Origin of the sequence: Sphingomonas sp. Leaf30, from assembly GCF_001422525.1 — a bacterium.
GTDB classification, from domain to species: Bacteria; Pseudomonadota; Alphaproteobacteria; order Sphingomonadales; family Sphingomonadaceae; genus Sphingomonas; species Sphingomonas aerolata.
The window spans coordinates 105,844-161,978 of sequence record NZ_LMKZ01000018.1 but is presented as its reverse complement, the minus strand read 5'-3'; the positions used below and the strand labels follow the sequence as shown (position 1 = coordinate 161,978).

The 56,135-nt window shown below is 67.8% G+C and carries 52 protein-coding genes (1 of these 52 running past the window's edge); 12 read left to right on the top strand and 40 right to left on the bottom strand.

The window, feature by feature from the left end; genetic code table 11:
• On the top strand, positions 1–1,983 hold the 3' portion of the coding sequence (locus tag ASE89_RS14485) for a glycoside hydrolase family 3 C-terminal domain-containing protein (protein ID WP_056680662.1). The gene continues 678 nt to the left of window position 1, outside the view; 1,983 of the gene's 2,661 nt are visible here — the last part of the coding sequence; its start codon lies beyond the left edge, outside the window; it ends in the stop codon at positions 1,981–1,983.
• On the top strand, positions 1,980–3,884 hold the full coding sequence (locus tag ASE89_RS14480; RefSeq protein WP_056679106.1) for an NPCBM/NEW2 domain-containing protein: 1,905 nt from the start codon (positions 1,980–1,982) through the stop codon (positions 3,882–3,884). Before ASE89_RS14485 ends, ASE89_RS14480 begins: the two co-directional genes overlap by 4 nt.
• An 18-nt stretch (positions 3,885–3,902) precedes the next feature.
• On the opposite strand, the gene ASE89_RS14475 is transcribed toward ASE89_RS14480, so the two are convergent.
• From ASE89_RS14475 to ASE89_RS14455, 5 genes are all read right to left on the bottom strand, one after another.
• On the bottom strand, positions 3,903–5,468 hold the full coding sequence (locus ASE89_RS14475) for a glycoside hydrolase family 43 protein (RefSeq protein ID WP_056679104.1): 1,566 nt from the start codon (positions 5,466–5,468) through the stop codon (positions 3,903–3,905).
• Positions 5,465–6,532 carry an alpha/beta hydrolase gene (locus ASE89_RS14470; RefSeq protein WP_156363502.1) on the bottom strand — a complete coding sequence of 356 codons (1,068 nt, stop codon included), beginning with the start codon at positions 6,530–6,532 and terminating at the stop codon, positions 5,465–5,467. The genes ASE89_RS14475 and ASE89_RS14470 overlap by 4 nt, the downstream gene beginning before the upstream one ends.
• A gap of 51 nt (positions 6,533–6,583) precedes the next feature.
• Positions 6,584–8,161 (bottom strand): alpha-N-arabinofuranosidase, encoded by a 1,578-nt coding sequence (locus tag ASE89_RS14465; RefSeq protein WP_056679097.1) that lies wholly within the window; start codon positions 8,159–8,161, stop codon positions 6,584–6,586.
• A 158-nt stretch (positions 8,162–8,319) separates the two neighbouring features.
• Entirely contained in the window at positions 8,320–9,759 is a 1,440-nt protein-coding gene (locus ASE89_RS14460) for a family 43 glycosylhydrolase (RefSeq protein WP_056679094.1), read from the bottom strand.
• Between the two features lie 43 nt (positions 9,760–9,802).
• The gene (locus tag ASE89_RS14455) at positions 9,803–10,582 is read right to left on the bottom strand and encodes an acetylxylan esterase (protein WP_236701809.1); all 780 of its coding nucleotides are present in this window, start codon (positions 10,580–10,582) and stop codon (positions 9,803–9,805) included.
• A gap of 226 nt (positions 10,583–10,808) precedes the next feature.
• Between ASE89_RS14455 and ASE89_RS14450 the strand changes: the two genes are divergently transcribed.
• Positions 10,809–13,415 (top strand): glycoside hydrolase family 9 protein, encoded by a 2,607-nt coding sequence (locus ASE89_RS14450; RefSeq protein ID WP_082451564.1) that lies wholly within the window; start codon positions 10,809–10,811, stop codon positions 13,413–13,415.
• A gap of 19 nt (positions 13,416–13,434) precedes the next feature.
• On the opposite strand, the gene ASE89_RS14445 is transcribed toward ASE89_RS14450, so the two are convergent.
• The 5 genes from ASE89_RS14445 to ASE89_RS20550 form a co-directional block, all read right to left on the bottom strand.
• A complete protein-coding gene (locus ASE89_RS14445; protein WP_056679091.1) occupies positions 13,435–14,502 on the bottom strand; it encodes a 5-(carboxyamino)imidazole ribonucleotide synthase in 1,068 nt (355 codons plus the stop codon).
• A gap of 11 nt (positions 14,503–14,513) precedes the next feature.
• On the bottom strand, positions 14,514–14,969 hold the full coding sequence (purE, locus tag ASE89_RS14440; RefSeq protein WP_056679088.1) for a 5-(carboxyamino)imidazole ribonucleotide mutase: 456 nt from the start codon (positions 14,967–14,969) through the stop codon (positions 14,514–14,516).
• Positions 14,970–15,247: 278 nt separating this feature from the next.
• Positions 15,248–15,934, bottom strand: a complete 687-nt coding sequence (gene gpmA, locus ASE89_RS14435; protein WP_056679085.1) for a 2,3-diphosphoglycerate-dependent phosphoglycerate mutase — start codon at positions 15,932–15,934, stop codon at positions 15,248–15,250.
• Between the two features lie 91 nt (positions 15,935–16,025).
• A complete protein-coding gene (locus ASE89_RS14430; protein WP_056679082.1) occupies positions 16,026–17,165 on the bottom strand; it encodes a M14 family metallopeptidase in 1,140 nt (379 codons plus the stop codon).
• Between the two features lie 11 nt (positions 17,166–17,176).
• Positions 17,177–17,791: a hypothetical protein gene (locus ASE89_RS20550; protein ID WP_031395071.1), complete on the bottom strand. Its 615-nt coding sequence runs from the start codon at positions 17,789–17,791 to the stop codon at positions 17,177–17,179.
• 157 nt (positions 17,792–17,948) lie between these two features.
• Between ASE89_RS20550 and ykgO the strand changes: the two genes are divergently transcribed.
• The 3 genes from ykgO to ASE89_RS14410 all read left to right on the top strand — a co-directional run bounded on the left by ykgO (position 17,949) and on the right by ASE89_RS14410 (position 19,697).
• Positions 17,949–18,074, top strand: a complete 126-nt coding sequence (ykgO, locus tag ASE89_RS14420) for a type B 50S ribosomal protein L36 (protein ID WP_003046794.1) — start codon at positions 17,949–17,951, stop codon at positions 18,072–18,074.
• A 4-nt stretch (positions 18,075–18,078) separates the two neighbouring features.
• The gene (locus tag ASE89_RS14415) at positions 18,079–18,714 is read left to right on the top strand and encodes an HAD-IA family hydrolase (protein ID WP_056680655.1); all 636 of its coding nucleotides are present in this window, start codon (positions 18,079–18,081) and stop codon (positions 18,712–18,714) included.
• A 287-nt stretch (positions 18,715–19,001) separates the two neighbouring features.
• Positions 19,002–19,697 carry a murein L,D-transpeptidase catalytic domain family protein gene (locus ASE89_RS14410; RefSeq protein WP_031439528.1) on the top strand — a complete coding sequence of 232 codons (696 nt, stop codon included), beginning with the start codon at positions 19,002–19,004 and terminating at the stop codon, positions 19,695–19,697.
• On the opposite strand, the gene ASE89_RS14405 is transcribed toward ASE89_RS14410, so the two are convergent.
• The 6 genes from ASE89_RS14405 to ASE89_RS14380 form a co-directional block, all read right to left on the bottom strand.
• Positions 19,694–20,776 (bottom strand): glycosyltransferase family 2 protein, encoded by a 1,083-nt coding sequence (locus ASE89_RS14405; RefSeq protein ID WP_056679079.1) that lies wholly within the window; start codon positions 20,774–20,776, stop codon positions 19,694–19,696. The two genes, ASE89_RS14410 and ASE89_RS14405, sit on opposite strands and share 4 nt — an antisense overlap.
• Before the next feature lie 98 nt (positions 20,777–20,874).
• The gene (locus ASE89_RS14400) at positions 20,875–22,695 is read right to left on the bottom strand and encodes a DUF885 domain-containing protein (protein WP_056679076.1); all 1,821 of its coding nucleotides are present in this window, start codon (positions 22,693–22,695) and stop codon (positions 20,875–20,877) included.
• An 80-nt stretch (positions 22,696–22,775) separates the two neighbouring features.
• A complete protein-coding gene (locus ASE89_RS14395) occupies positions 22,776–23,075 on the bottom strand; it encodes a hypothetical protein (RefSeq protein WP_031439525.1) in 300 nt (99 codons plus the stop codon).
• A gap of 17 nt (positions 23,076–23,092) precedes the next feature.
• Positions 23,093–25,942 (bottom strand): M16 family metallopeptidase, encoded by a 2,850-nt coding sequence (locus ASE89_RS14390; protein WP_056679073.1) that lies wholly within the window; start codon positions 25,940–25,942, stop codon positions 23,093–23,095.
• Between the two features lie 158 nt (positions 25,943–26,100).
• A complete protein-coding gene (locus ASE89_RS14385; protein ID WP_056680652.1) occupies positions 26,101–27,216 on the bottom strand; it encodes an extracellular catalytic domain type 1 short-chain-length polyhydroxyalkanoate depolymerase in 1,116 nt (371 codons plus the stop codon).
• A gap of 113 nt (positions 27,217–27,329) precedes the next feature.
• Positions 27,330–28,178 carry a shikimate 5-dehydrogenase gene (locus tag ASE89_RS14380; protein ID WP_082451705.1) on the bottom strand — a complete coding sequence of 283 codons (849 nt, stop codon included), beginning with the start codon at positions 28,176–28,178 and terminating at the stop codon, positions 27,330–27,332.
• Positions 28,179–28,261: 83 nt separating this feature from the next.
• On the opposite strand from ASE89_RS14380, the gene ASE89_RS14375 reads away from it, so the two are divergent.
• Both ASE89_RS14375 and ASE89_RS14370 read left to right on the top strand, forming a co-directional pair.
• Positions 28,262–29,662, top strand: a complete 1,401-nt coding sequence (locus ASE89_RS14375) for a UdgX family uracil-DNA binding protein (RefSeq protein ID WP_056679067.1) — start codon at positions 28,262–28,264, stop codon at positions 29,660–29,662.
• A 53-nt stretch (positions 29,663–29,715) separates the two neighbouring features.
• Entirely contained in the window at positions 29,716–30,348 is a 633-nt protein-coding gene (locus tag ASE89_RS14370; RefSeq protein WP_056679064.1) for a DedA family protein, read from the top strand.
• 64 nt (positions 30,349–30,412) lie between these two features.
• Here ASE89_RS14370 and ASE89_RS14365 read toward each other — a convergent pair whose 3' ends face one another.
• The 9 genes from ASE89_RS14365 to ASE89_RS14325 all read right to left on the bottom strand — a co-directional run bounded on the left by ASE89_RS14365 (position 30,413) and on the right by ASE89_RS14325 (position 37,479).
• On the bottom strand, positions 30,413–30,880 hold the full coding sequence (locus ASE89_RS14365) for a hypothetical protein (RefSeq protein WP_056679061.1): 468 nt from the start codon (positions 30,878–30,880) through the stop codon (positions 30,413–30,415).
• Between the two features lie 113 nt (positions 30,881–30,993).
• Positions 30,994–31,566, bottom strand: coding sequence for a demethoxyubiquinone hydroxylase family protein (locus ASE89_RS14360; protein WP_042466726.1), 573 nt, complete (start codon positions 31,564–31,566; stop codon positions 30,994–30,996).
• A complete protein-coding gene (locus tag ASE89_RS14355) occupies positions 31,563–32,045 on the bottom strand; it encodes a disulfide bond formation protein B (protein WP_031395676.1) in 483 nt (160 codons plus the stop codon). The genes ASE89_RS14360 and ASE89_RS14355 overlap by 4 nt, the downstream gene beginning before the upstream one ends.
• Before the next feature lie 20 nt (positions 32,046–32,065).
• A complete protein-coding gene (locus tag ASE89_RS14350; protein WP_056679059.1) occupies positions 32,066–33,400 on the bottom strand; it encodes a S41 family peptidase in 1,335 nt (444 codons plus the stop codon).
• A 112-nt stretch (positions 33,401–33,512) separates the two neighbouring features.
• Positions 33,513–34,700 carry a murein hydrolase activator EnvC family protein gene (locus ASE89_RS14345; RefSeq protein ID WP_236701808.1) on the bottom strand — a complete coding sequence of 396 codons (1,188 nt, stop codon included), beginning with the start codon at positions 34,698–34,700 and terminating at the stop codon, positions 33,513–33,515.
• A 2-nt stretch (positions 34,701–34,702) separates the two neighbouring features.
• Entirely contained in the window at positions 34,703–35,125 is a 423-nt protein-coding gene (locus tag ASE89_RS14340) for a 23S rRNA (pseudouridine(1915)-N(3))-methyltransferase RlmH (protein ID WP_031395979.1), read from the bottom strand.
• Between the two features lie 16 nt (positions 35,126–35,141).
• On the bottom strand, positions 35,142–35,555 hold the full coding sequence (gene rsfS / locus ASE89_RS14335; protein ID WP_031395980.1) for a ribosome silencing factor: 414 nt from the start codon (positions 35,553–35,555) through the stop codon (positions 35,142–35,144).
• A gap of 13 nt (positions 35,556–35,568) precedes the next feature.
• Positions 35,569–36,171: a nicotinate-nucleotide adenylyltransferase gene (locus tag ASE89_RS14330; protein ID WP_031441652.1), complete on the bottom strand. Its 603-nt coding sequence runs from the start codon at positions 36,169–36,171 to the stop codon at positions 35,569–35,571.
• Positions 36,172–36,204: 33 nt separating this feature from the next.
• Complete coding sequence (locus tag ASE89_RS14325) at positions 36,205–37,479, bottom strand: glutamate-5-semialdehyde dehydrogenase (protein ID WP_056679055.1); 1,275 nt, start codon at positions 37,477–37,479, stop codon at positions 36,205–36,207.
• A 62-nt stretch (positions 37,480–37,541) separates the two neighbouring features.
• Here ASE89_RS14325 and ASE89_RS14320 point away from each other — a divergent pair, with 62 nt between their 5' ends.
• Positions 37,542–38,627, top strand: a complete 1,086-nt coding sequence (locus tag ASE89_RS14320) for a DUF3667 domain-containing protein (protein ID WP_056679052.1) — start codon at positions 37,542–37,544, stop codon at positions 38,625–38,627.
• A gap of 65 nt (positions 38,628–38,692) precedes the next feature.
• Here the strand turns inward: ASE89_RS14320 and ASE89_RS14315 are convergent, their stop codons facing one another.
• The 8 genes from ASE89_RS14315 to ASE89_RS14280 all read right to left on the bottom strand — a co-directional run bounded on the left by ASE89_RS14315 (position 38,693) and on the right by ASE89_RS14280 (position 48,760).
• Complete coding sequence (locus ASE89_RS14315) at positions 38,693–39,070, bottom strand: hypothetical protein (RefSeq protein ID WP_236701807.1); 378 nt, start codon at positions 39,068–39,070, stop codon at positions 38,693–38,695.
• A 64-nt stretch (positions 39,071–39,134) separates the two neighbouring features.
• A complete protein-coding gene (ftsH, locus tag ASE89_RS14310; RefSeq protein ID WP_031440313.1) occupies positions 39,135–41,114 on the bottom strand; it encodes an ATP-dependent zinc metalloprotease FtsH in 1,980 nt (659 codons plus the stop codon).
• Positions 41,115–41,218: 104 nt separating this feature from the next.
• Positions 41,219–42,238, bottom strand: coding sequence for a tRNA lysidine(34) synthetase TilS (gene tilS / locus ASE89_RS14305; protein ID WP_056679049.1), 1,020 nt, complete (start codon positions 42,236–42,238; stop codon positions 41,219–41,221).
• A gap of 31 nt (positions 42,239–42,269) precedes the next feature.
• Complete coding sequence (locus ASE89_RS14300) at positions 42,270–43,187, bottom strand: tetratricopeptide repeat protein (RefSeq protein WP_056679046.1); 918 nt, start codon at positions 43,185–43,187, stop codon at positions 42,270–42,272.
• 68 nt (positions 43,188–43,255) lie between these two features.
• Entirely contained in the window at positions 43,256–44,125 is an 870-nt protein-coding gene (locus ASE89_RS14295; RefSeq protein ID WP_043158400.1) for a helix-turn-helix domain-containing protein, read from the bottom strand.
• 102 nt (positions 44,126–44,227) lie between these two features.
• Positions 44,228–46,501 carry a phosphoenolpyruvate--protein phosphotransferase gene (gene ptsP, locus ASE89_RS14290; RefSeq protein WP_031396191.1) on the bottom strand — a complete coding sequence of 758 codons (2,274 nt, stop codon included), beginning with the start codon at positions 46,499–46,501 and terminating at the stop codon, positions 44,228–44,230.
• Between the two features lie 95 nt (positions 46,502–46,596).
• Positions 46,597–47,622, bottom strand: coding sequence for a Holliday junction branch migration DNA helicase RuvB (gene ruvB / locus ASE89_RS14285; protein ID WP_031440317.1), 1,026 nt, complete (start codon positions 47,620–47,622; stop codon positions 46,597–46,599).
• Between the two features lie 76 nt (positions 47,623–47,698).
• On the bottom strand, positions 47,699–48,760 hold the full coding sequence (locus ASE89_RS14280; RefSeq protein WP_056680646.1) for an SDR family oxidoreductase: 1,062 nt from the start codon (positions 48,758–48,760) through the stop codon (positions 47,699–47,701).
• 117 nt (positions 48,761–48,877) lie between these two features.
• On the opposite strand from ASE89_RS14280, the gene ASE89_RS14275 reads away from it, so the two are divergent.
• Positions 48,878–49,297, top strand: a complete 420-nt coding sequence (locus ASE89_RS14275) for a winged helix-turn-helix transcriptional regulator (protein WP_052149327.1) — start codon at positions 48,878–48,880, stop codon at positions 49,295–49,297.
• A gap of 2 nt (positions 49,298–49,299) precedes the next feature.
• Here ASE89_RS14275 and ruvA read toward each other — a convergent pair whose 3' ends face one another.
• The 4 genes from ruvA to ASE89_RS14250 form a co-directional block, all read right to left on the bottom strand.
• Positions 49,300–49,899, bottom strand: a complete 600-nt coding sequence (gene ruvA / locus ASE89_RS14270; protein ID WP_031440320.1) for a Holliday junction branch migration protein RuvA — start codon at positions 49,897–49,899, stop codon at positions 49,300–49,302.
• Positions 49,896–50,402 (bottom strand): crossover junction endodeoxyribonuclease RuvC, encoded by a 507-nt coding sequence (gene ruvC, locus ASE89_RS14265; RefSeq protein ID WP_031395213.1) that lies wholly within the window; start codon positions 50,400–50,402, stop codon positions 49,896–49,898. The genes ruvA and ruvC overlap by 4 nt, the downstream gene beginning before the upstream one ends.
• Before the next feature lie 206 nt (positions 50,403–50,608).
• Positions 50,609–51,352: a YebC/PmpR family DNA-binding transcriptional regulator gene (locus ASE89_RS14255; protein WP_031395214.1), complete on the bottom strand. Its 744-nt coding sequence runs from the start codon at positions 51,350–51,352 to the stop codon at positions 50,609–50,611.
• A 28-nt stretch (positions 51,353–51,380) separates the two neighbouring features.
• The gene (locus tag ASE89_RS14250; RefSeq protein ID WP_056679038.1) at positions 51,381–51,923 is read right to left on the bottom strand and encodes a DUF1003 domain-containing protein; all 543 of its coding nucleotides are present in this window, start codon (positions 51,921–51,923) and stop codon (positions 51,381–51,383) included.
• A 113-nt stretch (positions 51,924–52,036) separates the two neighbouring features.
• On the opposite strand from ASE89_RS14250, the gene ASE89_RS14245 reads away from it, so the two are divergent.
• A complete protein-coding gene (locus ASE89_RS14245) occupies positions 52,037–53,500 on the top strand; it encodes an ATP-binding protein (protein WP_056679036.1) in 1,464 nt (487 codons plus the stop codon).
• On the opposite strand, the gene ASE89_RS14240 is transcribed toward ASE89_RS14245, so the two are convergent.
• From ASE89_RS14240 to ASE89_RS14230, 3 genes are all read right to left on the bottom strand, one after another.
• A complete protein-coding gene (locus ASE89_RS14240; protein WP_056679033.1) occupies positions 53,501–53,785 on the bottom strand; it encodes a DUF1294 domain-containing protein in 285 nt (94 codons plus the stop codon).
• A gap of 89 nt (positions 53,786–53,874) precedes the next feature.
• A complete protein-coding gene (locus tag ASE89_RS14235) occupies positions 53,875–54,117 on the bottom strand; it encodes a DUF2312 domain-containing protein (RefSeq protein WP_197975315.1) in 243 nt (80 codons plus the stop codon).
• 160 nt (positions 54,118–54,277) lie between these two features.
• Positions 54,278–54,586 carry a DUF1244 domain-containing protein gene (locus ASE89_RS14230; RefSeq protein ID WP_031440324.1) on the bottom strand — a complete coding sequence of 103 codons (309 nt, stop codon included), beginning with the start codon at positions 54,584–54,586 and terminating at the stop codon, positions 54,278–54,280.
• An 81-nt stretch (positions 54,587–54,667) separates the two neighbouring features.
• Here ASE89_RS14230 and pyk point away from each other — a divergent pair, with 81 nt between their 5' ends.
• Complete coding sequence (gene pyk / locus ASE89_RS14225) at positions 54,668–56,131, top strand: pyruvate kinase (protein WP_056408891.1); 1,464 nt, start codon at positions 54,668–54,670, stop codon at positions 56,129–56,131.
• The last annotated feature ends 4 nt before the right edge of the window (positions 56,132–56,135 follow it).

Sequence of the window (56,135 nt, the reverse complement as noted above, 5' to 3'; positions counted from 1 at the left end):
ATCGTCGACGGACAGGCGGGGTCGGTCATGTGCGCGTATAACCGCATCGATGGTCAGCCCGCCTGTGCCAGCGACCCGCTGCTCAAGACGCATCTGCGCGGCGCCTGGGGGTTTTCAGGCTATGTCGTGTCCGATTGCGACGCGGTGAAGGACATTGCCGACAACCACAAATATGCCCCCGATGGCGCCGCCGCGGTCGCCGCGGCACTGCGCGCGGGTGTCGACAATGAATGCAGCGGGGATACGCTGAGCGACACGGCGGGGCTCGACGCCCGCTATCGCACCGCGTTGCAGCGCGACCTCGTTACCCAGGCCGATATCGATCGCAGCCTCGTCCGCCTGTTCGCGGCGCGCTACCGCACCGGCGATCTCCCCGGTCTGGCCGACGCGCCCGCGGCGGTGCCGGTCGACGCGGTCGGTGCCGCCGAGCATCGCCGGCTCGCGCTGACCGCCGCCGAACGGTCGATGGTATTGCTGAAGAATGACGGCGTCCTGCCGCTGCGCGCCGGGACGAGGGTCGCGGTGATCGGGCCCTTGGGCGACGCCACGCGCGTGTTGCGCGGCAATTACGCATCGCCCTTGTCGGGACCGCCGGTCTCGATCGTTGACGGCCTGCGCACGACGCTCGGCACTGACAGAATCACGCTGGTCCCGTTCGGCGAGTCCGTCACCGACGGCGACCGCGTTCCGACCTCCGCGCTGCAGACCCCCGATGGCAAGCCGGGCGTGCTCGCACGCTATTACAACCCGGTCACCCCGCTGCCGACCGCTTTTGCCCCCGGCACGCGCGACGCGATCGTCGCGGCGGTGCGCTACCGGGACACCCCCGTCGTGACCCGGATCGAGCCCGATGTCGGCGACCGTCAGCTCGCGCTCGCCGGGGTCGCGGACGTGCACCGGACGATCCGCACCGGATTTCTCATTCCCCCCGAAACCGGCAGCTATCGCCTCGGCCTGTCGGGGGCGGGCGGCGTGCTGGCGGTCGACGGGGTGGTCGTGTCGGACCGTCGCAAGGCCCGCTGGAACGATTTGCCCGGGATGAAGACGCTCACGCTCACCGCCGGGCGACGCTACCGCATCGAGGTCGACGGCGGCGGTGTCGATCTCGTCTGGAAACGCGTATCGGACGATCCCGGTGCCGCGCTGAAACGCGCCGCCGCGGCGGCCGACATCGTCGTCGCGGTCGTCGGCCTCACCTCCGACCTCGAAGCCGAGGAAACCGGCGTCAGCGTCCCGGGCTTCGCCGGCGGCGACAAGACCACGCTCGACCTTCCCGCCGACCAGATCGCGATGCTCGAACAGGCGCGCGCCGCGGGCAAGCCGATCGTGCTGGTGGCGATGAACGGCAGCCCGATCAACCTTGCCTGGGCCAAGGATCACGCGGCCGCCATCCTCGAGGCCTGGTATCCGGGCGAACAGGGCGGTCTCGCCGCAGCGAATATTCTGACCGGCCGGACCAATCCGTCGGGCCGCCTGCCGCTGACCTTCTACCGCAGCGTCGCGGATCTGCCGCCGTTCGGCGACTATGCGATGGCCGGGCGCACCTATCGCTATTTCACCGGCACGCCCGTCTATCCGTTCGGGGCGGGGCTCAGCTACACGCGCTTCGCCTATGATGCGATCCGGGTCGAACCCGCGCCGGGCGGGGCGGAGACCGGCGTCCGCGTCACCGCGCGGCTCCGCAATATCGGCAAGCGCGCGGGCGCCGAAGTCGCGCAGCTCTACCTCGATTTTCCCGACCGGCCCGGCACGCCGCGGATTGCGCTACGCGGATTTCGCCGCGTCGACCTCAACCCCGGAGAGACCCGCATGCTCAGCTTCGACCTCTCGCCGCGCGACCTGAGTTCGGTCGCGCTCGACGGCACGCGATCAATCGCCGCCGGCACGTACCGCGTGACGCTGGGGTCGGGCCAGCCCGGCACCGGCGTTCCGGGAGCGACGACACGCTTCACCGCGCGCGCTTCCGCGGCACTGCCGCTATGATCGCCCGCTCGGCCCTGCTGCTCGGCACCGCGCTCGCATTCGCCGGTGCCGCCGCCCCGCCCGCCCACGCCGCCCCGCGCGATCCGCTTGCGGCGACCGGCCGGTGGAGCGCGAATGCCGATGGCCACGCCCCCGTCCCGCCGATGGGCTGGAATTCGTGGAACGCGTTCAACAGCGATGTCGACGAGGAGAAGGTGCTCGCCTCCGCGCAGGCGCTGGTCGACACGAAGCTGGCAACGCTCGGCTATCGCTACGTCAATATCGACGACGGCTGGTGGCTGAAGCGCCGCCAGCCCGACGGGCGGATGATCATCCGCACCAGCCATTTCCCGTCTGCGGCGACCGGCCCCGACACCAGCTTCCGCCCGCTCACCGACCGGCTCCATGCGATGGGGCTGAAGGCCGGGATCTATTCGGATATCGGCCGCAACAGTTGCGGCCAGATCTACACCCCCGATTTCAAGAACCAGCCTGAAGGCAGTGTCGCCGAACGCGAAGTCGGGCTCTACGGCCATGTCGATCAGGACATGAAGACCTATTTCCGCGACTGGAATTTCGATTTCATCAAGGTCGATGCCTGCGGTATCCGGGGGCTGCCCGCGGATGCGCCGCGCGTGCGATCGGGCCTGTATCGCGCGCTGCCGCCGCTGGTCGACATGCAGTCGCTCGGCCGGTCCGACGTCGCGGGTATCCGCCGCCTCTATGAAGATGTCGGGGCGGCGATCCGCGCCGAGGCGGCGGGACGTCCCTATGTCTACTCGCTGTGCCTCTGGGGCGCGGGCGATGTGCGCGCCTGGGGCAAGGACGTCGGCAACACCTCGCGCACCAGCGACGACATCCAGCCGCTCTGGCCGCGCATGCTGACCAATATGGACACCGTGACGCACCGTGCGCTCTATGCGCATCCCGGGTCGTGGAACGACGCCGACATGCTGTTCGTCGGGTCGGGGGATTTCGATCGCAGCCATCTCATCGAGGCGCGGGCGCATTTCACGCTTTGGGCGATGCTGAACTCGCCGCTGATCATCGGCTATGACCTACGCAAGCTGACGCCCGATCTGCTCGCGATCTTCGGCAATGCCGACATCGTCGCGCTGAACCAGGATCAGGCCGGCAACCAGGCGGTGCTCGCCTATGACTCGGACGAGGTGCAGATCCTCGTCAAGACGCTGGCCGACGGCAGCAAGGGCGTCGCCGTCGTCAACCGGACCGCGCAGCCCGCCAAGGCGACGCTGACCGCCGAGCATCTCAAGCTGCGCCCCGATACCGATGTCCGCCTGCGCGACCTGTGGAGCAAGGCGGACAGCAGCTTCCGCAAGGACATGGCCCTGTCGCTGGCCCCGCACGAGACGCGCGTGTTCCGCGCCGCGGGCACCCGGCGTCTTGCCGACGGGCTCTATCTTTCCGAACAGACCGGACGCGTCAATCCGGCGGTGGACGGGGTGGCGTCGCCCCAGGCCGATCCGACCATCCACCATTCGATCACCCCCTGGATCGGCACGCACGGCCCGGGCGAGCATCCGCAATATGGCGGCTGGGGCGGGGCCGAGGCGGACCGGGCACCCTATGGCAAGCTGTTGCGGATCGCCGGGACGGACTTCGACACGGGGCTCGGCGTGCTCGGCCAGTCGCGTCTCGAGGTGCGCAATGCCGGGTTCACGCGCTTCGCAACGAAGGTCGGCGTCAACGATTCCGGCACCCCCAAGGCAGGCACGGTCACGTTCGAGGTCTGGGGCGACGGGCGCCTGCTTGCGACCTCCCCGGCGATGGCGTTCGGCATGGCCCCCGCGCCGCTGCGCGCGGAGATCAAGGGGGTGCGGATCGTCGAACTCGTCGCCCGCGGCAGCGCCTCGACCGCGACGCAACCCGTCGCCTGGGCGGAGGCTGCGCTGCTGCGATAGGCGGCGACCCGCCTTCGCCTATCGTGGCGCGCCGCCCGCCGGTGCCAGTCGCGAGAGGCGGAAGCTGTCGATGTCGACCCAGCCCTCGCTGCGGGCGGGCGCGTAGCAGAACAGCGCGAACTGCTCGCCCTGGAACGTGCCGGTCTGCCATGCGAAGGCGAGCGGGAAGTCACCGCCGAGCCCGGTCCAGCGAACACCGTCCGCGCTATAGGCGACCCGGCCCCGGCTCGTCGTGAAGTCCATGTCAGTGCGCAGCCACAGCGTATTACCCTGCGGCAGGTCGGTGGTGGCACGCGTTTCGGTCTGCGCGCCCTCGACCCGGTCGGTCGTCACCTCCATCGCGATCCGGGCCCGGCGGTTCGCATCGCGCGTCACGGTCAGGTTCGCGCTGATCTGTCCCAGCGTGCCAAAGCCACAACGATCGCCGGGCGCCAGACGAGCGATATCGAGCTTCACCTCGCCGCGGCTCGCAGGCCCCTGCCCCTTTTGCGTCAGCGTGTTGCGCGCGGACCAGAACCGCTCCGCCACGGTCGGGCGCAACCGCAGCCAGCCGGGGCGTGCGGCAAGCGACCAGCGTTCCAGTTCGGGATTATGGTTCCACTGCCATTGCAGCCCGAGCCGCCGCCCGCCGAACTCGTCCGACGTCGCGGGCTCGGCAAAACGATGGCCCGCGATCGGCTTGGCCGCCTGACGCGGCACGCGGCCCGGGGCGGCGGGAGTCCCCCAGACCGGCCAGTCGTCGCGCCAGAAGACCGGGCTGATATTGGTCATCCGCCCGATCGCGCCGCTATCCTCCATCACGAACCCGAACCAGCGCCCGTCCGGCAGATCGACCAGCGCGCCCTGGTGCCCACCGGTCGTGTCGTCGATCTGGTCGCGGGTTTCCCACGGCCCGAACAGGCTGCGCGACCGCGATACGGACAGCGCAAGCCGCGGCGGCAGCGCGTTGAACAGATAATAATAGTCGCCACGCCGCAGCAACTTCGACCCTTCGGCCCCCTTGATATAATGGATCTTGCGTGATGCCGTGACGTGCGCGAGCGCACGGTCGAGCGTCAGCAGGGTGATCGTCCCGTCGGCGGTGCTCGCAGTGGCGAGATACGCCCGGCCGTCGGGCTCGATGAACAGGCCGGGATCGAACGCCTGGCGATCGAGCTCGTGGTAGCGCCACGGACCGCGTACGTCCCTGGCATACCAGATCCGCGTATTCTGCCCGACCGGCGTGTTCGCCAGATAATAGGTGCCCGCGTGATAGCGCAGGCTCGAGGCGTAGAGCCCCTTGCGATAGGCGTTGCCGCCGACCAGGTCATATTGCGGCCGACCCTCGAGACGCGCCACCAGATGCGACGTGATCGTCCAGTTCACCAGGTCGCGACTGTGCAGGATCGTGATCCCCGGCGTGTTCGCAAAGGTCGTCGACGCGAAATAATAGTCGCGGCCGACGCGGATGATGTCGGGATCCGGATAGTCCGCATAGAGCACCGGGTTGCGGTAGCTGCCATCACCCTGATCCGATCGCCAGACCTGCGCCGAGGCCGCGGTCGCGAGCAGCAGGCCCGCGGCGATCGCCGATCCCGCCTTCATTTGCCGAACGCCAGCGCACGCGCGAAGAACGGCATCATCTGGTCCTGCACGCGCCCCGCGACGCCACTGGTATGATCGCCCGGATAAATCGCGAAGGCGTTGGCGATACCGTAGCGGTCGAGTGCTTCGTGAAACTTGACCGCGTCGTCCTTCAGGCCGTCGCGGTCGCCCACGTCGATCCCGATTGCGGCATAGCGGCGCAGGTCACCGGCATATTGGTCTAGCATTGCGAGCGGGGCGTTGGCGGCCCAGCGGGCCGTCACTTCGGGCTGGGGCTGGCCGTCCTTGACCGGCAGGTCGAGATAGAGCGGCGGGGCCTTGGGATTGGGCGACCAGGCGGCGGCCGTGGCGAGCTGCGCCCGCACGCCCCAGGGCAGCGTCGCGCCGTCTTTGGGCGATTTCAGCGCCCGGATCGTCGCCTCGACCGCGGCATCGGGGGTGCCCAGCGCGCGTGTCGACAGGCAGCAGGGGCTCATCATGTAGAGCGCGCCGAAAATATCGGCATGCTTCATCCCGATCCGCGCGGTGCCATAGCCGCCCATCGAATGCCCCGCGAGGCCGCGACTGCGACGATCCGCGATCGTCCGATAATGCGTGTCGACATAGCCGACCAAGTCGTGCGCGACGAAGCGCTCGAAATCGCCCACCGTCACCGACCGCGAATAGAAGGATCCGTTGTGCACCGTCTTGCTGTCGGGCAGCACGACGATCATTTCGCGGACGCCCTTGGCGAACGCCCCCTCGATGGTCTGCGGCACATGGATCTCGCCGATCCATTGCTCCACGCCGATCGAATAGCCGTGCAGCGCATAGACCACGGGATAGCGCTTGCCGGGGCTGGTCCGGTAGCCGGGCGGAAGAATGACAATGACCGCGCGGTCGGGACTATTCCCCTCCAGATTGCCGGTGATGGCGGGGGAATAAACGGTGATGCGTTCGGCCGTGACGGCCTTCGCCCCCGGCACGACCGCGGGCGCCGGTGTCTTCACCTGCGCGCCCGCACTCCCGATCGATGCCAGCCCCAGCGCCGCACCCAGCAGCCACGTTCCACCACGACTCCGCATCGCATCCCCCATCCATCATCGCCGCCGAACACGTCATGCCCGGCCGGCCGGTCAGCGCAGATCGAGCACCAGCACCGACTTTGCCGGGACGGTCACGCTCAGCGTCCCACCCGCGATCCGGGCATCGGCAAAGGGCTGCGGGGTCACCGCATCCGGCGAATCGAAGCTGTTATGCGCATCCATCGTCGGACCGGTGACGATCCGGCCGCTCGCCTGGGTCGCCTGCAACCCCGTCAGCGCGACCGAGACCGGCATCGCCCGATTGGGGTCGAGGTTGACCAGCGCGACATGCACCTGCCCCGCCGCGTCGCGCACCGCCGACGCGCTGACCGCGGGCACCGCCACTTCGTCCTTGTGATACCAGGGCGAGGTCAGCGTGATCGGCAACGACGTCGCGCCCTGCCACGGCTTGTACAGGTCGAACACCCAATAGGTCGGCGTCTTCACCATCCGGGCGCCGTCGGTCAGCAGCATCGCCTGCAGCACGTTCACCATCTGTGCGATCGCCGCCATCTTCACCCGGTCGGCATGGCGCGCGAAGATGTTGATGTTAAGCCCCGCGACGACCGCATCGCGCACCGAATTCTGTTGCTCGAGAAAGCCCGGATTGCTGCCCGGCGTCGGGTCATACCATGTCCCCCATTCGTCGACCGCGAGCATCACGCGCTTGGCGGGATCATATTTGTCCATGATCGCCGAATGCTTGGTGATGAACTCCTCCATCTGCAGCGTGTGCGCCATGGTGCTTGCCCATTCGCGCTCGGCAAAGCCCAGCGCTGGCCCCTTGTCGGCCCAGTTCTTGTCGCGCGGACGCGTGTAATAATGCAGCGCGAGCCCGTCGATATTCTTGCCGGCGATGCGCATCATCGCCTCGGTCCATTCATAGTTGGAATCGCTCGGGCCGCTCGCGATCTTGAGCATCGGGCCGTTGGCGGACTTGGCGAACTGGGCATAGCGGTTGGTCAGATCGGCGGCATATTCCGCACGCATGTTGCCGCCGCAGCCCCATAGTTCGTTGCCGATGCCGAGATACTGGATCTTCCACGGCGCGGCGTGACCGTTGCGCTCGCGCTCCTTGGCCAGCACCGTGGTACCCTGCGGCGCGGTCATGTATTCGACCCATTGCGCGGTCTCGGCAGGCGGTGCGCTGCCGACATTGGCCGAGACATAGGTGCTGCCGCCCAGCCGGTCCATCAGCCCGAAATATTCGTGCGTGCCGAAGCTGTTATCCTCGTTGACGCCGCCCCAGTTGGTATTGACCTTGGTCGGCCGCGCCTTGGTGGCGCCGATCCCGTCACGCCAGTGATATTCGTCGGCAAAACAGCCACCGGGCCAGCGCACCATCGGCACGTTGATCGCCTTCATCGCCGCGAGCACGTCGCGCCGATAGCCGCCGTCATTGGGGATCCGCGAATTCTTGCCGACCCAGATGCCGCCATAGATGCCATGACCGAGATGCTCGGCGAACTGCCCGAACACGTCGCGGTGGATCTGCGGGCCGGGCTTGTCAGCCTGCAAGGTCGCACTGGCCGTCTCCGCCGACAGGGTCTGCGCTGCGGCGCCGCCGGACAGCGCCGTGCCCGCGAGGATCAGCGGCGCGAGCAACGACGCTGCGGTCTTGCGTCCCATGCGACGAGGGCGGATGGCGCACGACCGTGCGAGGCGAGGACTGATCCGGTTCATGCTCTCCCTTTCGGCCCCTTGGCGAGGCCCCGTCTTTTGAAGTTAATAGTAGGAGTAGTCGACTCTGCGCATCCGTCAACTCCGCTTGGCGACCGACGGCCGTGTCAGGGTCGTTTGAACGTCCACCGTCCCGCCGGGCTTGCCGGATCGAATGCCGCAAGGGTCGGCGTGCTCGCACCGATCGCGACCAGCGCGAGATCCCGCCCGTCGCCCGGCACGACCTTCGGTTTGATCCGGTAACTGCCGTCGGTGAGCTGATCGATCTGCCATAGGGGCTCGGCGCCTGCGGTGGCGGCGGTGATCGTCTCGACCTCTCCGTTCGGGGTGGCGGCGAGCATGCGCGACGTGCCTGCGATCGCGATCCGGTAATAGGGGGCGCCGAAATAGCCCCCCGCCGCGGGCACCGGCGTGATCGTCCACAACTGATGCGGCCGCACCAGATAGTCCGCCAGATCCACCCGGATCCGCCCGCGTGGCCAGTCGGCAGAATCCTGTGCCAGCGTCTGGTCGGGGATCGGCCCGACCGGATCGGTCGCGGCGGCCATGAAACTGCGGCGGACGTCGAACGGAATGCGGACGATATCGGTCGCCAGACTCAAGGCATAGCCGCTGCGCTCCGAGGCGATTTCATAGGTGTCCGGCGCCACCGTCTCGCCCACGACCGGCCAGCCGTCGGTCCACCGCAGGGGTTCGATAGCAAGAACACTCCGGCCGCTGCGATCCATGTCGGCTTCATAATGCAGCGACAGCTTTTCGACCCCGCCGGCGAGCGCGATCCGTCCGAAATGCCCCGGTCCGATGCGGCGACCGCGCGCGCTGACGACCATCTTGCCGCCGCCCCGCAGCAGCGGGATCCCCATATGGTCGAGATAGGGGCCAAGTGGGCTGCGCGCCCGGCCTGCGCGGATGTGATAGGTCGAATTGGGCCCGTCGCAGCACGTGCCGTGCGTCCCCAGCAGATAATAATAGCCGTCGCGATACAGCATCGCGGTGGCCTCCATGTCGATCGCCACGTCGACGGGCACGTTGCCCACCATGCGCAGTCCCGTCTTCGGGTCGAGTTCGATCATCCGGATCGGGCCGAAATAGGTGCCGTAGGTCAGCCACAACCGGCCCTTGGCGTAGAGAAACGCAGGATCGATCGCATCCGCGGTCTCGACCCCGTCGCTCGACGCGACGACGCCGATGTCGTGGAACTTGAAGCGCGGCGATGCCGGATCGAGCGACAGCGTCCACATCATCTTGACCTGGCTGGCATGGCCGCCCCCCATGCCCCCGCCGCCGACCGCATAGGCAACGTAATAGCGGTCGCCGATCCGAATGACGTCGGGCGCCACGCCGCCACCCGGCCGCTCGGGGCCGCCATGCCAGGTCCAGCCGTCTTCGGACACCAGCCCGCCGCCGCGGGTGCCGAACGTGTAATATTTCCCGTCCGACAGCGTGACGGTCGAGGGATCGTGGATGAAAGGTTCGCCCGCCAGTTGCGCGGCGGCGGGCCCTGCGCCCGCAAACCCCAGGCACACCGCGATCAGTCCACACCGCATCCGGGTCCCTCCCTGTTGCCGATCCGCGGTATCGCGACGGGGGCTATCGATCATGGGTCGTCAGATCGGTGATCGGGCGGCCGGCTTCGTCGACGAAGCGGACGCAGAAGCTGCTCAGCCCGGGGCCGTTGATCACCGCGCCGCGGATGACGTTGCGTCCCTTGCGCAGCGTCAGGCGATCCGACAGCACGTCGTCCATCACCATGCGACGGTCGTTGAACAGCCCGACCGCCTCGGTGCCGTTCAGCCACCAGATCGATGCCGCGTTCGAACCGACCGCCAGGCGGACGTTGCGCTGCTCGCGGGGGCTGTCGACGATCGTCACCGCCCAGAATATCACGCCATAGGTCGGCGCCCCCAGTGCCTTGGCGAAGTCGAACAGCTTGACGTCGAACCCCTTCGAATCAAGTGCATGCCAGCGCAGTGGCGCGGCGGCCTTTTCGACCTGCCCGTCCCTCGGGATTGCGACCGGCGACCCTGGCAGGGATGCGGTCAGGGCCTGCCGGACATAGGTGGGGGTAAAGCCGGTGTTCGTGCGATTGGGTTTGGCGATCGGTTCGAGCAACAACCAGCGGCGCAGAAAGCCGTCGCGATCGGGCGTGGTCGCCGCGTCCGGCACCGCCGTGAAATAGGGCGCCAGCGCGGGTGGTATCGGTCTGGCAGCGGTCTGGGGATCCGCCACGGCGGCGATTGCGTTCGAACCCGGCGTCGCCAAAGGCTCTGCCGCCGTGCCGGGCGACAGGCCCGCCAGCAACAGCACGCATGCCCAGTGCACAGGCGATCCCCGCGGTGCACGACGCCGATCGATGATGAGCCCCGTCATCTCTCTCCCTCCGCCACGGCATCGGGTCGATCCACCGGCGCCTTCGCCCGATGCCTGCCCTGCTCGTAAGGCGCGAACGTAAGTCGATACCGCTATCATGTCCAGCCGCGTATCGGCTGGCATTCCAGGTCCTGATGACATGGTAGCGCCGCCAGAAGTTAGCGCTATAGTCTGAGTAAGAATGACCGGTCAGCGATCGGCGATACTGGGACTTGGGAGAGGGTATATGACGGGAACAGCTTGGTTTTGCCTGCTGGGGACACTGGTTTCGACCGCGATACCCGGCGTCGCGCGCGCGCTGCCGCGCGATGCCGCAGCCCCGCAGGATGCCACCGCACGACCACGGATCGCCCCTGCCCGCACAGGTCGGGCTGCGCGCCCTGACGCGGCCGCACCGACGCTTGGCGATGCGGGCTATTACGAGGCGCCAGCCGTCAACGTGCTGGTCTTCTCGAACTGGTATGACGGGCTGTTCGCCGATTCGAAGATCAGCGGCGTCGAGATCATCCAGCAGGGCGAACGGATCGCGACCAATGGCGATGTGCGCCTGTCCGCCACGCCGGGGCAATGGGATGCGACCGCGCGATTCGTCGACCGGCAGGTCGATCGCGCTGCCGGCACCGTCACCGTCACGCTCGAATATCCCGATTATAACTGGCGATACCGGATCCGCTCCTCGACCAAGGGCGCGGCCGTCGCGCTGGCGGTAATCCTCGACGCGCCGGTCCCCGCGGCGCTCGCGGGCAAGGCGGGATTCAACCTCGAATTCCTCCCCGCCGCCTATTTCCACCACGGCTATCTCGCGGACGATCGCAGCGGCGTCTTCCCGCTGCACCCCGCCGACACGATGACCGCGACGCCACAGCGCAATGCGGCGAGCGGTCGCGCCGAGGGGCCTGGCGCAGAGCCGAACGCCATCGCGCAAGGCACCCGCTTCGTCCTCGCGCCTGAGGATCCCGCCCGCCGCGTGACGATCCGGTCGAGCGCGCCGGTGCAGCTGTTCGACGGTCGTAATCAGGCGCAAAATGGCTGGTTCGTGCTCCGCTCGCTCCTGCCTGCTGGGCGGACCGGGACCGTGCTCGAATGGGAGGTCCAGCCGAACAGCGTGCCGGGCTGGCTGCGCGCGCCCGTGATCGCGCATTCGCAGCTGGGCTACGCCCCCGGTGCGCGCAAGGTCGCGACGATCGAGCTCGATCGCAACGATCGCACGACGGCACCGGCGCGCCTGCTGCGGGTCGGCGCCGATGGCAGCACGACAACGGTCAAGACCGCACCGGCGACCCGCTGGGGCGATTATCTGCGCTACAGCTATCGCCAGCTCGATTTCAGTGACGTCCGCCAGCCCGGCCTCTACATGCTCGAATATGGCGCGACGCGCACCGCGCCGTTCCGCATCGCCGACAACGTCTATGCGGGCGCATGGCATCCGACGCTCGACGTCTACTTCCCCGTCGCGATGGATCACATGTACGTGAACGAGGGCTATCGCGTCTGGCATGGCGACGCGCATCGCGACGATGCGCGCCAGGCGCCGCTGAACCACGAGCATATCGACCTCTATGCGCAGGGGCCGACCACCGACACGACGTACAAGCCGGGGGAGCATATTCCCGGTCTCGCGGTCGGCGGCTGGTTCGACGCGGGCGATTTCGACATCCGTACCCAGTCGCAATATCAGGTCGTCCGGTCGCTGGTCGACACCTGGGAACGGTGGCGCCCGACGCGCGACACGACCGCGGTCGACTGGACCCGTCGCCGGACCGAGATCCACGTCCCCGACGGCACGCCCGATCTGCTCCAGCAGATCCGCCACGGCACGCTCCAGCTCGTTGCCCAGTTCGATGCGGTCGGCCATGCGATCCACGGCATCGTCGAGCCCGACGTCGCGCAATATACGCATCTCGGCGACGCATCGACCAAGACCGACGGGCTGATCCATGATCCAGCGCTGAAGATTGGCGAGGAGCGCGGTGGCCGCAGCGGGACGCCCGACGATCGCTGGGCCTTCACGACCAAGGCGTCGGCGCTCAATTATGGTTCGATCGCCGCGCTTGCCGCCGCATCGCGCTCACTTGGCGAGGCCGATCCGGCATTGGCCAAGACAGCGCTGGGAATTGCGACGCGCATCTGGGCGGAGGAGCAGACGCATGCCCCCGACCTGTACCAGCATGGCAACACCACCGGTGGCCCGCTCGACTCGGAGCGGTTCGCCGCCGCCGTCGAATTGCTGCGCACGACCCGCGACCCGCGCTATGCCACCGCGGTCCAGACGCTATGGCCGGCGATGGAGCGGCGCTTCGCGTTCAACCTGCGCGATGCCGTCGCCGCGATCCCGCTCATGCCGCAAAGCTATCGCGAGGGCATGATCCCCGCGGTCCGCGCTTATGCGGCCGCGACGGTCAAGGCGGCCGCGGCAAACCCGTTCGGCGTGCCGATCACGACGGGCGGCTGGGCCGGAAGCGGCACGGTGATCGCCGGCGCGCTGAACGCCTATGCGCTGCACAAGGCGTTTCCCGACGTCATGCCCGCCGATCCGGTGTTCCGCGGTGCGGAGTTCCTGCTGGGGCATCACCCCGGTTCGGACATCTCGTTCGTGTCGGGCGTCGGGACACGATCCAAGGAGGTCGCTTACGGCAACAACCGCGCCGACTTCTCGTTCATCGCCGGCGGCGTGGTACCGGGCGTCCTGATCGTGAAGCCCGATTTCCCCGAAAATCACGAGGACTGGCCGTTCTTCTGGGGCGAGAATGAATATGTCATCCCCGAGGGCGCGATGTGGATCGAACTCGCGCACGCGGTTCAGGATCTTGCCGGCAAGCCCCCGGCGAAGTGACGCGCAGCGGGTGCCGCGCCTAGCGCCGCACCCGCGTGACGTGACCCATCTTGCGGCCGGGCCGCGCCGTCCCCTTGCCGTAGAGGTGGAGATGCGCGCCCGGTTCGGCGAGCAGATCCCGCCAGCGATCCACGTCACTGCCGATCAGGTTCTCCATCGTCGCCTCGCGCCCGGTCAGCGTCGGCGCGCCGAGCGGCAAACCGCAGATCGCGCGGATATGGTTCTCGAACTGCGAGCATTCGGCGCCCTCGATCGTCCAGTGGCCGGAATTATGCACCCGCGGCGCCATCTCGTTGAACACCGGCCCGTCCGCGCCGACGAAGAATTCGCAGGCCAGCACGCCGACATAGTCGAGCTCGGTCGCGATCCGCTCGGCGAGCGCCGCCGCCTCGTCCGCCTGCGCCAGCACGGCGGCGGGCGCGGGCACCGTGGAGTGCCGCAGGATCGCATCGCGGTGGAGGTTGAGCGGCGGCGCGTAGCGGACGATGCTGCCATCCAGCCCGCGCGCGATCAGGATCGAGAATTCATGCTCGAACGGTACGAACGCCTCGAGCACCGCGGGGCCGCCGATCGCATCCCAGGCGTCCTGTGCACCCTCGGGCGCGTCGATCTTCACCTGCCCCTTACCGTCATAGCCGAACCGCGCGGTCTTGAGCACCGCGGGCGTCCCGACCCGCGCCAGCCCCTCGCGCAGGCTCGCGAGGCTGTCGACCGCCGCCCATTTCGCGGGCCGGCCGCCGACGCTCTCGACGAAGCGCTTCTCGCCGATCCGCTCCTGCGCCACCCGCAAGGCGCGCGGGCTCGGATGCACGGGAACGCGGTCGGCGAGCCATTCGACCGGCTCGACCGCGATATTCTCGAATTCGTAGGTGACCACGTCGCAGGCGTCGGCGAAATCGGCGAGCACGATCCGGTTGTGATAATCGGCGCGCGTCATCGTCGAGGCGGACTGCGCGGCGACGCTCTCCTGGTCGGGAGCGAGCACATGCGTGTGATAGCCGAGCTGCGCCGCGGCGCTGGCAAGCATCCGGCCGAGCTGACCTCCGCCAAGGATACCAATGGTCGATCCGGGGGGAAGCGGCGTCATGTCGGCGTCTTTCAGGCTGGGTTGGTGGCGACGGAATCGGTCTGCGCGGCGCGCCAGGCTTTCAGCCGCTCGGCCAGCGCGTCGTCGGCGGTCGCGAGGATCGCCGCGGCGAGCAGCCCGGCGTTGATCGCGCCGGGCTTGCCGATCGCCAGCGTGCCCACCGGGATGCCGCCCGGCATCTGGACGATCGACAGCAGGCTATCCATGCCCTTCAGCGCCTTGGATTCGACCGGCACGCCGAGCACCGGCAGATGCGTCATCGCGGCCGCCATGCCGGGCAGATGCGCCGCGCCGCCCGCGCCGGCGATCACGACCTTCAGCCCCCGATCGGCGGCGTTCGTCGCATAGTCATAGAGCCGCTGCGGAGTACGATGCGCGGAGACGACCCTGGTCTCGTACGCGACACCGAGCGCATCGAGCGTCTCGGCGGTGTGGCGCATCGTCTCCCAGTCGGAGGTGCTACCCATGATGATGCCGACTAGAGCCAATTTCGCCCCCCGCTTCAGGAAGCGCCGTGCCTAGCGACGCGGGGGGACGAGGGCAACGCTGTTGGTGGCATCGTACGGATCGACCGGCAAACGCGATTGCCGCCATTTCCGACCGCACTCCCCGGCGGAGGCCGGGGTCCAGTTGGGGGATGCCGTCGTCGAAGCACGGCGCCCCGTTACTGCTACCTTTCCAACTGGGCCCCGGCCTTCGCCGGGGTGGCGCATCTCACCGGCGTGGGTAATTCGAGAAGAAAGGCTTACCGCTCGCTCAGATAGTAACGATCGGTCGCATTTAGGTTCGCGTCCAGATCGTACACGATCGGCTGACCCGTCGGGATCTCGAGGCTCGTGATCTCGTCGTCCGGGATGTTGGACAGGTGCTTGACCAGCGCGCGCAGCGAATTGCCGTGTGCCGAGATCAGCACGCGCTGCCCGTCCTTGAGCGCAGGCGCGATCCGCGTGTCCCAATAGGGCAGCACGCGATCGATCGTGTCCTTCAGGCTCTCGGCCTTCGGAATGGTGATACCGTCGTAACGCCGATCCTTCGACAGGTCGAACTCACTGCCATCCTCGAGCGGCGGCGGCGGCACGTCGAAGCTGCGGCGCCAGATATGGACCTGCGCGTCGCCGTGCTTGGCGGCGGTCTCGGCCTTGTCGAGCCCGGTGAGCCCGCCATAATGCCGCTCGTTCAGCCGCCAGTCCTTCTCGACCGGCAGCCAGAGCCGCCCCATCGCCTCGAGCGCGATGTTCAGCGTCTTGATCGCGCGCGTCTGCAGGCTGACAAAGGTCTGGTCGAAATCGAGACCCTTGGCCGCCATCAGCTCGCCTGCCGCCTTGGCCTCGGCCTCGCCCTTGGCGGTCATGTCGACGTCCCACCAGCCGGTGAAACGGTTTTCAAGGTTCCAGCTGGACTGGCCGTGGCGGATCAGGACGAGTTTGGGCATGCGGGCTCCTGCAATGGCGAGGGACGAAATGGAAATGCGGCGATCGCCCCCTAACCGTCATCCTGATGAAAGTCAGGCTGACGGTTAGGGATCAGATTGCGTCGATTACATCCGCGAGCGTCTCGAGCATGGCATGCGCCAGCCGCTTCGACCGTTCCGGCGACCAGCCATATTCGGCATCAGGATTTGCGTCATGATCCTTGAACGGCATCTCGAGCGTCATCGACACCGCGCCGAAGCGCTCGGCAAGCTGGTTGGTCGACATCGACAGGTTGGCGGTGCCGGGTGCGGATTTGGGATAGCCCTTCTCGGTCTGGAAATCGGGCGTGTGCGCCGCGAGACGGCGACCATAATCGTAGAATTTCTCGCCATGCGCATCGGTCCAGGACGGGATGCCCTCATAGCCCGCGATGAAGTTCGCCGGGATCGCCTCGTCGCCATGAATGTCCATCGCGACGTCGACGCCGGTCACGTCCATCGCGTTGCGTACACACAAGACTTCGGGGCTTTTTTCCGCGCTCGGCGTCGCCCATTCGCGGTTTAGGTTCACACCGGCTGCATTGGTGCGCAGATGCCCGCGGTACGTGCCGTCGGGGTTCATGTTCGGTACGACGTGGAACGTCGCCTTTTCCAAAAGCGTCGCGGTAACCGGATCGGCGGAATCGGTCAGCCGCTCCAGCGCCCCTTCCATCCACCATTCGGTCATCGATTCGCCGGGATGCTGGCGACCATAGATCCACACCTGCTTGGGGCCGGTGCCGATCGTGAAGGCATCGATCGCCTGCCCGTCGAGCGACTGGCCAAGCTCGCGGTGCGTGACGCCCGGCAGCAGGGCGGTCCGCGCGACCAGCGCCGCATGCATCTCCATCGTGTACGGCGCGAAATAGGCGAACCAGGCGAGGTCGGTCCCGGCGGTGAAATCGAATTCGAGCACGCCATCGGCGTAGCGCGTCTCGATCATCCGCCACCCCTGACGATCGGTGCTCGCGCGCGCCTTGTAGCCGGGCCAGCCGAACGGATAGGCTGAACGACCGGCATTCAGGATCCGGTAGGTCAGCGTCCGGCCCGCCGCCCCCGCCACGCGGAAGTAGAACCACTGGAAATAGTCGGAGTCGCGGTCCTTGACGATTTCCAGGTCGATCCGGTCGCCATCGACCCGCACGAGACGGATATTACCGCCATCGAAGGCGGCGTTGATGGCGAGAGGGGTGGTGGCGGCGGTGGCGGTCATTGGGCGATCGTTCATTTCACCTGGATAGTGCGACCGGACTCGCCGGGGAACCCCGCGAACAGCGCGCTGGCGAGCTTTTCGGCCTGGATCTGGCTCGTCGCATCGGGCTTCCTCGCGTCGGCGAAGGTCTGCGCGCGCCCCTCCCAGACCGGCGACTGGTCGAGCGACCGCTTGATCGTCACCGCCATTTCGGTGACCAGGATCGCGTCGCGGCCGCCCCCACCAATCGGGAAGCCGACCCCGCCGCCAAGCCCCACACCGCCGCCGCCCCGGCCGCCGCTGAAGCCACCACCGCCGATCCCGACGCTGAACGGCGACCGCTTGGGCGGCCCTGCCTGCGTGGTGCGCGTAAAGGCGACGGTCGCGATCAGCATCGGCTTGGCACCCGGCGCGGGCGGGTTGTACCCGACCTTGATCAGCTGGCCCTGCACGGCGGCGGCATAGCTCTTGAACTCGAGGCTCGCAGGCGCGCCCGCGGTCAACGGCTGGACCGCGATCGTGCCGCGGTCGAGTGGCTCGCCGAGGTGATAGCGCAAGACCTCGGTCGGCGGCAGCGACGGACCGGTCGCGCAGGCTGTGAGGGATGCGCCCGCCAGCGCGAGAACCATGATCGAACGAACCGCCATCGGGACTTCCTTAGAATGTTGCGCTACAGCAACGCTTGGACCAGCCGGGAGGGTTCCCGGCCGGAACGAGTGCGTCTGTTGCTTGACTTGGACACACCCCGCCATTAGGCGATCCCGTCTTTCCGCACACCTAGATTTGAAAAGAAGCGAATCGATCATGAAGATCCGCAATTCCCTGAAGTCGCTCAAGGATCGTCACCGCGATAACCGCGTGATCCGTCGTCGTGGCCGTACCTACGTCATCAACAAGACCAACCGTCGCTTCAAGGCACGCCAGGGCTAAACCCCTGAAGACCAGCGTCATTTTTGACGTCGGTCGTGTCCTGTACGATTGGGATCCCCGGATCCTGTACGAGCGCCTGATCGATGACGATCGGGCGCTCGACGCGTTCCTGCGCGATGTCGTCACGATCGACTGGCATTTCCAGCATGATGCTGGCCGCGACTTCGCCGACACCTCGGCGGAGCTGGCCGCGTTGCATCCGCAGCATGCCGACCTGATCGCCGTCTGGGGCCCGCGCTTCAACGAGAGTATCGGCCCGGCGATTGCGGGGATGCACGAACTCGTCCGCGATCTCGACGCAGCCGACGTACCGCTGTTCGCGATCACGAATTTCAGCCACGAATTCTGGCCGCCGTTTCGCGCGCGCGAATCGGCGATGTTCGACCGCTTCCGCGACATCGTCGTGTCGGGCGACGAGAAGATCGTGAAGCCCGACCCCGCCATCTATCGGCTCGCGCTCGATCGATTCGGTGTGCGTGCGGACGAGACGGTGTTCGTCGACGACAATGCGGCCAATATCGCCGCCGCACGCGCGCTCGGGATCGAATCGGTGCTCTTTACCGATGCCGCCAGCTTCCGCTCGCGACTCGTCGAACTCGGCCTGCCAATTGCCGCTACGGGCGAAACGCCCCCGCGCTGAACCGTGCGCGCACGACGATGCGCGCCCGTACTTCCCATAGAAGCGCCCGAAGACCGCGCATCGGATGTGCCACGTCAGGACCGATCGTGTCGCCTGATATGGCAACCCGCTCCGACGCCGCTGGCCAGCCGGAGAGTCACCTCGCCGCGCACACGCCTACGACGAACCGCCTCCTTCCCGGGGCGGACAGAAGGAACATCACGACAACTGGTGGAAATGGTTGAGGAATGTTCATCATTTCTACGCTATAGAGAGGGTCACGGGATTGGGGTTTTTCGGGAATTTCGATGTACGATGAACAGGGCGCACGGCGAGATCGTCGTGCCATTCTAAAGAACGGTCTTGTATTGGCCGGTGCACTTGCAGTTCCGAGTGCGGTATCTGCAACGCAACGTCTTACGGCACGCGATTTGAAGCCGATGACTCAGCCACCATTGCCGCGTTCGCCGGCGATGCCGATTTCGTCGTCGCGCGTCGTGCGCCCTGAATTGCTGCGCCAGGCGATGGCCGCGCTGGGTCGCAACGGCAGCCGGATCCCGCATCATGACCGGATCGCGATCGCCGACTTCACCGCGTCGTCGTCGCAGCCGCGGTTCCACTTCGTCGACCTCGCCAGCGGCCGCAGCACGTCGCTGCTCGTGTCGCACGGCAGCGGTTCGGACCCGGCGCATACCGGCTATCTCGAGCGTTTCTCGAACGCGTTCGGCTCGAATGCGTCGTCGGAAGGCGCCTTCGTGACCGACGATTATTATGTCGGCAAACATGGTCGGTCGCAGCGGCTGATCGGGCTCGATCGCACCAACAACAACGCACTCGGTCGGGCGATCGTCGTCCATTCGGCGTGGTATGCGAACAAGGACATGATCGCGTCGCACGGCATGCTCGGCCGCAGCCAGGGCTGCTTTGCGGTCGGCGAGAAGGACCTAGACCAGGTGTTTGCACGCTTGGGTCAGGGTCGGATGATCTTCGCCGCCAAGGTCTAAGACGCGCGCGCCGGTTGGTGCATCGCGCGGCGTACGCCGCCGATCGCCCCGGACCATAACAGCGCGGGCAGCCCGGCATAGCCGAGCCCGAGATGCGCCGGCCGTGCGGCAAGCAGGTCGGCGACCCCCAAAGTCCCCGCGCGCAGGCCGGCCCGCCCGACACCGCGCCAGCGCCGCGCGGTTTCCCATCGGATCAGCCGGCGATCCTCCCCCGAACAGTGATGCCGTGCGAGAAACTCGGCCTGGATCGCCCCCAGTGCGCTGCCCAGCGTCGTCAACGCAGCACGATCGCGCACCGCGCGCCGTGCCAGGATGTGCGCCACGATCAGCGCCGCGATCCGGTCCACCTGTTCGCCGAACAGATCCGCATGCCGCTCGGCCAGAATCGCCGCGGCCACGGTTTCCATCCGCTCGGTGAACCGCTTCGACACCCCGCCCGCGTGCACGCGGTACACCATCAGCGGCTCGTCGAGGCGTGCGATCGCACCGAACCGGCGGATCCGCTGATACAGGTCGAAATCCTCCGCATAGAGCCGCTCGGGCCGCATGAACGGATCGAGCCGCCGCGCCGCGTTGCCCCGGATCATGACCGATGACCAGATCAGCGGGTTCTCGATTCCTGTCAGCCAGTCGATGAGCATGGGTGTGGTGATCGCGGCATGCTCGGACGGCCTGATGACGCCGTCGACCAGCAGGTCCGCCGCCGTCCCGAGCAGCACGGTCGCCGGGTTCGCCTCCAAATACGCGACCTGACGGGCGAAGCGGTCGGGGCGACACAGATCATCGGCATCAAGCGCGGCGATATAGCGGCCGCGCGCTGCAGCGACCCCGGCGTTGCGCGCCAGCACGGGGCCGCCATTGACCGGCATAGTCACCAGCCTGACGCGCGGATCGGACCAGCCCGCAACGCAGGCGCGGGTCGCATCGGTCGAGCAGTCGTCGACGACGATCACTTCGAAATCGGTGAAAGACTGCGCGGCGAGGCTATCGAGCGTGGCGGGCAACAAGGCTGCGCCATTATACACCGGCATGACGACGCTGATGACCGGATCGGGCCTTGGGAGGACGGCATGCGTCATCGAGGGGGAGCGCTCGGCATCCCCCTCCCCTTGCACGGGCAGGCTTTAACGGGCGATTACTTAGAGTTACGCGGCCCGCCGCTCAGCGCGCCCCTCGCTCAGCCCTTCGCGATCCAGGCATCGCCGATCTCGCGCAGCATATCGAGCGGCACGCGCCCATAAGCGAGCACCGCCGCATGATAGGCCTTGAGGTCGAACGCCGTGCCCATCTTCGCCTTGGCGCGCTCGCGGATATCGACGAACACCGAATGGCCAAGCTTGTAGCTCGCCGCTTGGCCCGGGTTGACGCAATAGCGCTCGACCTCGCGCGTCGCGAAGCCCTCCGCCTCGCCTTCCGCGTCGATGAAATGGCGGATCGCCTGTTCGCGGGTCCAGCGCAGGTGGTGGATGCCCGTATCAACGACGCAGCGGTTCGCGCGGAACAGCTGGAATTTCAGATAGCCGAGCTGCCCGAGCGGATCGTCGTCATACATACCGATCTCGTCCGCAAGCTGTTCGGCATAGAGCGCCCAGCCCTCGCCATAGCCCGAAAAGCTCGTCATCTTGCGGATCAGCGGCAGCCGCGTGTTCGACAGCGCAAGCCCGCTCTCCATCTGATGCCCCGGCAGACCCTCGTGATAGACCGTCGTCGCGAGGCAGAATTTGGGCCAGTCGGCGCTGTCCTTCAGGTTGAAATAGACCAGTCCCGGCCGCGAGCCGTCGATCGCCGGTGGCTGTGCGAACGCCGCGGCGGCACCGGCTTCGGTCTGCGCAGGCACGCGCCGCACCTCGAACCCGTAAGGCGGCATCCGCTCGAACACGCTGGGCAGCTTCGCGCGGATCGCCGCGAGCCGGTCGTTGCAATAGGCGATCGCCTCGCGCTTGCCCGCATCGGTGTTGGGATAGAGCTGGTCGGGATTCTTGTAGAGCGCCGCCATCCGCGCACCAATGCTCCCCTTGCTGTACCCCTGTTTGCGCAACAGCGTATCGAGTTGCGCCGACAGCATCTTCGCCTGGTCGAGCCCGAACCTGTGCACTTCGTCGGGCGACAGATTGGTCGTCGTCGTTGCGTGCAACGCTGCAGGATAGAAGGCGGCGCCCTCCTTCAGCTTCCACACGCCGGCATCATGCGTGGCCGTCCGGCGGAGGTCGCGCGTCACCGCAATCTGCCGGTCGAGCGCGGGCAGCACCGCCGCGTCATAGATCCGCGCGGCATCGCGGCCATAGCTTTCGCCCAGCCCCTTGGCCGCCGCGCGCCGGACGAGACCCTGCACGACCAGCGCTTCGCTCGCGGGCTGGCGCGTCTTGGTCATCTGGTCGAGCGCGAGGTCGAGGATGAAGTCGGGGGCGACGACGCCGACGCCCGCGTCATGCCGCATGCGCGCGGTGTTCGCGTCAATCTGTCCGGCAAACGCCTGGAGCCGCTGCAGATAGGCGTCGGCATCGCCCTTCGTCTCGATCCGGTGCTTGGTGTCGAGGAAATCGGGCACAGACTGATACGCACCCGACAGCTGCGACACGACATAGGGGCTGGGGCCATAGGACGTGCCGCCGAAATCGAACGCCTGCACCGCCGCCGCCGACCGCCGCGTATAGACCACGCAGTCGAGGTCGATCCGCTCCGCCGGCGACAGCCCGGCGCGGTCGATCGCTGCAAGCTGCGCCAGCTCGGCCCTGGTCTGCACCTTCGCCGCGGCGATTCCTGCCGCCGACTGGTCCGACAGCTTCGCGCGCAGATCGGCGTTGGCGCCGGTATCGAGCCCGAGCGAGGTCGCACTCTCGGGACTGCGCCGCAACTGCGCCTGGACGAGCTGGTCGAACAGCCGCGACAGCGGCGTCGCGGGCGTCTCGGCTGCCTGCGCGAGCGCCGGTACCAGCGACGCCGCGCCGCCCAGCATCGTGCCCGCAAGCACCGCGCGGCGATGGATCTTCAAACTCATCCCACTCTCCGAAATGCAAACGGCCCGCCTTCCACCGGGAAGACGGGCCGTTCTTCGTCACGTCATGATGCCAGAGGCGATCAAGCGGTGCGCGTTCCCGACAGCGGGAAGCTGCCAAATGCGCCCGCACCGACGGTACCGGTCATCGTGTCGCCATCGACGGTCGCCTTGCAGTCGAGCGTCATCGGCATCGGCACGGTCATCGCCTGCTTCCAGCTCAGCGTGTCGCCATCGACCTCGCCGGTCACATCCATGCCGCCCATCGCACCCGACACCGCGCCCGAAAAGCTGGTGTCCGCGCTGTTCACGGTCAGCGTCATCTTTTGATCGCCAAGCGGCGACTTCACGACGCAATCCCAGCTGCCATCGACATTTGCCATGCTATTCTCTCCTTCGATTACTTGGCCTTGGCCGCAAGCGGCGTCACCGGAACCACCGGCAGCCCCGCGACCGAAGCCGCGCTCACGACCTCGACCGGCAACCCCAGGCTGTCAAGCTGCGGCTTGACCGTCTTGGCATCGCCGACGACCACCCAGGTGAATTTCTTCACGTCGATCACCCCCGCGATCGCGGTGTTCAGCTGCGGCAGGGTCAGCGCGCCGTAGCGTCGCGTGATCGTCGCGTAATAATCGTCGGGGCGCTTCAACAAATCATTCTGCTGCATCGCGCCGAGCACCGCGCCCGACGTCTCGAAGCTGCCGGGCAACGCGCGAATCCCGCCGTCGATCGCCAGCCCGAATTCGGTCTGGGTCATCGGCTTGGTCGTCACGAACTGCGTCACGTCCTGTTGCAGCGCGGTGATCGACGGGCCGGTCTTGTCCGCCTGCACCCCGGCCGAAATGCCATAGGGCGCATCGAACGCGGCCGTCTGGAACCGCCCGCCCGCGCCATAGGACCAGTGCTTCTCCTCGCGCAGGTCCATGTTGATCCGGCTGAGGAAGCTGCCGCCCAGCGCATCGTTCGCGGTGTTGAACACCAGCATGTCGTCGCTGCCCTTCAACCCGGTCCGCTGGCCCGCGAGGATCAGCGATTGCGGGCTGTTCGGCCGGTCGACCAGCACGATCTTCGGCGTCAGCGGGGTGCGCGTCGTCGGGAAGCTCTTGACGCCCGCCGGCCCCTGCGCCGTCCAGTCGCCGAACCCGCGGTCGAGCACCGCCCTGACCTCGGCGAGCGGGCGGTCGCTGACGACGAAGATCTTCGCCTTGTCGGGGCGCAGCCACGCCTGCTGGAACGCGACCAGGTCCGCGCGCGTCAGCGCGGCGACCGCCTTCGGATCACCACCGCCCATCGCCTTGCCGTAAGGGGTGTCTCCGTTGATCAGCTTGCCGATCACGCGGTTGCCCAGGCCCTGCGGACTGGTCAGTTCCTGCTGGATGCCGGCCAGCTGCTGGTTGCGGACCCGGCCGACCTCCTCGTCCGCGAAGGCCGGATTGCGCGCGATATCCGCGAACAGCGCGACCGCGGGCGTCAAGTTTGCGCTCGGCACGCTCATCGACAGCGTCGTCCGGTCGAGCGAGGTGCCCGTCCCGATCGACGCGCCCAGCCGCTCGCGCGCCTCGGCCAGCGCGATCCCGTCGAGCGTCCGCGTCCCCTCGTCCATCACGCTCAGCGTCAGCTGCTGCGTGCCGAGCTTGTCCGCGACATCGGCGGCATAGCCCGCGTCGAAGCTCAGTACCGCCTGCGTGATCGGCACCGCATCGCGTCGCGCATAGACAAGCTCGATCCCGTTCGACAGCCGCGCACGCTCTACCGCAGGGAAGGCAAGCCCGGTCAGCGTGCCGACCGCGGGGATACCGCCGGCGCGCGTGCCCTTGACCGGCGTCTCGGCCGCGGGCTTCACCGCGACCGCAGGCGGTACGACCGCCTCCTCATATTTGTCGCGCTCGCCGTCGACCACGGTCAGCGTGTAGGCGGGGCGCGTCAGCCAGCGCGTCGCGGCGGCCTTGACGCTCGCCGGCGTCTGCGCCGCGATCGCCGCCAGCTCTTTCTTGTAGTGGCCCGGGTCGTTCGCATAAAGCGCGCCGCCCGCCAGCGCGACCGCCTTGCCGCCGAACCCGCCGACCGATTCATAGCCGCGGATTCGTCCAGCAACCGCCTGGGTCTGGACGCGCTGGATCTCGTCCGCGGTCGGTCCGGTCTTCAGGAAGTCGGCAAGGATCTCGTCTAGCCGCTTCGACACGACTGCGGGGTCGACGCCCGGCCGCACGATCGCGCGGATCGTGAACATGCCGATCTGCGCCATGTCGCTATAGCCGGCGGACACATTGACCGCGAGTTTCTCCTTGCGGACCAGCGCATTGTCGAGCCGCGACGAGGCGAGCCCGCCCAGCACCGTACCGCCGACGTCGAGCGCCGCGGCATCGGGATCGAGCATCCCCGGCACCGCCCAGTTCTTGGTGATCATCACCGCGGCGACACGGTCCTTCATCACCTCGTTCACCGGCGCGGCGAGCGTCGGCACGGTGACGGTCGGCAGGACCGACTTGGGGCCCGTCTTGATATCGCCGAAATATTTCTCGACCAGCGGCTTTGCGGTCGCCGCATCGACATCGCCCGCGAGCACCAGCACCGCATTGTTGGGGCCGTAATGCGAGCGGAACCAGTCCTTCACATCGGCAAGGCTGGCGCGGTCGAGATCCGCCATCGACCCGATCGGGGTGTGGCCATAGGGCGTGTCCGCGGGGAACAGCCCGCCGAACAGCTTGTACTGGACGAGGCCGTATGGCTGGTTGTCGCCCTGGCGCTTCTCGTTCTGGACGACGCCGCGCTGCTCGTCGAGCACGCCCTGCGTGATCGCGCCGGTCAGATGCCCCATCCGGTCGCTCTCGAGGAACAGCGCGCGCTCGAGCGCAGCGGCGGGGACCGTCTCGAAATAGTTGGTCCGGTCGAACGAGGTCGTGCCGTTAAAGTCGGTCGCCCCGACCTCCTTCAGCGGCGCGAAGAAATCGCCCGGCGCATTCTCGCTGCCGTTGAACATCAGATGCTCGAACAGATGCGCAAAGCCCGTGCGGCCCTGCGGCTCGTGCTTCGACCCGACGTCATACCAGACCGACACCGCGACGACCGGCGCCTTGCGGTCGGTGTGCACGATCACGCGCAACCCGTTCTTCAGCGTGAACTGCTGATAGGGAATATCGACCGAGGTGACGAGCGTGGCGACCGGTGCAGGCTTTGCGACCTGCGCGCCAACCGGCGCGACAAGCGCGGCGGTGGCGACGCCAGCTAGGGCCAAGAGCTTCAACGACATGGATTTTCCCCCGGGATACGACGACTGTTATACCAAGGTATAACAGTGGATTGCCGCCCCGCAAGCTGCCGCCTTCGCGGTTGGCGTGGATCTCGATCGATCCTTGGCGTCACGACCTGCGCCGCCCGCCCGTACCATTGCCGGATCCGCTCCCGTGGCTAGCGCAGCAGCCCCGCAGCGCGGAGCGCACCGTTGATCATGTCGCCGACCTGCGATCGGCCCGGACTGTGGCTCCATGGGTGCGGACGCGGCGATGCGGGCTTCGGCTTCGCGCGGGTCGCCGCCGCGCGCGCCGATGGGCGCTCGATCAGCCCGAAGAACGCGGCGCTGTGCAACGTCGACGAGATCCCCGCCTCCAGCATGTGCGGACCCGGCTGGCCGAGGCCGTCGGCGCCCGTCGTGGCCAGCGGTGTGCCATGGCCCAGCCCGCGGATCCGATACTCCTCGACCGCGGCACGGCCCTGCGCGTCGCGCCAGAGGCGATGGGCATGGCCTTCAACCTGTTCGACCTCGTCGGGTGCGTAGGCGAGCCCGTGCACGCCGCGCCACTGTGCGACGATCGCATCGGCATTGGCGGGCACCACGGTCGCATCGGCATCGCCGTGCCAGACCGAGACGCGCGGCACGCGTCCGCCGGCCGGCGCCGCGCCGTCGACCAGCGCGGCCAGCGCGGGATCGGCGGGCAGGCCCCGCCCGCGCATCCGGTCGAGCGCCTGCGACATCGAGGTCGCGGTGCCATAGGGAAGCCCCGCAATGATTGCCCCGGCAGCGAACAGCTCGGGATAGGTGGCGAGCATTACGCCAGCCATCGCGCCGCCGGCCGACAATCCCGTCACATAGATGCGGTCGGGATCGATCGCGACGTCGCGGACCATCGTCGCGATCATCGACCGGATCGACTGCGCCTCACCGCCACCGCGGCGAATGTCCTCGGCGTCGAACCAGTTGAAGCAGAGATTGCCGTTATTCGCGCGCTGCTGCTCGGGATAGAGCACGGCGAACCCGTGCCGGTCGGCAAGATCGGACCAGCCTGCCCCCCGGTCATACCCCGTGGCGGTCTGCGTGCAGCCATGGAGAACGACGACCAGCGGCATCCGCCGGTCGGACGTCGCCTCGGGCACATAGGTCGACGCACGCAACGCGCCGGGATTCGCGCCGAATGATTCGAGCGGGCGCAGGCGTGAGTCCTCGTTCTCTGGCTGCTCGGCGAAGCGCGCCGCCGCGGCGCGTTGCGCCTGCGCCAGTTGCGCGAGTGTTTCCGAAAGCCTGGCCATCGATCGTCCCGTCATGCGCGCCCGACGCCTTGACGTCCGGCCCCGTGAATGGTGCAGTGCAGCATATCTCGTGCCGCCCCTGCCCGATCACAAGGGTAAATCGCTGCCAGACCTTAGCCGTGCGACCGCGCGAAGGCGGCGGCGTCGGCGACCTGGGCGTCGGTCGGGCGGACGCCGGTGTAGAGCACGAACTGTTCGAGCGCCTGAAGGATCGCGACCTCGGTGCCGGTGATGCAGCGTTTCCCCGCCGCCGCTGCGGCGCGCAGGAACGGCGTTTCCGGGGGATATTGCACGACGTCGAACGCAATGGCGCTCGTCGCGATCATCGCCGGCGGAAAGGCGAGCGCATCCGCATCGGCTCCCGTCATCCCCATCGGCGTGACGTTGATCAGCAGGTCCGCCTGCTCTTCCGTGTGAAGATCCGCGGCCCATGCGAAGCCATAGAGATCGGCGAGCGCACGCCCGGCGGATTCGTTGCGCGCGACGATCACGCCGTTGCGAAACCCCGTGTCGCGCAATGCCGCGGCGACCGCCTTCGCCATCCCGCCCGACCCGCGCAGCACGAACCGCGTTGCCGGGTCGATATCCGCGATCAGCGCCGCGACCGCGGCATAATCCGTGTTGTGCCCGGTCAGCACGCCATCGTCGTTCACGATCGTGTTGACGCTGTCGATCGCCGCAGCCGAGGGCGCGAGTCCATCGAGCAGCGCGATCACCGCCTCCTTGAACGGCATCGAGATCGCGCAGCCGCGGATGTCGAGCGCCCGGATACCGCGCACCGCGCCCTCCAGGTCGCCGGTCGAGAACGCCTTGTAGACATAGTCGAGCCCGGTGAGCACATAGAGCCGGTTATGGAACCGGGTCCCGAAATTGCCCGGCCGCGCCGACAGCGACATGCACAATCGCGTGTCGCGCCCGATCGGCGGACGAGAGGGTTCCGGAATTGAGGTCTGTTGGGTCATCGCCATAAAATAGGACGGCAATCCGCCGGGGTCGAGACGCAAGCGCGGCGGAACAAGCGCCGCTACCCGGCGTAGAACCGGCGATGCGTGTCGTGACCCTTGCCGAACCGGACGATTTCGATGGCTGGCGCGATGCAGCGCGCGGCCTGCTGGCTGATGACGTGCCACCCGACGACGTGGTGTGGCAGGTCGGCAGTGCCCCCGCCGACCTGTTCGGGACGGTGCCATCGGATCCTCCTGCAGCATCCGCCCCGCGGGCTGCCTCCGCGACCGTCTCGGTCCCGCGCGCGTTCCTCGATCTCGCCCGCAGCGTCATTCTCGGCAGCGATCCGGAGCGGTTCGCGTTGCTCTACACGCTGCTCCACCGCCTGCGCCGCGAACCCAAGCTGATCGAGGATCGGGCCGATCCGCTCGTGCGACGGCTTGACCGGATTGCGAAGGATGTCCGCCGCGACATCCACAAGATGCGCGCGTTCCTGCGCTTCCGCGAGATCGAGGAAGAGGGTGAAACCCGGTTCGTCGCCTGGTTCGAACCCGATCACCACATCGTCCGCGCCAACGCCGCCTTCTTCGTCAATCGCTTCGCGAGCATGCGCTGGTCGATCCTGACCCCCGACGTCTCGATCCACTGGGACGGGACGATGCTCAGCGAAGGACCGGGCGCCAAGAAGACCGACGCACCCGAGGGCGATCCGACCGAAGAGGTCTGGAAGACCTATTACGCCAGCACCTTCAACCCCGCGCGCGTCAAGATCGGCGCGATGTTGAAGGAAATGCCCCGCAAATACTGGAAGAACATGCCCGAAACCGATCTCGTCCCCGGCATGATCGCCACCGCACAGGCGCGCGAGAGCGGCATGATCGAGCGCGCCCGCGACGTCGTCGGCGGCAACAGCATGATCGCCTGGGAGGCGCTGCGCGACGAGGCCGCGGGCTGCACCCGCTGCCCGCTTTACAAGCCCGCGACCCAGACCGTGTTCGGCGAGGGACCGATCGACGCGCCGCTGATGTTCGTCGGCGAACAGCCAGGCGACCAGGAGGATCTTGGCGGGCGGCCGTTCGTCGGCCCCGCCGGTCAGATGTTCGATCGCGCGATGGCGGAGGCGGGACTCGACCGCAGCCGCGCCTATGTCACCAACGCGGTCAAGCATTTCAAGTTCGAGCAGCGCGGCAAGCGGCGCATCCACGCCAAGCCCGGCGCCGGCGAGATCGAAGCCTGCCGGTGGTGGATCGAGCAGGAGCAGATGCTCGTCGCGCCCAAGGTGACGGTCGCGCTCGGCGCCACCGCAGCGCGATCACTGTTCGGCAAGGTGATGACGATCGGCAAGGAACGCGGCCGCGCGCTGCAGCTCCCCGGCGGCGGCGAGGCATGGATCACCGTCCATCCCAGTTACCTGCTGCGCCTGCCGGACAAGGTTCAGGCCGACGAGGAATATGCGCGATTCGTCGAGGATCTGCGTATGGCCGGCGCGCGGCTGGTCTAGGCGAACCGATTGGCCCTTCCCTTCGCGCGCCGCATCGCGCAAATCCCCGCGCCATGTTCGAAAAGATTCTGGCCGTGCTGGCCACCTTCACGATCTGGGTGATCTCGTCCGGCGGCTATGTTGGCATCGCGATCCTCATGGCGATCGAAAGCGCGTGTATTCCGCTTCCATCCGAGATCATCATGCCGTTCGCCGGCTATCTGGTGTCGACCGGCCGGTTCGACCTGTATCTCGCCGCCACCGCGGGCGCGATCGGGTGCAATCTCGGCTCGATCGTCGCCTATGAGGTCGGCAAGCGTGGCGGTCGACCAATGGCCGAGCGCTGGGGTCGCTATGTCCTGGTCGGCCCGGGCGAGCTCGATGCAGCAGACCGGTTCTTCGCGCGCTGGGGCAGCATGGCGGTGCTGATCGGGCGTCTGCTCCCCGTCATCCGATCGTTCATCGCCTTTCCGGCGGGTGTCGCGCGGATGAAGCTCGTGCCCTTCCACCTCTATACCTTCATCGGCTCGTGGCCGTGGTGCTTCGGGCTTGCCTGGGTCGGCATGAAGCTCGGCGACAAATGGGACAGCGATCCGCGCGTGAAGGCCGCCTTCCACAGCGCGGACCTGCTGATCGGCATCGTCCTGATCGCACTGGTCGGCTTCTATATCTGGCACCGCGTCCGCGGGCTGAAGCGTCACCCGTAACCACGACGCCGGGCAAGCGCGCAGATCGTCGTCAGCCGTCTGCGCGCAAACCGGTCGCGGCAGCCTAGGGGAGAATGGGCACCTCGGCTGCGCGCTCCTTGTTTTCGCGGCGCGCTTCGCGGACGCGCTGGCCGAAGCATCCGGTTGCGCCGCCAGGGCCGACGGTCGAGCAGCTGCCGATGCTGTTCGCACCAACACCGGTGCCGAGCGTGCCCTGCGCTTTGGCCGCCCAGCTCTCATTTTCGGGCGTCACGGCGAATTCGCGCAATTCCTTGGGGACGCGATATTGCTCCCGCGCGCTGCGACGCACGCAGATGACGATTTCCTCGCCCTGTGCATTGGTCGGGCAGCGCTCGTTGCCGAACAGCGTGAGCACGCCGTTGACCGGCGCGCTGCGCGACACCTCACCCGGCGCGGAGGCGGGCTTGGCTGCGGGGGCACCGGGCTTTGCCGGGATTGCCGCACCCGACGTCACCGTCTGTGCCGCCACTGGGCCGGCGACCAGCAAGGCCGCCGCCATCATCATCCTCATACGCACCACTCCCATAATCCGTATCTGTTGGCCGACAGGATCGGCGATCGTCGCTGGCCCTAGGCTGAACGCCGCAACGCCACGCATTTCAATCTCAACGGCCCGCGCCGCGGTCAGATCCGTTTCGCGGTCGCGATCGCGACCTTGCACCCCAGCCGGATCAGCGCGCTCATCACCGGATAGCCGGGGGTTTCTTCCGCCCCGGCAGCGATCGCGGTCGCCTTGTGCTCCAGCTCCTCGGCCTGGAAATCGAGGATCGCCGCGCTCAGTTCGGGATCGCTGTCGCCCAGCGCGACAAGCTGCTCGGCATAATGCTTGTCGATCTCGGTCTCGACCGCCGCAGTGCAGGCCATCGCGGCACGCGGGCTGATCGCGGCCGTGACCGCGCCGAGCGCGAAGCCCGCGACCTTCCAGATCGGCTGCAGCACGGTCGGCCGCACACGCCGCTCGACGATCATCCGGTCGAAGAACGCGCGGTGACGCTCCTCCTGCTGCGCCATGTGATGGATCAGACGCGACGACGGATGCCGGTCGCCCAGCACCGCCAGCTGCCCCGCATAGATGCGGATCGCGCCATATTCGCCGGCCTGGTCGACGCGGACCATCGCCTCGCTCGGGTGCTTGCGATCGCCCGGCTTCCAGCCGGTGCCGCGCGGGACGGTCGGGATCGGGGTCGCGGTGGTCATCGTGTCTTCCTCATCAGCACGAAGATGGTGATCGCGCCGCCCAGGGAAAAGATCGCGTTGAACCCGGCGAGCGAAATCCCCGCCAGCGACCACTGCGCCGAATCACAGCGCACCATCGGCGCGTTCATGATCGCGGCGAGCCGTTCGGCCGGCGTCGTGCCCGCCATTGACACCGTCGTGGTGCAGGCGGTGATGCCGTTCCACCAGTGATATTCGACCCCGGCATGGAACAGCCCGATCGCGCCGCTGATCCCGATCAGCAACGCCGCGACGAGCACCAGCGAGGCGCGCAGCGAGCGCTGCGGCACCACGAACGTCGCCGCCGCGAGCAACACCGCCGAATAATGCGGCCAGCGCTGCCAGTGGCACATCTCGCACGGATAGAGCCCGCCCAGATATTGCGACCCGAGCGCCCCCAGCAACAGCAGCAGCGGCAGCACGAGCGCGATCGACCGGGCGATCTCCTCGTTCTTCGTCATCCCCAGCCCGCGGCGTACGCTCACTTGACGGGTGCCTTGGTTGCGGCGGCGACCTGTGCGGCGCCGCCTAGCCGGGCGACCGTCTTCAGCGCATAATAAAGCTGGAAGTCCTCGACCCCCTGCTTCTTCAGCGCCTCTGGCGTCGCCAAGAAGCGCGGATCGTCCTTGGTATCTTCCTCGAGCACCGCATTGTCGGCCTTCACCTCGTTGATCAGGTGACGACGCAGGTCGGCCTCACGGAAGACGGGGCGCGCCTTGTGATCGGGGTCGCTGATCTGCGGCACGCGGATATCGGGTTCAATCCCGCCCTCCTGGACCGACCGGCCGGACGGCGTGAAGTAGCGCGCGGTCGTCAGGCGCAGCGCGGTCTCGGGGCCGAGCTGGAGCACGGTCTGGACCGATCCCTTTCCGAAGGTGCGTTCGCCCATGATCAGCGCGCGGTGGTGGTCCTGCAGCGCGCCGGCGACGATCTCGGAGGCCGACGCGGTCCCCGGATCGGTCAGCACGACGACCGGCAGGCCATGCGCGTCGTCGCCGGGCTTGGCGTAGTAGCGCTCGATATCCGTCTTCTCGCGGCCGCGCTGCGACACGATCTCGCCATGATCCAGGAACGCGTCGCTGACCGCGATCGCCTGGGTCAGCAGACCCCCGCCATTCTGCCGCAGATCGACGACATAGCCGAGCGGACGGTGCCCCAGCGACTTGTCGATCGCCATGATCGCCGCGCGCGTGTCAGCGCCGGTATTCTCGCTGAAGGTGTTGATGTTGATATAACCGACATCGCCGCGGACTTCCCATTTCACCGGCTTCTGGACGATGATCTCGCGCAGCATCGACACGTCGAGCGGCTTGTCGCGGCCCGGCCGGACGAGCCCGAGCGTGATCTTGCTGCCGGGCTTGCCGCGCATCTGTGCGACCGCCTCGTCGAGCGAATCGCCGTAGATGAGCTTGCCGTTGATATGCGTGATGTAATCGCCCGACTTGACGCCCGCGCGCGCGGCGGGCGAGTCTTCCTGCGGGGTAACGACCTTGATCGCGCCGTCCTCCATCTGCACCGTCAGGCCGAGGCCGCCATAATTGCCCTCGGTCATGATCCGCAGATTCTCGTAATCCAGCGCATCGACATAGCTCGAATGCGGGTCGAGGCTTGCGAGCATCCCCTGGATCGCGCCCTTGATCAGCGTCTTGTCATCGACCTTGTCGACATATTCCGCCTTCACGCGGTTGAAGACGTCGAGAAACTGGTCGAACTCGCGATACGTGTCGGTATCGACCGCCGCCATCGCCGAGGTGGCCAGCGGCACGAGGGTCAGCGCGCCGAGGATGGCGGTAGCGGTAAGGATCGGACGTGGCATCTAAGGTCCTGAAACCGGGGGAAGGCACAGCGTAGCGGTATAGTGCGCGCGGAGCAAAGCCGCGACGGTCTTCGCAGTCTGGCGAATGGACGCCCGACCGGTTCTTGGTTGATTAGCCGATCAATGCGGCCGCGTCGACGGGTCGCCCGCGCCGCCGAAGCTCGACCGTGATCAGCGGATCCCCGCCCCCCGGCGCGGTGCCGATCCGCGATCCGGCGGCGACGCGGACGCCCGGTTTCACCCCGGTGTCGGCAAGCCCGGTCAACAGCGTCGTCCAGCCATCGCCATGATCGAGGATCACGATCCGGCCATAACCGCGAAACGCCCGGGCGTAACGGACGATGCCCGCCGCCGGCGCGACCACGCGCGTGTCCGGCGCGACTGCGAAGGTCAGGCCGCGCGATCGCACGCCCACATCGGACACCGCGTCGAAGCCGGTGACGAGCCGGCCGCGTACGGGCAGGCGATAGGCACCGCGGACACGGGCTGCGGGGACGCTGCCGGGGGCAAGCGGGCGCGGCACCGGCCCCGCCAGCGCCGCCAGGTCGAGCGCGGTCGCGTCCGCACTGCCCGACTCGGCGAGGCTGTCGACGAGCTCGCGCGCGCGCTCGCCCAGCGCGATCGCGCGATCGGATTCGCCGATCGCGCCGCGCCCCAGTGCCTGGCTGCGACGGCGATGCGTCGCTTCGAGTTTGGCGAGCGCGACGCGTTGCGTCTCGAGACGGATCCGTCCGTCACGCAGCGCGCGCGCCGCCTGCGCTGCGCCCGCCTGCAGGCGCCGGGTCCGCCGGAGCGCGGTGCGCACCGCGTCGGCCCGCAGCCGGACCGCGGGCAGGGCGGTGCCCAGAACCGCGCGGACATGAACCAGATCGTCGACCGATCCGGGCTGCGCGACCGCGACGATCGTCGGCCGCCGCGCGAGCGATTGCAGCGCCGCCAGCAACCGCGCGATCGGTGACTGGACGACGGCCAGGGCCGCGCGCTGTTCGGTGAGCAGCTGTTCGAGGATTGCGAGGCGGATTCGCGCGGCGGCGATATCGGCGCGGGTCGCGTCGATCCTTGCGGCCATCGCGCGCGCCTCGGCCTTGGCGCGCTCGGCCGCATCGCGCTCCTGCGACGCGGCGGCGGCCAGACGCTCGGCGCGTATCGCCGCGATCCGCGCGCCGCGTCTCGCCTCGATCAGTCGCTGCTGCGGTGTCGCCGCCGCACTCGCGCGCGGGGTGGCGGCAAGACCAAGGGCGACTGCCGCGAACAGCAACAGCACCGCCGATGACAGGCGCGATGACGCGGTGATCCGCACGATCAGCCTTCGCGGTGATACGGGTGGTTGGCCAGGATGCTCGTCGCGCGGAAGAGCTGTTCGGCGAGCATCGCCCGCGCAAGCAGATGCGGCCAGGTCGCGCGGCCGAAGGAGACCAGCAGGTCGGCCTCGTCGCGCGCGGCGTCGTCGAAGCCGTCGGCCGCACCGATCATGAACCGGGCCTCGCGCACGCCGTCGTCACGCCACCGCTCGAGCACGCGCGCGAACGCCATCGACGACAGCACGTCGCCCTTTTCATCGAGCAGGATCCGCCGGGTCTGGTCGCCGACCGGGGGAATCCGCCCCCCCGTGTCGGGAAGCTCGGACACCTTGGTCGGCCAGGCGATCCGCTTCAGATAGCGATCGACGAGTTCGGCTTCGGGCGATCGCCCGATCCGGCCACGGGCGACGATATGCAGCAGCATCGCCCGCGCACCCGGGTCAGTCTTGGTCGGACAGGTCGGCGAACGGAGCAGTCGGCGGCGTCGGCGCATCGCCGAACGCCCACATCCGCTCCAGATTGTAGAAGCTGCGGACTTCGGGGCGGAACAGGTGGACGATGATGTCGGTGGCGTCGATCAGGACCCAGTCCGCGGTCGGCAGCCCCTCGATCTTCACCGGACGCTTGAACTCGGCCTTGATACGCTCGGCCAGCTTCTGTGCCATCGAGGCGACCTGGCGGGTCGAACGGCCGCTGGCGATCACCATGTAATCGGCGATGCTCGTCTTGCCCGCGAGCGGGATCGAGATGGTCTCGACCGCCTGGTCGTCGTCGAGCGACGCGAGGATCAGGCGATGCAGCGCCTCAACCTCTTCGGGGTCGGTCGCGCGAGGGGCAGTAGGGGAAGTGGCCAAGTCAGCTCCTGGGTCAGGTTACCGGCCCGGCAACATGCTGGAACCAGTCGGGATTTTCGGCGCGCAGGCCGGTTGCGGAGGTCGGGTCGGGTCGGAAGCGCAACAGCACAAGGGCCGGCAATCTCCACGTCGTCCAGCTCTTCGCATGGTCTGTGCGCCGTTGGAAGCGCCGCAGCCAACCCATCGCGGGGGCCGCGAGGGCGCGCCCGTCATATCCCGGCCGAGCGATTACCGCAATCGGAACCTCGCGGGCGATCGCGCGCCAGTTCTTCCACCGGTGGAAGTCGGCGAGATTGTCCGCACCCATCAGCCAGATGAAGCGGATCTTCGGATGGCGCCGCCTGAGCTTGCGGATCGTGTCGAGCGTGTAGCGGGTGTGGAGCCGGGTCTCGATATCGGTGGCGCGGATCGGCGCGCGCCGCGCCATCCGTCGCGCCGAGGCGAGCCGCGCGGACAGCGGCGCCATGTCGCGCGCCGCCTCTTTCAGCGGATTGCCCGGCGAGACGAGCCACCACGCCTCGTCGAGCGCGAGCGCCTCGATCGCCGACAGCGTGATCGCGCGGTGCCCCCGGTGCGCCGGGTTGAACGATCCGCCGAGAATGCCGACGCGGGTCATGGCGTCACGCGCGACGCCGATCGGCCCGACACCTCACCCGCGCACCTGCCCCGTGCCACGCCCGATCCACTTGTAGGTCGTCAGCCCCTCCAGTGCGACCGGGCCGCGCGCGTGGAGCCGCCCGGTGGCAATGCCGATCTCCGCACCCAGCCCGAATTCGCCGCCATCGGCAAACTGGGTCGAGGCGTTCCACAGCACGATCGCGCTGTCGACCTGCGCGAGAAACCGCTCGGCGACATCCGCATCGGCCGCGACGATCGCATCGGTATGGTGCGACCCGTGCCGCGCGATATGCGCGACCGCACCGTCCAGCCCATCGACCATCGCGACCGAGGCGATCGCGTCGAGATATTCGGTATCCCAGTCCGCCGCGTCCGCCGGCGCGATCCCGGGGACCAGCGCGCACGCGTCCGGATCGCCACGCACGACGCATCCCGTCGCCGCCAGCCGCTCGATCAGCACCGCCGCCCCCGCATAATCGCGGTCGATCAGCAGCGTCTCCATCGCGCCGCAAATGCCGGTCCGGCGCATCTTCGCATCGACCACCACCGCCGCCGCCATCGCGGGATCGGCGGATGCATCGACATAGACATGATTGATCCCGTCGAGATGCGCGAGCACCGGCACGCGCGCCTCGGCCTGGACGCGCGCGACGAGGCTCTTGCCGCCGCGCGGGATGATCAGGTCGATCGCGCCGTCCGCCGTGAGCATCGCCCCCACCGCTGCGCGGTCGGTGGTCGGGACCAGCTGCACCGCGTCCGCAGGGACCCCGCCCGCGGCGAGGCCCTCGATCAACGCGGCGTGGATCGCGCGATTGCTCGCGACGGCTTCCGATCCGCCGCGCAGGATCGCGGCATTGCCTGCCATTACACACAACGCGGCGGCGTCGGCGGTCACGTTCGGCCGGCTTTCATAGATGATCCCGATCACGCCGATCGGTACGCGAACCCGGCTGAGGACGAGGCCATTGGGACGTGCGCGCGAATCCATGATCTGGCCGACCGGATCGGCCAGCGCGGCGACCGCGGCGACGCCGTCCGCCATCGCCGCGATCCGCCCGGGATCGAGCCGCAACCGATCGAGCAGCGCCCCCGACAGCCCCGCGGCGGCCGCGCGCGCCATATCCTCACGGTTCGCCGCCTCGATCGCCGCCGCTGCGTCGCGCAGCGCCGCCGCCGCAGACACCAGCGCCGCGGCCTTGCGCGGAGTCGGCAGCGCCGCGAGCACGCCTGATGCGACGCGCGCGCGCGCGCCCATGTCGGCGATCAGGGTTTCAGAGTGCGTCTCGGCGTCGGGAAGGTCGGTCATGCCATCCGACTATCACGCCAAACCGACTCGCGCCAACGCCCGGGCTGCGTTACGCTTGCGTTATGAACGGGGACATGGGGGCAGCGGCGGACATCGCCACGGGGGCATTGGTCGGACGCGCGTTCGAACCATGTGCGGGCGAATCGACCGCAATCGGCAGGGCGCATGCAACGGGCGCGCTCTGTCTCAATTGCGGCACCGCGCTGATCGGCGCGCACTGCCATGCCTGTGGTCAGGCCGCGCATGTCCACCGGTCGCTCGGCGCGATCGGGCATGAGATTGCGCATGGCGTGTTCCATTTCGAGGGCAAGATCTGGCGCACGCTGCCGCTGCTCATCCTGCATCCCGGCACGCTCACCCGGCGCTACGTCAATGGCGAGCGCGCGCGGTTCGTCTCGCCGCTCGCGCTGTTCCTGTTCACCGTCTTCCTAATGTTCGCGACGATCGGCGTGGTCGGTGGCGAGATAACCGAGCAGATCGCCGCCCCCACGACGCGCGACCGCGCCGAACTCGCGCGCGGTCTGGGCGAGGCCCGTGGCGAGCTTGCCCGCGTCGAACGTGCGCGCGCGGTCGCGGTGCGCGCGGGTCAATCGACCACCGATCTCGATACGCAGGCACTCGTCCTGCGCGGCAGCATCCGCGCGCTGACGAGCGCTAGCGGCACGACGGAACGCGACACGAACGACTTCACCTTCACCGACGTGAAGAAGACTGGCTGGCCACTGCTCGACCAAGGCATCGCCAAGGCGAACGCCAATCCCGGCCTGATGATCTACAAGCTCCAGTCGAGCGCGTATAAATATAGCTGGGGGCTGATCCCGCTCTCGGTGCCGTTCATGGCGCTGCTGTTCCTGTGGCGCCGCAAGCACCATCTATACGACCACGCGATCTTCGTGACCTATTCGCTGGCGTTCATGATGCTGCTGGTGATCGCGCTGATGCTCGGCGGCATGGCGGGGCTGGCGAGCGGGTGGATCGTGATGGCGGCGTTGCTCGTCCCGCCGGTCCACATGTTCGCGCAGCTCCGTGGTGCCTATGCGCTCGGCAAGGTTTCGGCGGGATGGCGCACCGTCGCGCTGCTCACCTTCGCGTTCACCGTGCTGATCGCGTTTGTGGTGCTGATCCTGCTGCACGGCCTGACGGAGTAGACCTAGCCGCCAGCAGTTGCTTCGCTTCGCCTCGACGAGCCCCTCCCCGCGTCCGGCTCACCCGCTCACCGACACGGGTATAAGTTTGCCAGCACGCGCGCATAGCCGTCCTTCAACGGCCGCTTCTGATAACTCGCCGGCAAATCCGACAAGCCGTCGAGCATGTCCATGATCCCCACCGACTCCCCCTCGGGGACGCAGGCGATCGGCGGCTTGCCGGCCGCGGCGCGTGCCGCACGCTCAGCCTTCAACTGCGTCGTCGCGGCCTTCGCCTCGGCCTTCAGCGCGGGAAAATCGGGCGACATAAGCGCCATCGGCCCCTGATCACGCAAAGCATTGGCGCGGGCGAGAAACGTCCCCACGGTCATCGCCGCGGACGCGGGCACCGCCATCCCACCCACGAGTATCGCGGCGATCACGGCCTTGGGAAGCACATACGACATGGGCGGCCTTTCCGAAGAAAAGACCGCCCATGGAGGCATTTAGCTGACTAGCCGCTGAACCGGATCAGGCACCCAGCGGGGTCGGCGTTCCGAACGGCCCATTGGGTCGCCGGGTCTTGGGGATCGACGTCCCCGCCTTTGGTACGAGGCTCGCCTTCGCACCTGGATCCGGCCGGTCGAGATCTTCGCCCGCGATCAGCTGCTTGATCTCGTCACCGGTTAGCGTCTCATATTCGAGCAGCGCGCCCGCAACCGTGTGGAGCTGGTCGACATGATCGCTCAGAACCTGCTTGGCACGATCGAGACCGCCTTCGACGATCCGCTTGATCTCGTCGTCGATCAACTGCGCCGTCTGATTCGACATGCGCGACGGACGGCTCGACGAGTAACCGAGGAACGATTCACCCTCGGGCTCGCCATATTCAAGCGGCCCGACCTTGTCCGACATGCCCCAGCGCGTGACCATGTCGCGTGCCAGACCCGTGGCGTACTGGATGTCGCCGCTCGCGCCCGACGAGACCTTGTCGTAGCCGAAGATCACCTCCTCGGCGACACGACCACCCATCGACACCGCGAGGTTCGCGTACATCTTGTCGCGGTGATAGCTGTAGCTGTCACGCTCGGGCAGACGCATGACCATGCCCAGCGCACGACCGCGCGGGATGATCGTCGCCTTGTGGATCGGATCCGAGGCAGCCTCGTGCATCGCGACGACGGCATGGCCGGCCTCGTGATACGCGGTCATCCGCTTCTCGTCGTCGGTCATGACCATGGAGCGACGCTCGGCGCCCATCATGACCTTGTCCTTGGCCTCTTCGAACTCGGCCATCGCCACCAGACGCTTGCCCTTGCGCGCCGCATGCAGCGCCGCCTCGTTGACGAGGTTGGCGAGATCGGCACCCGAGAAGCCCGGCGTACCGCGTGCAATGACGCGGGCATCGACGTCGGGTGCCAGTGGCACCTTCTTCATGTGCACTTCGAGGATCTTGATCCGGCCCTCGATATCCGGCCGTGGCACGACGACCTGGCGATCGAAGCGGCCCGGACGCAGCAGCGCAGGATCGAGCACGTCGGGACGGTTGGTCGCGGCGATGATGATGATGCCTTCGTTGGCCTCGAAGCCGTCCATCTCGACCAGCAGCTGGTTCAGCGTCTGCTCGCGCTCGTCATTGCCGTTGCCGAGACCGGCGCCACGATGACGACCGACCGCATCGATTTCGTCGATGAAGACGATGCACGGTGCGGACTTCTTGGCCTGCTCGAACATGTCGCGCACGCGGCTCGCGCCGACGCCGACGAACATCTCGACGAAATCGGAACCCGAGATCGTGAAAAACGGCACACCAGCCTCGCCGGCGATCGCGCGGGCGAGCAGCGTCTTGCCGGTACCGGGCGAACCGACCAGCAGCGCGCCCTTGGGGATCTTGCCGCCGAGACGGGCGAACTTGGTCGGGTCCTTCAGGAACTCGACGATTTCTTCCAGCTCCTCACGCGCTTCGTCGATGCCCGCGACGTCGGCAAAGGTGACCTTGCCTTCCTTCTGCGTCAGCATCTTCGCGCGGCTCTTGCCGAAGCCCATCGCGCCCGACCCGGAATTCTTCTGCATCTGCTTCAGGACGAAGAAGGCGATGCCGAGGAACAGCAGGAACGGCAGCGACTGATAGAGCAGCAGCGCCAGCATCGACGGCCCTTCCTCGGGCTTCGCACTGATCGCCACGCCCTTTTCGCGCAGCTTGGGAACCAGCGTCGCGTCCTGGATCGGATAGGCCTTGAACTTCTCGCCGCTCGACAACGTACCCGAGATGATGTCGCGCGAGATGTTCACGTCCTTGACGGTGCCCTCGTCGACCTTGTCGAGGAACGCCGAATAGGCGATCGTGTTGCCGCCCGAGGTCGCGGTGCGGCCGTCGAACATGGTCACGAACAGCGCCAGCGCGACGAGAATGCCGACCCATATGAGCAGGCTCTTCATCCACGGGCTGCCATTTTCGGGGCCCTGTGGCTTGTTGCCGCGGTTGTCCCCTCGATTGTCATTGTCGTTCATGGGTGCCGGATACCTTTCGAACCTACAAGATAAGCGCGCGCAGGTTAATGGCAATGGAACAAGCCGCGACTTGGCAGCAATCAATGTGTCCGCGCGGGACGAATCTACACCGAGCGACGCGGCGGCGCGGGACGGAAGCGCCAGACACCCGCGCGGGGCGATGCGATCACCCCCGCCTGAGTCGCGCGCTTGCCCGCGATCAGCGCATCCAGCAGCCGTTCGATATTGACGGCCGCGCTCCAATCGCCCTCGATCGTGGCGGCCGCGTCCTGCCCGGCACCGTCGCGTGCGGCCTCCGTCACCGCATCACGCACCACGCCGATCGCGCGCCGGACCATCCGGCGCAACAGCTCGCGCGGCACGTCGCCGACGGTCAGCCGGACCTCGCCCGCCGCGACCTTCGCGCAGTCGGCCCAGAGCCATTCGACCGCCGCGCGGACATCGGCATCCGCCTCCGCCAGTGCCGCGGCCGCGCGCGCCAGATTGGGGGTGCCGAGCCATTCGTTCGCGCCGAGCAGCCGACGAAACCGCGTGCGGTCATGGCGATCGTCGTGGTTCGACGGGTCGTCAAAGAACGGCACCTCGGCGCGGCGGACGATCGCGCGAAGCTCCGCCCGACGCCAGTCGAGCAGCGGCCGGATGACGGGGATGCCCGCGACCTCGGTCCGGGCGCGCACGCCCGCCAGCCCCGCCAGCCCCGATCCGCGCGCGGCGCGCATCAGGAACGTCTCGGCCTGGTCGTCGGCGTGGTGCGCGGTCAGCACGCATCCCGCACCGATCGCGCGCGCATGATCGGCGAGCAGCGCATATCGGACGCCGCGCGCCTGCGCCTGGATGCTGGCCCCGGTGATCGGCTCGGTCGGTGCCAGCGTCGCGTGGCGGATGCCGAACGTCGCGCAATGTGCCGCCACCATCGCCGATTCGCCCGCGGCTTCGGGGCGCAGACGATGATCGACGCTGGCCACGGTGAAACCGGTCACGAGCGATTCCTGCGCGAGCGTCAGCATCGCCATGCTGTCGGGTCCGCCCGACACCGCCAGCACGGGCGATGTCAGCCCCGCGCCAAGCCTCGCGACCTCCGCTGCAAAACGCTGGGCCTCCTCGGTGAGGACAGGATCGCTCATCCTGCCGGCCACCACACGCCGCAATCTGCGCTCACTTGCACTTGGCGGTGGCTCGTCCGGCAGCGACCTTGGCGGTCATGTCGCGTGAGAGCTTGGCGCCATAGACATCGTTGAGCTCGTCATACACCTTGCACGCATCGGCGGACTTGTTCAGCTTGGTCAGCGACTGGCCGAGATAATAGAGGCTTTCGGACGCCCGCTCACCATCGGGCATCTTCTTGTAATTGTCGTAGAATGCCATCGACGCGAGGCTCGGCTTGCCCTCGTCGAGATAGGCGCGGCCAAGCAGATTCTGTGCATAGCTCGCGCGCCGGTCCTTCGGATAGGTCGCGACCACCTTCTTCAGCTGCGTCTGCGCCTCAGAATAGTTCTTCGCCGCCCACAGCCGATAGCCGTAGAGATACTCGTCCTCGGCCGGATTGCCCGTCGACGGCTTCTCGACCGCGTTTGCAGGACGCGCGGCGGCGGTAGCCCCCGAGGGCCGCGCGGGAGGCCCGGCGTCCTCGTCCGGACCACCCGTACCCTCGACGGCCGATCCGGCTGCACCGGGCGCGCTGTTCGTCCGGGCGGCCTCGATCAGCTTCATCCGGTCATCGGTCGCGCGCCGATAGGCGTCGAACTGCTCCTGCAACTGGCGGATCTTGTATTCGGTCTGCTCGACCTGCCCGGTCATCGACGCGATCTGCTGTTCGAGCGAGGTCACGCGCTGCGCCAGATCGGCGACCGCGCTGGTGGCGGGCGTGCCGGGACCGGGGCCTGCGGTCGTCTGCGGCCCCGTCACCTCGGGCTGCAACAACTGCCCTGCCCCGCCCGGAAACACCTTGCGCTGGACCGCGCGCATCTCGCTCTCGAGCTTGCCGACACGACCTTCGACGTTCGACTGCGCGGATGCCGCGACGGGCAGCGATGCACCGGCAAGCAGGATGCCGACGATGATGGACTTATGCATGGGCTATACCCCCCGGGGCACTGGATAAGACGAGCGATATAGCTGCAACATCATTCCTGTCGCCAGCCTTAAGGCGTTCCCGATGCATTGCCCGGTGCCCCCTCGGCAGCGGCATCGCCACCGCTCGCGGCAGGCGCGCCGTTGAGCCGTGCGGCGATCGCCGGGGCGCCGACGCGGACGTCCTTGATCGCGCGTTCGCCGGTTCCCAGCGGCGGCACGTTCGAGCCGTTGAGCGTAACCGTCAGCTTGTCCGGGCGACCGACGTTGATCATCGGATCCTTCGCGTCACGCGGCACGTCGAACCGATCGCCGGCCTTCATCGTCCCCAGATACAGCGTCTTGTTGTCGGCATCATAGACGCGCATCCACACTTCGTCGGTCGCGGCCAGCGTGACCTGCCCGGTCTCCAGCGCCGGCGCCGCGGGCGCCGCTGCGGGGGAGGCCGGCGTCGGGCTGGGCACTTCGGCAACCGTCGCCACCGATCCCGCCGCAGACCCGGACGTGGTCGCGCCGCCACGGAACAGGTCGGTGCCGTACCAGATGCCGACCAGGATCAGCACGGCCAGCGCGATGCCGAGCGCGATCACCGCCACGCCGCGCGATGGTACCCGCGACGGATCGGACATTTCATAGGGTTCGTATTCGGGCGTGCGGCGCACGATCTTGCCAAGTTCGGCGCGCACGAGATTGGCCACCCGCACCTCGTCCGCGCCGACTGCGCGGGCATAGGCCTTGGCGAACCCGACCGCATAGGTCGACGACGGCAAAGTCGCGTAATCAGACGCCTCGATCGCCTCGAGATGCCGCAGCGGCACGCGCGTCCGGCCCCCGACATCGGCGATCGTCAGCCCCTGTGCCTCGCGCGTTGCACGCAGGATATCGCCGGCCCGTTCGGGCGAGGCGGGCGGAGGGATCTGCCCGGTTGCGACGTCGTCCATTCTTGTCTCCGATTATGGGCTGTAGCGCGCGCCCATCAAGGCGGGTCATGTTCCAGAGCCAATAACCCATGTCAACGCGAAGGCCCTAGCGAAACCCGCGCGTCAGGCGAGCTCGACACCGTTTTCCGTTGCCCAGTCCGTCAGCACGGCGCGCATGTCGCGCGGTGGATCGGCGAGCAGGGCCGTCATCTTCGCGGTGATCGCCGCCAGATCGAGCGAGCGCGCCATCGCCTTGATCGGCCCGACCGCCGCCGGGGTGATCGACAGCCGGTCGATCCCGATCCCCGCCAGCGCCATCGCCTCGAGCGGCCGCCCGCCCATCTCGCCACATACGCCGAGATCGACACCGGCGGCACGCGCAGGCTCGACGAGCCGGGCGAGGAACCGGAGGATCGACGGGCTCAGCCAGTCATAGCGCTCGGCGAGCTTGGGATTGGCGCGGTCGGCGGCAAACAGGAACTGCGTCAGGTCGTTGGTGCCGACCGAGAGGAACTGGATCTTGGGCAGCAGGATGTCGAGCATCTCGGCAAGTGCTGGCACCTCGAGCATCGCGCCGTAGCGGATCGTCGTCGGCAGCTTGCGCCCGCGTCCCGCGAGCCAGCTCCGCTGCGCCTCGAACAGCGCCTTGGCCTCGTCGAACTCCCAGGGTTCGCTGACCATCGGGAACATCACGTTGAGCGTCCGACCGGCGGCCGCTTCCAGCAGCGCGCGCGCCTGCACCTTCATCAGCCCGTCGCGCTCGAGCCCCAGCCGTAGCGCGCGCCAGCCCATCGCCGGATTTTCCTCATCCGCGGCGGCCTTGTTGAGATAGGGCAGCGCCTTGTCGCCGCCGATATCGACGGTACGGAAGATCACCGGCCGATCGCCCGCCACCTCCAGCACCTCGCGGTACAGCCGCTGCTGGCGCTCGCGCTGCGGCAGCGTCGCGGATACGAGAAACTGGAATTCGGTCCTGAACAGGCCGATGCCGTCCGCACCGGTGATGTCGAGCGCGGCCGCATCGTCGCGCAGCCCGGCATTGACCATCAGCGTCAGCCGGTGGCCATCCTTCGTGATCGGCGGCACGTCGCGCAGCGCCGCAAACGCGGCCCTGCGCTTCTGCCGCAGCGCCAGCCGCGCCTCGAACGCCTCCTCCATCGCCGCGGAGGGCCGCGCGAACACATTGGCGTCGGCACTGTCGAGCAGCAGCAGGTCGCCCTCGGCGATCAACCGCCGGACGTCGCGGACACGGCCGAGCACCGGCACGCCCATTGCCCGCGCGACGATCGTGACATGCGCGGTCAGCGATCCCTCCTCGAGGATCACGCCCTTCAACCGGCGCTTGTCATATTCGAGCAGCTCGGCCGGCCCCAAATTGCGCGCGATCAGGATCGTGTCCTGCCTGAGCCCCATCTGCGCGGCGGTGCCCATCTGGCCCGACACGATCCGCAGCAGGCGGTTCGCCAGATCCTCCAGATCGTGCATCCGGTCGGCGAGCAGCGGATCGTCGATCTGCCGCATCCGCTGGCGGGTGCGCTGCTGGACGCGCTCGATCGCCGCCTCCGCAGTCAGGCCGGAATCGATCGCCTCGTTGATCCGCCGCGCCCAGCCCTCGTCATAGGCGAACATCTTGTAGGTCTCGAGAACCTCCTCATGCTCGCCGCCGACGCCGAACTCGGCCTCGCGCGTCATCCGCTCGATGCCTTCGCGCATCTTGTCGAACGCGGCATAGACGCGGTGCCGCTCGGCATCGGTGTCCTCGGCGACGGTATGCTCGATATGGATGCGCGGCTGGTGGAACACGGCAAAGCCCGCGCCCATCCCGTCGACCAGCTTCTGCCCCGGGATCCGCATCGCCGCGGTCGACTGCGGGCGATCCGACCCGCCGCCCGCGGTGTCGATCAGCCCGGCATTGGCGATCAGCTCGCTCAGCACCATCGCGACGGTCTGCAGCGCCTCGATCTCGACGTCCTGATATTTGCGCGTTTCGGCATGCTGCACTGCAAGAACGCCGACCGCGCGTTCGCGCCGGATGATCGGCACGCCGGCAAAGCTGTGATAGCGCTCCTCGCCGGTCTCGGGCTTGTAGGCGAAATCGGGATGGCTCGCCGCCTCGTCGAGATTGAGCACCTCGACCTGCTGCGCGATCGTGCCGACCAGCCCCTCGCCCAGCGCCAGCTTGGTGACGTGCACCGCCTCCTGCGCAAGGCCGCGCGTCGCGAACAGCTCGAGCACGCCTTCGCGCAGCAGGTAGATCGAACAGACCTCGCTATCGATCGCCGCGGCGATGATGCCGACGACCGAATTGAGCTTGGCTTGCGCGGTCGTGCGCGCGGCCATCACGTCGTGAAGGCTGGTGAGGATCTCGCGGGCGGAGGCGGCGGCCGAAACGGGCATGGGGAGGAGCTACCAGATCAAGCGCTTGGGTGCCACGCAACAAAAGTATTCTTCTGCGCAAGCCCGGTCGATCGTCATTTCCCGCATGCCCCGCTTCAAACGTCGAACAGCCCGTCCTGGCTCCCGACCGGGGGGTTGAGCCCGAGATGCTTCCAGCCGCCCGCGTTCATGCACCGCCCGCGCGCGGTACGCGCGACCAGGCCGAGCTGGATCAGATAGGGCTCGATCACCTCTTCGATGGTGTCGCGCGGTTCGCTGAGGCCCGCGGCCAGCGTCTCGACCCCGACCGGCCCGCCGCGATAGATGTCGGCGATCATCATCAGATAGCGCCGGTCCATCGCGTCGAGCCCCAGCGCATCGACCTCGAGCCGGTTGAGCGCGGCGTCCGCGGTACGCGCATCGACGATCTCGGCGCCCGCGACGTCGGCAAAGTCGCGAACCCGGCGGAGCAGCCGTCCGGCGATGCGCGGCGTGCCGCGTGCGCGCCGCGCCACCTCCATCGCCCCGTCCTTCGAAATGGCGAGACCGAGCAGTCCGGCCGCGCGCGTCACCACCCGCTCGAGCTCGTCGACGGTGTAGAATTGCAGCCGCACCGGGATGCCGAAGCGATCGCGCAGCGGCGTCGTCAGCAGCCCCTGCCGCGTCGTCGCGCCGACCAAAGTAAAGCGCGGCAGGTCGATCCGCACACTGCGTGCCGAGGGCCCCTCGCCGATCATCAGATCGAGCGCGCGGTCCTCCATTGCCGGGTACAGCACCTCCTCGACCGCGGGCTGCAGCCGGTGGATCTCGTCGATGAACAGCACGTCGCCATCCTCGAGATTGGTCAGCAGCGCGGCAAGGTCGCCCGACTTGGCGATCACCGGGCCCGAGGTGGCGCGGAACCCCACCCCCATCTCGCGCGCGACGATCTGCGCAAGCGTGGTCTTGCCGAGCCCCGGCGGCCCGAAGAACAGCACATGGTCGAGCGCATCGCCGCGTGCCTTGGCCGCCTGGATGAAGATCCGCAGATTCTCGCGCGCGGCCTTCTGCCCGACGAATTCGTCGAGATTCTTGGGGCGCAGCGCCGCATCCACGTCCTCGGGGCGGCGGGCTGGCGTGAGCAGGCGTTCGGCATCGGTCATCAAGCCCGTTCCCTACCCGTTCACGCCCGCCCCTGTCACCCCGTAGCGCGCGTCCCGCCCGACCGGCCTACCGAATTCACGGGATCAGCCGGTCCGCGCGGAGCTGCGCGAAGAGGTCGAAGAACGCATCGTCGGTCGGCTGATAGCGCGTAAAGCCCATCCGCCGGCTCTTGCCCATGTCGGTGACGACCTCGATCGGCCGGCCGAGATCGGCGTCGGTGTGCCACGGCGAGGCGAGACGCGTGAGATCGGCCTCGACCAGCCCCTCGCGCTCTGCGATCCGCTGCCACACCACCGCGTCGTCCGCCATCTGCTCTTCGAGCGGCACGACCGTCCCGTCGAACGGCGCCGCCTCGATCCCGAACCAGTCGGCGATCCGCGACCACATCCAGCTCCAGCGGAACACGTCGCCATTGACGATGTTGAAGTCCTGGTTCGCCGCCTCAGGCGTCGTCGTCGCCCAGACGAGCTGCGCCGCGAGCTGACGCGCATCGGTCATGTCGGTCAGCCCGTTCCACTGCGCCGCCGATCCCGGAAAGCGGAACGGCCGCCCGGTCTCGCGGCACAGCGTCGCATAGGCCGCCAGCGTCGTCCCCATGTTCATCGCATTGCCGACCGCCTTGCCGATCACCGTATGCGGACGGTGCACGCTCCAGTTGAAGCCGTCGCGGTCGGCCGCCGCGAACACCTCGTCCTCCTGCGCATAATAGAAATTCTCGACCTCGAGCCGGCCCTGCTCCTCGCGGAACGGCGTCTGCGGCAGCACGCCCTTACCATACGCCTCGAATGGCCCGAGATAATGCTTCAGGCCCGTCACCAGCGCGACATGCCGCACCGACTTTGCAGGACGCAGGCCATCGAGCAGATTGCGGACCATCGCGCCGTTGACTCGGATATTCTCCGCCTCCGTCGCCTGGCGCGACCAGGTCGAGACGAACACCGCGTCGGGCGCCAGATCCTTTAGCGCGGCCGCGGTGCCTGCCGCGTCGGTCAGGTCGGCGGCGACCGGGTGTACGCCGGGCTGGTCGGACGGACGCCGCGCGAGGCCATGGACCGTCCATCCCTGTTCGATCAGCAGCGCCGCCGTCGCGCTGCCGACAATACCGCTCGTCCCAACCACCAATGCCGTCCGGGCCATCGTCATTCTCCGTTTCACTTGAACGCAGTAGCTAGGCATCGCCAGCGACGCGTTCTAGACGGCACCATTCGGGGCCCCGGGCACCTTTCGGGACCCAGCGACGTTCAGGGACCCAACATGACAACGCCCCCCGATCACGATCCCGCCCCCGTGGCCGACGACTGGCGCGAGGATTGCGCACCGCGCCGGGTGCTCGACCTGTTCGCGACCAAATGGACGAGCATGGTGCTCCACACGCTCGACGCGCGGCACGAGGGCGGCGCGCGCACCGGCGTCCTCCACCGCAGCCTGCCCGGCATTTCGAAGAAGATGCTGACGCAGACGCTGCGCGACATGGAGACCAGCGGGCTGATCTTGCGCGACGTACTCGCGACGATGCCCCCCGCGGTCGAATATCGCCTGACGCCGCTCGGCAGGCGGTTCGTCGAGCCGGTCAATCTGCTCTACGACTGGGGCCGCACCAATGCCGATGCGCTCGACGCGTTCGGCCCCGGCCCCGCGCCCCGCCGGTCCGCGAAACGGCCGAAGACCGACTGAGACTAGGGCTTCGACGCCTTGCGCAGCGCCAGCCGGACGAGCGCGTCGAGCGTCGCGCCCGGCCCCAGTTCCTCGTCCGCCGCCGCCACCGCGACGCTCGCCTCGGCAGGCCGGAACCCCAGGTTGAGCATCGCCGACACCGCATCCGCCGACGCCCCTGGCGCCGCATTGACCACCGCGGGCCCGAGCCCGAGCGCGATCCCGCCGACCTTGTCCTTCAATTCCATGACGATGCGCTGGGCGAGCTTCGGCCCGACGCCGTTCGCGCGCGCGACCATCGCCTTGTCGCCGCTGGCGATCGCGCGCGACAGGTCGACGGGTTCGAGCGCGGACAAGATCGCGAGCGCAACCCGCGCGCCGACGCCCTGCACCGCGGTCAGCAACCGGAACCAGTCGCGCTCGTCCGCGCTCGAAAACCCGACGAGCCGCTGGAAATCCTCGCCGACCAGCAATTCGGTGAAGACGGTGCAGGCCTCGCCGATCGGCCCGAGGGCCGACAGCGTACGCGCCGATGCGCCGACCAGATAGCCGACGCCGCCGACATCGATCACCGCATGGTCGATCCCGGTCGAATCGAGCCGGCCCTTCAGATGGACGATCATGCGCCTACTCCCGTGCGTCGCGACAGCGCCGCCGCGCTTGCGACATGATGCGCGTGCGTGATCGCCACCGCCAGCGCGTCGGCGGCATCGGGGCCGGCAAGCTTCGCACCGGGCAGCAAGACCGCCATCATCGCCTGGATCTGTTTCTTGTCCGCGCCGCCGGTGCCGACGACGCCCTTCTTGACGGTCGAGGGGTGATATTCGCCGATATGCAGCCCCGCCCCCGCCGCCGCGAGCAACACCACGCCGCGCGCCTGCCCCAGCTTCAACGTCGACTGCGCATTGGTGTTGCCGAGCACCTCCTCGACCGCGGCGCCATCCGGCCGCTCGGCGCGGATGACGTCGAGGAGTGCAGAGTAGAGCGCCGTCAGCCGCCGCGGCAGCGCCATCGACGGATCGGTCCGGATCTGGCCATTGGCGATATGGCTCAGCCGGTTACCGTCCGCACGGATGACGCCCCAGCCCGTGGTGCCGAGGCCGGGGTCGAGTCCTAAAATAATCATAGGGAATAAGGTGAGTTCACGCGGAGACGCGGAGACGCGGAGGGGGTGCGCATTTTGCGGCCGTCGCGCGTCAGCGCGACCTTCACGCCGTCGGGCCGGCCGATCGGCGATAGGCCGCTGACGCGGAAGACGAACCCGCGCAGGGCAACTCTCCGCGCCTCCGCGTCTCCGCGTGAAAACACCTTCTTCATCTCAGCCCCAACGAATCAACCCAGCGTCTCCATGATCTCATCCGAGATCTCGTAATTGCCCCACACCGTCTGCACGTCGTCGTCATCGTCGAGCGCGTCGATCAGCTTGAACAACGTCGCCGCATCGTCCGCATCGACCGCGACCATGGTCTGCGGCCGCCAGGCGAGCTTCGCGCCCTCGGCCTCGCCGAGCTTCGCCTCGAGCGCCTTGGCGACTTCGTGCAGATCGCCCTGCGCGGTCCAGACCTCGTGCCCGTCCTCGCTCGACGTCACGTCCTCGGCCCCCGCCTCGAGTGCAGCCTCGAACACCGTGTCGGCATCGCCCGCGCTCGCCGGATAGGAAATGAGCCCGACGCGGTCGAACGCATGGCTGACCGACCCGCCGGCACCTAGGTTACCACCATTCTTGCCGACCGCGACGCGCACGTTGGTTGCGGTACGGTTGCGGTTGTCGGTCAGTGCCTCGATGATCAGCGACACGCCGCCCGGCCCGAAGCCCTCATAGCGGATCTCTTCGTAATTTTCGGCATCGCCGCGGCTCGCCTTGTCGATCGAGCGCTGGATGTTCTCCTTGGGCAGCGACGCCGCCTTGGCCGCATTCACCGCCGCGCGCAGGCGCGGGTTCATGTCGACATCGGGCAGGCCCATCTTGGCCGCAACCGTGATTTCCCGGCTGAGCTTGCTGAACGCCGACGAGCGCTTCTTGTCCTGCGCACCCTTGCGATGCATGATGTTCTTATATTTGGAATGGCCTGCCATCTGTGCCTCTATAGCTGATGCGCCGCTCTTAGGCTCCGGCACCCGATTTCGCCAGAGCATCGATTTTCGCCTCAATCGCGTCGAGCCGCGCGAGCACCAGATGGTCGATCTTGTGATGCACGCGCAAAATGTCGAGCTCGGCGCGCAGATTGGTCTCGTAATCGAGGCTCGCGGCGAGCCTGTCCTTCGCCGATTGCCGATTCTGGCTCATCATGATGATCGGCGCCTGGATCGCCGCGACCGTCGACAGCAGCAGGTTGAGGAAGATGTAGGGATAGGGATCGAACGCCGCGTTGAAATGCGTGAGGATGTCCGAATTGAGGATCATCCAGCCGAGCAGCACCGCAGTGAACGCGATGATGAACCCCCACGACCCACCGACCGCCGCAACCCGGTCCGAGAGCCGCTCGCCGAACGTCGCGCGTTCGTCGGCCACGTCGGCGGCGTCGCGACTGACCGTGGTCCCCGCCTCGATCCCCGCGAGCACGCGGCGCTGCTCGTCGTTGAGCTCGCCGGGGGGCTTGCCGAGCAGGCGGTGCGAGAGATCGTCAAGCGGAGAGGATGTAGCCATGGCGAAAGGCGTAACCGCGATTGCGGATTAAGCCAGCGCGCAAAACCGCGCTTGCGACGAGACCCGCGAAAGACTCCTTGCCCCGATGCGCCCGCACCTGCCAAACGCGCGGCATGACGGTTAGCGTGAATATGGGCACCGACGGCAATGGTACGGCCGTCGGCGTCGACCTGGAGGAACTTCTCGCCACGCGCCTGCTGGTGCAGGGCAATTCGGGATCGGGAAAATCGCATCTGCTGCGCCGCCTGCTCGAACGGTCGGCGGGGCATGTCCAGCAGATCGTGATCGATCCCGAGGGCGATTTCGTGACGCTCGCAGGCCCGCATGGCCATGTTGTGATCGAGGCGGGCGATTATAGCGAACGCGAGATTGCGCGCATCGCCACCCGCCTGCGCGAACACCGGACGTCCGCGGTGCTCAGCCTCGAGGGACTCGAGGTCGAAGGGCAGATGCGCTGTGCCGCATCGTTCCTCTCCGCGCTGTTCGATGCGCCGCGCGAGCATTGGTATCCGGTGCTGGTGGTCGTCGACGAGGCGCAGATGTTCGCGCCCGTCACCGGCGGCGAAGTGTCCGAAGAGGTCCGCCGCGCGTCGCTGGCGGCGATGACCAACCTGATGTGCCGTGGCCGCAAGCGTGGTCTCGCCGGCGTGATCGCGACTCAGCGTCTGGCGAAGCTCGCGAAGAACGTCGCGGCGGAAGCGTCGAACTTCCTGATGGGCCGCACCTTCCTCGACATCGACATGGCACGCGCCGCCGATCTGCTCGGCATGGAGCGGCGTCAGGCGGAGGCGATCCGCGACCTCCAGCGCGGCACCTTCATGGCGCTCGGCCCCGCGGTCTCGCGCCGCCCCATCACCGTGAAGATCGGCGACGTCGCGACCTCGGCGCGCAGCGGCAGCCCCAAGCTGACCCCGCTGCCGAGTGCCGCGCCGATGGACCTGCAGGACCTGCTGTCCGAGCCGGTGGTCGACGCGCCCGAACTCGGCCTGCTCTTCGATTCGCGGCCGCGGCGCGTGCCGGCGGACGAACTGCTCGACGGTATCGCCCGCCCGCCCGAGCCGCGCACCGCCGCGCCCCCGCCGCCCGAGAAGACCGATGACGAGGTCGAGGCGGTCTATGCCGACGTGTTCCGCGCGATCGTCGAGGATCCCGAATCGACGCTGCGCCCGCCCTCGGTGCTGTTCCAGGACTTCCAGGTGCGCTGCCGGATGGGCGGCCTTGCCAAGCCCCCGCTAGACCTGCCGGGCTTCGTCCGCCGGCTGAGTTGCGCACGCGCCGGCATCTTCGACATGACCGACGAGGCGTGGACCGCCGCGCTCGATGTCGCGAGCGGGCTGCCGGACGACATGCTCGGCGCGTTCCTGCTGGTCGCGCGCGCCGCGCGTGAGGGCGAACCCTGCCCCTCGGACGCGCGCATCGCCGCGACCTACGGCACCAGCTCGCTCGGCCGCGTGAAACGCCTGATCGGCTATATCGAAAGCCGCAACCTGATCGTTTGCCGCACAGACCTGGCGGGCAAGCGCTCGATCACGATCCCGGGACTCGGCTGGACGACGCTGCCGGCAGAGGCGGCTTAACTAGACTGCGAAAGCGAAGACCAGTCCGGCGACCACGCCGATCTGCACGATCGCGATCATCTGGAGCCGGCCGACGAACGGCTGCTTGCGGGTCTTGTGGCGAAAGCGACGGCGCGCCCAGAAGGCGCCGGGGCTGCCACCGAGCGCTGCGAACCAGAGCAAACGGGATTCGGGGATGCGCCATGCGCCGCCGCGCGATCGGCGCTTGTCCAGCGCGAACGCGGCGACCGTGACCGCGTTGATCACCAGAAACAGAAATGACGCCGCAGCGATCGATACGAGCATGGCTCACCGGTACCGCGTCGACGTTGACGCGGCGTCCACCCCGGCGTCGATGACGCATCGCGAGGGAGACACCGCGCAGAGACCGATCGTCAGATCATCCCCAGAGCCTGGAGGTACACCTCGAGGATCGCCTCCTCCTCCTGATATTCTTCCTTCTTCTTCTTGCGGATCGACAGGATCTTGCGGATCGCCTTGGGGTCGTAGCCACGGCCCTTGGCCTCGGCCATCACGTCCTTGATGTCGTCCGCAATACCCTTCTTCTCTTCTTCGAGACGCTCGGCGCGCTCGATCAGCAGGCGCAGTTCGTCCGCTGCGACCGCGCCGCCGCCCATGCCGTGTTGGCGTTCGTCCGTCATGATACTCGTCCCCATTCGCTCGAAACACAGACCCGCATGCGGCGACCGGGGTCCCGAGGACCACCGATGAATCGCGCCGCTGCAAGTGCGGCGCCGCGTCTAGGCGGTAACCGTTCGCGGCTCAAGCGACCCCGGATCAGACGACCGCATTCTTGGCGACGCTGGCCTTCATCCGCTCGAGCTGCTCGGGCGTGGCGTCGCCCTGATGCTGCGCCTTCCACTGCGAATAGGGCATGCCGTACACCGCCTCGCGTGCCGCGTCCTTGTCGAGACCACCGGCCTCCTCGACCCAGTCGGACAGGCAGTTGCGGCAGAATCCCGCCAGACCCATCAGGTCGATATTTTGCGCATCGTCGCGGTGGCGCAGGTGGCGGATCAGCCGGCGAAAGGCCTGCGCCGCTACGGCATCGTCGAGTGTGTCCAGCGTGTCGCTATCGTGGTTCATTCGTATGCTCCGTAGTTGATCCCACCGAGATAGGGTTTAAGGCCCGTGGCGGCAAAGACCTCCCCCCAGGAAACGCAACGCATGACCATGGCCATCGCACCCCGCTCGCGCAAAGTCCGCATCCTCGCGACGCTAGGCCCTGCCAGCAGCACGCCCGAGATGATCGCGACGCTGTTCCGCACCGGCGCCGACGCGTTCCGCATCAACATGAGCCACGGCGACCAGCAGTCGAAGATCGCGGTGATCCAGGCGATTCGCGCGCTGGAGAAGCAATATCGTCGTCCCTCGACGATCCTCGCCGATCTTCAGGGTCCCAAGCTGCGCGTCGGCAAGTTCGACGGCGGCCGCACGGTGCTCGAAACCGGCTCGACCTTCGTGCTCGACCGCGACACGACGCCGGGCGATGCGACCCGCGTCGAGCTGCCGCATGACGAGATCTTCGCCGCGATCGAGCCGGGCGCGCGCCTGCTGCTCGACGACGGCAAGCTCGTCCTGCGCGTCGTCTCGCACAGCCCGCGCGAGATCACGACCAGGGTCGAGGTCGGCGGTGCGCTGTCGAACAACAAGGGACTGAACGTCCCCGACGTCGTGCTGCCTATGGCTGCGCTGACCGAGAAGGATCGCAGCGATCTCGACTTCGCGGTCGACCAGGGCGTGGACTGGATCGCACTGTCGTTCGTCCAGCGTCCCGAGGATCTGTGGGAGGCGCGCAAGCTGATCGGCGGCAAGGCCGCGCTGCTCGCCAAGATCGAGAAGCCCGCCGCGATCGAGCGGCTCGAAGAGATCGTCGAGGCGTGCGACGGCGTGATGGTCGCGCGCGGCGATCTCGGTGTCGAAATGCCCCCGCAGGCGGTGCCGCCGCTGCAGAAGCGCATCGTCGAGGTGTCGCGCCGCATGGGCCGCCCGGTCGTGGTCGCAACGCAAATGCTCGAATCGATGATCACCTCGCCCTCGCCGACGCGGGCCGAGGTCTCGGACGTCGCGACCGCGGTCTATGACGGTGCCGATGCGATCATGCTCTCGGCGGAAAGCGCAGCGGGCGCATGGCCGGTCGAATCGGTTGCGATGATGGACGCGATCGGCGTGTCGGTCGAGGCCGATCCCGAGCATGGCGACCGCATGCACTTCACCGTGATGAAGCCCGATCCGACGACGGCCGACGCGCTGGCCGAGGCGGCGAAGAACATCGCCGCGACCGTATCCGCGGTCGCGATCATCTGCTTCACCACATCGGGCTCGACCGCGCGGCGGATCGCGCGCGAGCGGCCTTCGGTGCCGCTGCTGGTGCTGACGCCGAGCCAGGACACCGCGCGCCGCCTCGGCCTGTTGTGGGGCACGCATGCGGTCCACACGCGCGACGTCGAATCGTTCGAGGACATGGTCGCCAAGTCGAAGCGCATGGCGCTGCGCCACGGCATGGCGAAGGCGGGCGACCGCGTGATCGTGCTCGCGGGCGTGCCGTTCCGTACGCCGGGCTCGACCAACGTGCTGCATGTCGTCCGGATAGTCGGCGACGAGCTGAAGGGCCACCACTCGCAGGTCTGAGGCG

Bases quoted from the DNA above. Each gene is read 5' to 3' on its own strand.
- ASE89_RS14480 (WP_056679106.1), top strand. From the start codon at position 1,980: ATGATCGCCCGCTCGGCCCTGCTGCTCGGCACCGCGCTCGCATTCGCC.
- ASE89_RS14475 (WP_056679104.1), bottom strand. From the start codon at position 5,468: ATGAAGGCGGGATCGGCGATCGCCGCGGGCCTGCTGCTCGCGACCGCG.
- ASE89_RS14470 (WP_156363502.1), bottom strand. From the start codon at position 6,532: ATGCGGAGTCGTGGTGGAACGTGGCTGCTGGGTGCGGCGCTGGGGCTG.
- ASE89_RS14465 (WP_056679097.1), bottom strand. From the start codon at position 8,161: ATGGGACGCAAGACCGCAGCGTCGTTGCTCGCGCCGCTGATCCTCGCG.
- ASE89_RS14460 (WP_056679094.1), bottom strand. From the start codon at position 9,759: ATGCGGTGTGGACTGATCGCGGTGTGCCTGGGGTTTGCGGGCGCAGGG.
- ASE89_RS14455 (WP_236701809.1), bottom strand. From the start codon at position 10,582: ATGACGGGGCTCATCATCGATCGGCGTCGTGCACCGCGGGGATCGCCT.
- ASE89_RS14450 (WP_082451564.1), top strand. From the start codon at position 10,809: ATGACGGGAACAGCTTGGTTTTGCCTGCTGGGGACACTGGTTTCGACC.
- ASE89_RS14445 (WP_056679091.1), bottom strand. From the start codon at position 14,502: ATGACGCCGCTTCCCCCCGGATCGACCATTGGTATCCTTGGCGGAGGT.
- purE (WP_056679088.1), bottom strand. From the start codon at position 14,969: ATGGGTAGCACCTCCGACTGGGAGACGATGCGCCACACCGCCGAGACG.
- gpmA (WP_056679085.1), bottom strand. From the start codon at position 15,934: ATGCCCAAACTCGTCCTGATCCGCCACGGCCAGTCCAGCTGGAACCTT.
- ASE89_RS14430 (WP_056679082.1), bottom strand. From the start codon at position 17,165: ATGACCGCCACCGCCGCCACCACCCCTCTCGCCATCAACGCCGCCTTC.
- ASE89_RS20550 (WP_031395071.1), bottom strand. From the start codon at position 17,791: ATGGCGGTTCGTTCGATCATGGTTCTCGCGCTGGCGGGCGCATCCCTC.
- ykgO (WP_003046794.1), top strand. From the start codon at position 17,949: ATGAAGATCCGCAATTCCCTGAAGTCGCTCAAGGATCGTCACCGCGAT.
- ASE89_RS14410 (WP_031439528.1), top strand. From the start codon at position 19,002: ATGTACGATGAACAGGGCGCACGGCGAGATCGTCGTGCCATTCTAAAG.
- ASE89_RS14405 (WP_056679079.1), bottom strand. From the start codon at position 20,776: ATGACGCATGCCGTCCTCCCAAGGCCCGATCCGGTCATCAGCGTCGTC.
- ASE89_RS14400 (WP_056679076.1), bottom strand. From the start codon at position 22,695: ATGAGTTTGAAGATCCATCGCCGCGCGGTGCTTGCGGGCACGATGCTG.
- ASE89_RS14395 (WP_031439525.1), bottom strand. From the start codon at position 23,075: ATGGCAAATGTCGATGGCAGCTGGGATTGCGTCGTGAAGTCGCCGCTT.
- ASE89_RS14390 (WP_056679073.1), bottom strand. From the start codon at position 25,942: ATGTCGTTGAAGCTCTTGGCCCTAGCTGGCGTCGCCACCGCCGCGCTT.
- ASE89_RS14385 (WP_056680652.1), bottom strand. From the start codon at position 27,216: ATGGCCAGGCTTTCGGAAACACTCGCGCAACTGGCGCAGGCGCAACGC.
- ASE89_RS14380 (WP_082451705.1), bottom strand. From the start codon at position 28,178: ATGACCCAACAGACCTCAATTCCGGAACCCTCTCGTCCGCCGATCGGG.
- ASE89_RS14375 (WP_056679067.1), top strand. From the start codon at position 28,262: ATGCGTGTCGTGACCCTTGCCGAACCGGACGATTTCGATGGCTGGCGC.
- ASE89_RS14370 (WP_056679064.1), top strand. From the start codon at position 29,716: ATGTTCGAAAAGATTCTGGCCGTGCTGGCCACCTTCACGATCTGGGTG.
- ASE89_RS14365 (WP_056679061.1), bottom strand. From the start codon at position 30,880: ATGAGGATGATGATGGCGGCGGCCTTGCTGGTCGCCGGCCCAGTGGCG.
- ASE89_RS14360 (WP_042466726.1), bottom strand. From the start codon at position 31,566: ATGACCACCGCGACCCCGATCCCGACCGTCCCGCGCGGCACCGGCTGG.
- ASE89_RS14355 (WP_031395676.1), bottom strand. From the start codon at position 32,045: ATGACGAAGAACGAGGAGATCGCCCGGTCGATCGCGCTCGTGCTGCCG.
- ASE89_RS14350 (WP_056679059.1), bottom strand. From the start codon at position 33,400: ATGCCACGTCCGATCCTTACCGCTACCGCCATCCTCGGCGCGCTGACC.
- ASE89_RS14340 (WP_031395979.1), bottom strand. From the start codon at position 35,125: ATGCTGCTGCATATCGTCGCCCGTGGCCGGATCGGGCGATCGCCCGAA.
- ASE89_RS14330 (WP_031441652.1), bottom strand. From the start codon at position 36,171: ATGACCCGCGTCGGCATTCTCGGCGGATCGTTCAACCCGGCGCACCGG.
- ASE89_RS14325 (WP_056679055.1), bottom strand. From the start codon at position 37,479: ATGACCGACCTTCCCGACGCCGAGACGCACTCTGAAACCCTGATCGCC.
- ASE89_RS14320 (WP_056679052.1), top strand. From the start codon at position 37,542: ATGAACGGGGACATGGGGGCAGCGGCGGACATCGCCACGGGGGCATTG.
- ASE89_RS14315 (WP_236701807.1), bottom strand. From the start codon at position 39,070: ATGTCGTATGTGCTTCCCAAGGCCGTGATCGCCGCGATACTCGTGGGT.
- ftsH (WP_031440313.1), bottom strand. From the start codon at position 41,114: ATGAACGACAATGACAATCGAGGGGACAACCGCGGCAACAAGCCACAG.
- tilS (WP_056679049.1), bottom strand. From the start codon at position 42,238: ATGAGCGATCCTGTCCTCACCGAGGAGGCCCAGCGTTTTGCAGCGGAG.
- ASE89_RS14300 (WP_056679046.1), bottom strand. From the start codon at position 43,187: ATGCATAAGTCCATCATCGTCGGCATCCTGCTTGCCGGTGCATCGCTG.
- ASE89_RS14295 (WP_043158400.1), bottom strand. From the start codon at position 44,125: ATGGACGACGTCGCAACCGGGCAGATCCCTCCGCCCGCCTCGCCCGAA.
- ptsP (WP_031396191.1), bottom strand. From the start codon at position 46,501: ATGCCCGTTTCGGCCGCCGCCTCCGCCCGCGAGATCCTCACCAGCCTT.
- ruvB (WP_031440317.1), bottom strand. From the start codon at position 47,622: ATGACCGATGCCGAACGCCTGCTCACGCCAGCCCGCCGCCCCGAGGAC.
- ASE89_RS14280 (WP_056680646.1), bottom strand. From the start codon at position 48,760: ATGGCCCGGACGGCATTGGTGGTTGGGACGAGCGGTATTGTCGGCAGC.
- ASE89_RS14275 (WP_052149327.1), top strand. From the start codon at position 48,878: ATGACAACGCCCCCCGATCACGATCCCGCCCCCGTGGCCGACGACTGG.
- ruvA (WP_031440320.1), bottom strand. From the start codon at position 49,899: ATGATCGTCCATCTGAAGGGCCGGCTCGATTCGACCGGGATCGACCAT.
- ruvC (WP_031395213.1), bottom strand. From the start codon at position 50,402: ATGATTATTTTAGGACTCGACCCCGGCCTCGGCACCACGGGCTGGGGC.
- ASE89_RS14255 (WP_031395214.1), bottom strand. From the start codon at position 51,352: ATGGCAGGCCATTCCAAATATAAGAACATCATGCATCGCAAGGGTGCG.
- ASE89_RS14250 (WP_056679038.1), bottom strand. From the start codon at position 51,923: ATGGCTACATCCTCTCCGCTTGACGATCTCTCGCACCGCCTGCTCGGC.
- ASE89_RS14245 (WP_056679036.1), top strand. From the start codon at position 52,037: ATGACGGTTAGCGTGAATATGGGCACCGACGGCAATGGTACGGCCGTC.
- ASE89_RS14240 (WP_056679033.1), bottom strand. From the start codon at position 53,785: ATGCTCGTATCGATCGCTGCGGCGTCATTTCTGTTTCTGGTGATCAAC.
- ASE89_RS14235 (WP_197975315.1), bottom strand. From the start codon at position 54,117: ATGGGCGGCGGCGCGGTCGCAGCGGACGAACTGCGCCTGCTGATCGAG.
- ASE89_RS14230 (WP_031440324.1), bottom strand. From the start codon at position 54,586: ATGAACCACGATAGCGACACGCTGGACACACTCGACGATGCCGTAGCG.
- pyk (WP_056408891.1), top strand. From the start codon at position 54,668: ATGACCATGGCCATCGCACCCCGCTCGCGCAAAGTCCGCATCCTCGCG.